51 protein-coding genes and 1 tRNA gene (2 of these 52 running past the window's edge) are annotated in these 57,671 nt (G+C 60.9%); 19 read left to right on the top strand and 33 right to left on the bottom strand.

Going from position 1 to position 57,671, the window contains the following annotated elements:
* Positions 1–1,273: the beginning of a helicase-related protein gene (locus tag RHE_RS20560; protein ID WP_042119351.1), read on the bottom strand. 1,907 nt of this gene lie to the left of the window's left edge; the window shows 1,273 of its 3,180 coding nt (coding positions 1–1,273); it begins with the start codon at positions 1,271–1,273; its stop codon lies beyond the left edge, outside the window.
* An 808-nt stretch (positions 1,274–2,081) separates the two neighbouring features.
* Here RHE_RS20560 and RHE_RS31905 point away from each other — a divergent pair.
* From RHE_RS31905 to RHE_RS33725, 3 genes are all read left to right on the top strand, one after another.
* A complete protein-coding gene (locus tag RHE_RS31905; RefSeq protein ID WP_003543790.1) occupies positions 2,082–2,237 on the top strand; it encodes a DUF3309 family protein in 156 nt (51 codons plus the stop codon).
* Between the two features lie 27 nt (positions 2,238–2,264).
* On the top strand, positions 2,265–2,525 hold the full coding sequence (locus RHE_RS20555) for a YMGG-like glycine zipper-containing protein (RefSeq protein WP_009991900.1): 261 nt from the start codon (positions 2,265–2,267) through the stop codon (positions 2,523–2,525).
* A 181-nt stretch (positions 2,526–2,706) separates the two neighbouring features.
* Positions 2,707–2,865: a hypothetical protein gene (locus RHE_RS33725; RefSeq protein ID WP_166486920.1), complete on the top strand. Its 159-nt coding sequence runs from the start codon at positions 2,707–2,709 to the stop codon at positions 2,863–2,865.
* A 69-nt stretch (positions 2,866–2,934) separates the two neighbouring features.
* On the opposite strand, the gene phbB is transcribed toward RHE_RS33725, so the two are convergent.
* Positions 2,935–3,660, bottom strand: a complete 726-nt coding sequence (gene phbB / locus RHE_RS20550) for a beta-ketoacyl-ACP reductase (protein ID WP_011427206.1) — start codon at positions 3,658–3,660, stop codon at positions 2,935–2,937.
* 71 nt (positions 3,661–3,731) lie between these two features.
* Positions 3,732–4,913 carry an acetyl-CoA C-acetyltransferase gene (locus tag RHE_RS20545; RefSeq protein ID WP_011427205.1) on the bottom strand — a complete coding sequence of 394 codons (1,182 nt, stop codon included), beginning with the start codon at positions 4,911–4,913 and terminating at the stop codon, positions 3,732–3,734.
* 237 nt (positions 4,914–5,150) lie between these two features.
* Here RHE_RS20545 and phaR point away from each other — a divergent pair, with 237 nt between their 5' ends.
* Positions 5,151–5,726, top strand: coding sequence for a polyhydroxyalkanoate synthesis repressor PhaR (phaR, locus tag RHE_RS20540; protein WP_011427204.1), 576 nt, complete (start codon positions 5,151–5,153; stop codon positions 5,724–5,726).
* Here the strand turns inward: phaR and RHE_RS20535 are convergent.
* The 5 genes from RHE_RS20535 to mtgA all read right to left on the bottom strand — a co-directional run bounded on the left by RHE_RS20535 (position 5,721) and on the right by mtgA (position 8,828).
* A complete protein-coding gene (locus RHE_RS20535) occupies positions 5,721–6,128 on the bottom strand; it encodes a hypothetical protein (protein WP_011427203.1) in 408 nt (135 codons plus the stop codon). The two genes, phaR and RHE_RS20535, sit on opposite strands and share 6 nt — an antisense overlap.
* Positions 6,129–6,270: 142 nt before the next feature.
* Entirely contained in the window at positions 6,271–6,456 is a 186-nt protein-coding gene (gene rpmF, locus RHE_RS20530) for a 50S ribosomal protein L32 (protein ID WP_003543812.1), read from the bottom strand.
* Positions 6,457–6,610: 154 nt separating this feature from the next.
* Positions 6,611–7,258 carry a glutathione S-transferase family protein gene (locus RHE_RS20525; RefSeq protein ID WP_011427202.1) on the bottom strand — a complete coding sequence of 216 codons (648 nt, stop codon included), beginning with the start codon at positions 7,256–7,258 and terminating at the stop codon, positions 6,611–6,613.
* 14 nt (positions 7,259–7,272) lie between these two features.
* The gene (locus RHE_RS20520; RefSeq protein ID WP_011427201.1) at positions 7,273–7,995 is read right to left on the bottom strand and encodes a DUF1868 domain-containing protein; all 723 of its coding nucleotides are present in this window, start codon (positions 7,993–7,995) and stop codon (positions 7,273–7,275) included.
* Between the two features lie 95 nt (positions 7,996–8,090).
* Positions 8,091–8,828, bottom strand: coding sequence for a monofunctional biosynthetic peptidoglycan transglycosylase (mtgA, locus tag RHE_RS20515; protein ID WP_041678781.1), 738 nt, complete (start codon positions 8,826–8,828; stop codon positions 8,091–8,093).
* Between the two features lie 136 nt (positions 8,829–8,964).
* Between mtgA and RHE_RS20510 the strand changes: the two genes are divergently transcribed.
* The gene (locus RHE_RS20510; protein ID WP_042119104.1) at positions 8,965–9,879 is read left to right on the top strand and encodes a polyprenyl synthetase family protein; all 915 of its coding nucleotides are present in this window, start codon (positions 8,965–8,967) and stop codon (positions 9,877–9,879) included.
* Between the two features lie 8 nt (positions 9,880–9,887).
* Here RHE_RS20510 and hisC read toward each other — a convergent pair whose 3' ends face one another.
* The 4 genes from hisC to RHE_RS20490 form a co-directional block, all read right to left on the bottom strand.
* Positions 9,888–10,949 (bottom strand): histidinol-phosphate transaminase, encoded by a 1,062-nt coding sequence (hisC, locus tag RHE_RS20505; protein ID WP_011427198.1) that lies wholly within the window; start codon positions 10,947–10,949, stop codon positions 9,888–9,890.
* Between the two features lie 16 nt (positions 10,950–10,965).
* On the bottom strand, positions 10,966–12,216 hold the full coding sequence (gene ispG / locus RHE_RS20500; RefSeq protein WP_011427197.1) for a flavodoxin-dependent (E)-4-hydroxy-3-methylbut-2-enyl-diphosphate synthase: 1,251 nt from the start codon (positions 12,214–12,216) through the stop codon (positions 10,966–10,968).
* 96 nt (positions 12,217–12,312) lie between these two features.
* The gene (locus RHE_RS20495) at positions 12,313–13,506 is read right to left on the bottom strand and encodes an MFS transporter (RefSeq protein WP_042119102.1); all 1,194 of its coding nucleotides are present in this window, start codon (positions 13,504–13,506) and stop codon (positions 12,313–12,315) included.
* Between the two features lie 65 nt (positions 13,507–13,571).
* On the bottom strand, positions 13,572–14,348 hold the full coding sequence (locus RHE_RS20490) for a DeoR/GlpR family DNA-binding transcription regulator (protein WP_020922551.1): 777 nt from the start codon (positions 14,346–14,348) through the stop codon (positions 13,572–13,574).
* Positions 14,349–14,613: 265 nt separating this feature from the next.
* Here RHE_RS20490 and RHE_RS20485 point away from each other — a divergent pair, with 265 nt between their 5' ends.
* The 3 genes from RHE_RS20485 (at position 14,614) to RHE_RS20475 (ending at position 17,025) form a co-directional block, all read left to right on the top strand.
* Positions 14,614–15,387: an amino acid ABC transporter substrate-binding protein gene (locus RHE_RS20485; protein WP_011427194.1), complete on the top strand. Its 774-nt coding sequence runs from the start codon at positions 14,614–14,616 to the stop codon at positions 15,385–15,387.
* Positions 15,388–15,586: 199 nt separating this feature from the next.
* Positions 15,587–16,267 (top strand): amino acid ABC transporter permease, encoded by a 681-nt coding sequence (locus RHE_RS20480; RefSeq protein ID WP_020922549.1) that lies wholly within the window; start codon positions 15,587–15,589, stop codon positions 16,265–16,267.
* Positions 16,264–17,025 carry an amino acid ABC transporter ATP-binding protein gene (locus tag RHE_RS20475; RefSeq protein ID WP_042119100.1) on the top strand — a complete coding sequence of 254 codons (762 nt, stop codon included), beginning with the start codon at positions 16,264–16,266 and terminating at the stop codon, positions 17,023–17,025. Before RHE_RS20480 ends, RHE_RS20475 begins: the two co-directional genes overlap by 4 nt.
* Positions 17,026–17,081: 56 nt before the next feature.
* On the opposite strand, the gene RHE_RS20470 is transcribed toward RHE_RS20475, so the two are convergent.
* From RHE_RS20470 to RHE_RS20460, 3 genes are all read right to left on the bottom strand, one after another.
* The gene (locus RHE_RS20470; protein ID WP_011427191.1) at positions 17,082–17,654 is read right to left on the bottom strand and encodes an NADPH-dependent FMN reductase; all 573 of its coding nucleotides are present in this window, start codon (positions 17,652–17,654) and stop codon (positions 17,082–17,084) included.
* 188 nt (positions 17,655–17,842) lie between these two features.
* Positions 17,843–21,307: a pyruvate carboxylase gene (gene pyc, locus RHE_RS20465; protein ID WP_011427190.1), complete on the bottom strand. Its 3,465-nt coding sequence runs from the start codon at positions 21,305–21,307 to the stop codon at positions 17,843–17,845.
* Between the two features lie 173 nt (positions 21,308–21,480).
* Positions 21,481–22,236 carry a helix-turn-helix transcriptional regulator gene (locus RHE_RS20460; RefSeq protein ID WP_011427189.1) on the bottom strand — a complete coding sequence of 252 codons (756 nt, stop codon included), beginning with the start codon at positions 22,234–22,236 and terminating at the stop codon, positions 21,481–21,483.
* A gap of 386 nt (positions 22,237–22,622) precedes the next feature.
* Between RHE_RS20460 and RHE_RS20455 the strand changes: the two genes are divergently transcribed.
* Complete coding sequence (locus RHE_RS20455; protein ID WP_020922545.1) at positions 22,623–24,386, top strand: glucan ABC transporter ATP-binding protein/ permease; 1,764 nt, start codon at positions 22,623–22,625, stop codon at positions 24,384–24,386.
* A gap of 272 nt (positions 24,387–24,658) precedes the next feature.
* A complete protein-coding gene (locus tag RHE_RS20450; protein ID WP_011427187.1) occupies positions 24,659–25,012 on the top strand; it encodes a VOC family protein in 354 nt (117 codons plus the stop codon).
* 127 nt (positions 25,013–25,139) lie between these two features.
* Here RHE_RS20450 and RHE_RS20445 read toward each other — a convergent pair whose 3' ends face one another.
* From RHE_RS20445 to RHE_RS20385, 13 genes are all read right to left on the bottom strand, one after another.
* Positions 25,140–26,378, bottom strand: a complete 1,239-nt coding sequence (locus RHE_RS20445; protein WP_011427186.1) for an OpgC family protein — start codon at positions 26,376–26,378, stop codon at positions 25,140–25,142.
* 102 nt (positions 26,379–26,480) lie between these two features.
* The gene (locus tag RHE_RS20440; RefSeq protein WP_042119097.1) at positions 26,481–35,003 is read right to left on the bottom strand and encodes a GH36-type glycosyl hydrolase domain-containing protein; all 8,523 of its coding nucleotides are present in this window, start codon (positions 35,001–35,003) and stop codon (positions 26,481–26,483) included.
* A gap of 444 nt (positions 35,004–35,447) precedes the next feature.
* On the bottom strand, positions 35,448–35,612 hold the full coding sequence (locus tag RHE_RS33720) for a hypothetical protein (protein ID WP_020922541.1): 165 nt from the start codon (positions 35,610–35,612) through the stop codon (positions 35,448–35,450).
* A 124-nt stretch (positions 35,613–35,736) separates the two neighbouring features.
* The gene (locus tag RHE_RS20430) at positions 35,737–35,928 is read right to left on the bottom strand and encodes a KH domain-containing protein (protein ID WP_041678779.1); all 192 of its coding nucleotides are present in this window, start codon (positions 35,926–35,928) and stop codon (positions 35,737–35,739) included.
* A gap of 161 nt (positions 35,929–36,089) precedes the next feature.
* Positions 36,090–36,839 (bottom strand): ABC transporter ATP-binding protein, encoded by a 750-nt coding sequence (locus RHE_RS20425; RefSeq protein ID WP_011427184.1) that lies wholly within the window; start codon positions 36,837–36,839, stop codon positions 36,090–36,092.
* Positions 36,836–37,669 (bottom strand): ABC transporter ATP-binding protein, encoded by an 834-nt coding sequence (locus RHE_RS20420; RefSeq protein WP_011427183.1) that lies wholly within the window; start codon positions 37,667–37,669, stop codon positions 36,836–36,838. Before RHE_RS20420 ends, RHE_RS20425 begins: the two co-directional genes overlap by 4 nt.
* Entirely contained in the window at positions 37,666–38,601 is a 936-nt protein-coding gene (locus RHE_RS20415; RefSeq protein WP_020922537.1) for an ABC transporter permease, read from the bottom strand. The genes RHE_RS20420 and RHE_RS20415 overlap by 4 nt, the downstream gene beginning before the upstream one ends.
* Complete coding sequence (locus tag RHE_RS20410; protein WP_011427181.1) at positions 38,598–39,665, bottom strand: ABC transporter permease; 1,068 nt, start codon at positions 39,663–39,665, stop codon at positions 38,598–38,600. The genes RHE_RS20415 and RHE_RS20410 overlap by 4 nt, the downstream gene beginning before the upstream one ends.
* An 18-nt stretch (positions 39,666–39,683) precedes the next feature.
* On the bottom strand, positions 39,684–41,327 hold the full coding sequence (locus tag RHE_RS20405; protein WP_011427180.1) for an ABC transporter substrate-binding protein: 1,644 nt from the start codon (positions 41,325–41,327) through the stop codon (positions 39,684–39,686).
* A gap of 98 nt (positions 41,328–41,425) precedes the next feature.
* Entirely contained in the window at positions 41,426–42,484 is a 1,059-nt protein-coding gene (locus tag RHE_RS20400) for a dipeptidase (RefSeq protein ID WP_011427179.1), read from the bottom strand.
* A gap of 167 nt (positions 42,485–42,651) precedes the next feature.
* Complete coding sequence (locus RHE_RS20395; RefSeq protein WP_011427178.1) at positions 42,652–43,677, bottom strand: ABC transporter permease; 1,026 nt, start codon at positions 43,675–43,677, stop codon at positions 42,652–42,654.
* A gap of 34 nt (positions 43,678–43,711) precedes the next feature.
* Entirely contained in the window at positions 43,712–45,253 is a 1,542-nt protein-coding gene (locus tag RHE_RS20390; RefSeq protein WP_011427177.1) for a sugar ABC transporter ATP-binding protein, read from the bottom strand.
* A 69-nt stretch (positions 45,254–45,322) separates the two neighbouring features.
* On the bottom strand, positions 45,323–46,252 hold the full coding sequence (locus RHE_RS20385) for a sugar ABC transporter substrate-binding protein (RefSeq protein ID WP_011427176.1): 930 nt from the start codon (positions 46,250–46,252) through the stop codon (positions 45,323–45,325).
* A gap of 366 nt (positions 46,253–46,618) precedes the next feature.
* Between RHE_RS20385 and RHE_RS20380 the strand changes: the two genes are divergently transcribed.
* Positions 46,619–47,116, top strand: a complete 498-nt coding sequence (locus RHE_RS20380) for a DUF1993 domain-containing protein (RefSeq protein ID WP_011427175.1) — start codon at positions 46,619–46,621, stop codon at positions 47,114–47,116.
* Between the two features lie 82 nt (positions 47,117–47,198).
* Here the strand turns inward: RHE_RS20380 and RHE_RS20375 are convergent, their stop codons facing one another.
* Positions 47,199–48,761 (bottom strand): alkaline phosphatase family protein, encoded by a 1,563-nt coding sequence (locus tag RHE_RS20375; protein ID WP_011427174.1) that lies wholly within the window; start codon positions 48,759–48,761, stop codon positions 47,199–47,201.
* Complete coding sequence (gene galE / locus RHE_RS20370) at positions 48,739–49,722, bottom strand: UDP-glucose 4-epimerase GalE (RefSeq protein ID WP_011427173.1); 984 nt, start codon at positions 49,720–49,722, stop codon at positions 48,739–48,741. Before galE ends, RHE_RS20375 begins: the two co-directional genes overlap by 23 nt.
* 228 nt (positions 49,723–49,950) lie before the next feature.
* Between galE and RHE_RS20365 the strand changes: the two genes are divergently transcribed.
* On the top strand, positions 49,951–50,595 hold the full coding sequence (locus RHE_RS20365) for a ThuA domain-containing protein (protein WP_011427172.1): 645 nt from the start codon (positions 49,951–49,953) through the stop codon (positions 50,593–50,595).
* A gap of 62 nt (positions 50,596–50,657) precedes the next feature.
* Here the strand turns inward: RHE_RS20365 and RHE_RS20360 are convergent, their stop codons facing one another.
* Both RHE_RS20360 and RHE_RS20350 read right to left on the bottom strand, forming a co-directional pair.
* Entirely contained in the window at positions 50,658–50,912 is a 255-nt protein-coding gene (locus RHE_RS20360; RefSeq protein ID WP_011427171.1) for a DUF2934 domain-containing protein, read from the bottom strand.
* Positions 50,913–51,305: 393 nt separating this feature from the next.
* A tRNA-Gly gene (locus RHE_RS20350) sits at positions 51,306–51,380 on the bottom strand.
* A gap of 254 nt (positions 51,381–51,634) precedes the next feature.
* Here RHE_RS20350 and RHE_RS20345 point away from each other — a divergent pair.
* From RHE_RS20345 to RHE_RS20330, 4 genes are all read left to right on the top strand, one after another.
* Positions 51,635–52,144 carry a prolyl-tRNA synthetase associated domain-containing protein gene (locus RHE_RS20345; RefSeq protein WP_042119094.1) on the top strand — a complete coding sequence of 170 codons (510 nt, stop codon included), beginning with the start codon at positions 51,635–51,637 and terminating at the stop codon, positions 52,142–52,144.
* A gap of 56 nt (positions 52,145–52,200) precedes the next feature.
* The gene (gene trxA, locus RHE_RS20340; RefSeq protein WP_011427168.1) at positions 52,201–53,175 is read left to right on the top strand and encodes a thioredoxin; all 975 of its coding nucleotides are present in this window, start codon (positions 52,201–52,203) and stop codon (positions 53,173–53,175) included.
* Between the two features lie 74 nt (positions 53,176–53,249).
* Positions 53,250–53,936: an LON peptidase substrate-binding domain-containing protein gene (locus RHE_RS20335; RefSeq protein WP_011427167.1), complete on the top strand. Its 687-nt coding sequence runs from the start codon at positions 53,250–53,252 to the stop codon at positions 53,934–53,936.
* Positions 53,937–53,945: 9 nt separating this feature from the next.
* Entirely contained in the window at positions 53,946–54,134 is a 189-nt protein-coding gene (locus tag RHE_RS20330; protein WP_003567459.1) for a Trm112 family protein, read from the top strand.
* A gap of 15 nt (positions 54,135–54,149) precedes the next feature.
* On the opposite strand, the gene RHE_RS20325 is transcribed toward RHE_RS20330, so the two are convergent.
* Positions 54,150–55,364: a ubiquinone biosynthesis hydroxylase gene (locus tag RHE_RS20325; RefSeq protein ID WP_011427166.1), complete on the bottom strand. Its 1,215-nt coding sequence runs from the start codon at positions 55,362–55,364 to the stop codon at positions 54,150–54,152.
* An 84-nt stretch (positions 55,365–55,448) separates the two neighbouring features.
* Here RHE_RS20325 and tesB point away from each other — a divergent pair, with 84 nt between their 5' ends.
* The 3 genes from tesB to RHE_RS20310 all read left to right on the top strand — a co-directional run.
* Positions 55,449–56,333 carry an acyl-CoA thioesterase II gene (gene tesB / locus RHE_RS20320; protein ID WP_011427165.1) on the top strand — a complete coding sequence of 295 codons (885 nt, stop codon included), beginning with the start codon at positions 55,449–55,451 and terminating at the stop codon, positions 56,331–56,333.
* A gap of 210 nt (positions 56,334–56,543) precedes the next feature.
* Positions 56,544–56,894 (top strand): P-II family nitrogen regulator, encoded by a 351-nt coding sequence (locus tag RHE_RS20315; RefSeq protein ID WP_003543684.1) that lies wholly within the window; start codon positions 56,544–56,546, stop codon positions 56,892–56,894.
* Positions 56,895–56,921: 27 nt separating this feature from the next.
* A protein-coding gene (locus RHE_RS20310) for an ammonium transporter (protein ID WP_011427164.1) crosses the window boundary here: on the top strand, positions 56,922–57,671 show its 5' portion. The gene runs 678 nt beyond the window's last position; only the first 750 of its 1,428 coding nucleotides appear in the window; its start codon is at positions 56,922–56,924; the stop codon falls past the right edge of the window.

Here is a 57,671-nt window from a genome sequence, read left to right as displayed (position 1 = left end):
GCGTGTCAATTTCCCCATCAGTTCGATCCGAGCGATGAACCTGCTCCGCGAGAAACTGCTCATTCACCGTGCCATAGCGCACGAGATCGGAAAAGAGGGTCGAAATAAGATCGGCATGTTGGGCCGGAGTGATACGCCGGTAGTCGGGCAGTGCGCAAGCCTCCCAGAGCTTTTCGACACGGGCCGGCCTGTCGGCAAGGTCGATCACCTCGGGATAGCGCGAAAGCTGCTCGAGCGCCTGCTGGTCAACCGCCGGCAGCGCCCGCGTCAGCCCGGGCACGCGCGGCCCGGCCTCCAGGCTGGCGCGCAGCGACTGAATCGAGGAGAAGTCCATCGCCGTCGTGCGCCACTGCAGAACCTTGACGTTGTCGAATTCATGTCCCTCGATGCGCTGCACCAGTTCCTCGTCGAAGGGCGAGACCTGTCCGGTGACGCCGAAGGTGCCGTCCCGCACGTGCCGCCCCGCGCGTCCGGCGATCTGGCCGAGTTCGGCCGGATTGAGGTTGCGGAACTGGTAGCCGTCGAATTTCCGGTCCTGGGCGAAGGCGACGTGATCGACATCAAGGTTGAGCCCCATGCCGATCGCATCGGTCGCCACCATATATTCGACGTCGCCCGCCTGATAGAGCGCGACCTGCGCATTGCGGGTGCGCGGGCTCAGCGCCCCCAGCACGACCGCCGCGCCGCCGCGCTGCCGGCGGATGAGCTCGGCGATGGCATAGACCTCATCGGCGGAAAAGGCGACGATGGCCGAGCGCTGCGGCAGCCGGGTGATCTTCTTCTGCCCCGCGTAAAGCAGATGCGAAAGCCGCGGCCGCTCGACGATCGTGATCCCGGGCAGGATCTGTTGCAGGATCGGCCGCATCGTCGCAGCACCCAGAAGCAGCGTTTCATCACGGCCGCGAAGGTGCAGGATGCGGTCGGTGAAGATATGGCCACGCTCGAGATCGCCGGCGAGCTGCACCTCGTCGATCGCGACAAAGGCGGCTTTGGTCTCCCGTGGCATCGCCTCGACCGTGCAGACGGAAAACCGGGCATCGGGCGGCGAAATCTTTTCTTCGCCCGTGACCAGCGCCACGTTCTGCAAGCCGACCTTCTCCACCACCCGCGTATAGACCTCGCGGGCCAGCAGTCTGAGCGGCAGGCCGATCACGCCGGTCCCGTGTGCGACCATGCGCTCGATGGCATAATGGGTCTTGCCAGTATTGGTTGGTCCGAGCACCGCGGTCACACCGCGCCCGCTCAGAATCATTGGCTGCGAAGTCAGAGTCATGGTCCATGCAAGTGAGGCAGGCGCCCCCGGGAAAAGTTTTGCCATCTCGATGGAGGCACAGAACACATGGACAGCTACCGCCGCAAACGCAAGGGCAGATTTCAAAATGCGCTCGGGATTGCGACCTTTGCGAGTCGTCCGGAAGGTCCGCATTTCCGATTCAGAACAGCCTGAGAACGAATCAGCGACGAATCGCTGACTCCTGCTGATTCAGCTTTTGTTCACGGCTAAGTATTGATTTTGAATCACTTTTTCCCACTAGATGCTGAATCGCGAGACTCTGTCCTGTTCGCATTTCTGTCGCCTTGCCGGGAGGCTGCCGCCACCTTTTGCCGAGCGAAAATTCCACCCAAAATTAACGCCTCGACCAAATCCGGAACGAATCGGAGACGAATCGCCGACCGAACCACTTTCACCTTTCGTTCAGGTCAAGATCTGGTGGCGCCGCCGTCACCCGCCGCTAGATGCAGGCAAGCGACAGATCCTCATGTCGGACCGTTCGGGCGGGCGTTAATCTTTCGACGACGAAATTCACACGGTCTTAACCCGGGACCGCTTGCGCGATCGGATCGATCAAAAACGGAACGAATCGTCGACGAATCGACGACATTGCGACCTTCCCGCTTTGTTCACCGCAACCTATTGTATTCAAACGTCTTTTTAACCATATCGATAATTTTCCGGGGAAGACGGATTGCAAACCATGAATCGCGCCGCATCACAATTCGCGCGCTCAACCGGGAACAAAAATCGCCAATGCGTGTTTCTTGTCCATTCAGATTGCGGATGAAAATGAAGGAAACACACCATGCTTGGCACGATACTTCTCGTTATCCTCATTCTGCTCTTGATCGGAGCCTTGCCGAATTGGGGTTACAGCCGTGGCTGGGGCTATGGACCTTCCGGCGGTTTGGGGCTAGTTCTCGTCATTATCATTATCCTTGTACTAATGGGCCGCATCTAAAGCCCGACAAACCTGGGGAGTTACGACATGATGAAGAAGATTGTTCTTATTGGCGCGCTCGTGGGCGCTCTCGCATCCTGCACGGCGACCGAGCAGGGCACGGCGATCGGCGCCGGCACCGGTGCGGTCATCGGCGGCGCCGTCACCAATAGCTGGGGTGGTGCCGCTGTCGGCGCCGTTGCCGGGGGTCTGACCGGTGCCCTGATCGGCCAGTCGGTCGAACGCCGCGGCTACTGCATCTATCGCGACCGCTACGGCCGCCGTTACGAGGCTCGTTGCCGCTACTGATCGCATAACATATCGGACTCCCAACGGGCGCTTTTGCGCCCGTTTTTCTTTGCCGGCGCGTCAACGTGATGTTGACGATCAGTCGTGAAAGTCAAATCTACCGGCACCTATTGGAGGCGCATATTTCCTTGGTGATCGCAGGGCAGGCACCATCGCCCGACGCGCTGAAAGGAATATTTGCATGGACCAGATTGTCCTGAATTCCACCGTCGTCATTCTCGTCGCTGCGGCTTTCCTGACAACCGCGGTCTCAGCTCTTCGTAGCGGAGATCGCTTGCGGCAGCGAATGCCGGTCAAGATTCGGGTTCAGCGAGACCGGGACACCGGCAACCGCTTCTGACCTCCCAAACAAAAAGCAAAGGCGCGTTCTGCAACGCGCCTTTGCGAATCGACAAACGTTCATCCTGTCTTAAACGAAGAATTGCCCGCCATTGGCCGTCAGCGTCGAGCCGGTGATGAAGCCGGCATCGTCGGAGACGAGGAAGGTGACGCAACGCGCGATTTCTTCCGGTTCGCCGAGACGACCGACCGGGATCTGCGGAATGATGCGTTCATTCAGTACCTTCTCCGGCACGGCAAGCACCATTTCCGTTCCGATATAACCGGGGCAGATGGCATTGACGGTGATGTTTTTTGCAGCCCCTTCCTGGGCAAGCGCCTTGGTAAAGCCGAGATCGCCCGCCTTGGCCGCCGAATAGTTCGCCTGGCCCATCTGGCCCTTTTGGCCGTTGATCGACGAGATATTGACGATGCGGCCGAAGCTGCGGTCGCGCATGCCGCTCCAGACCTGATGCGTCATGTTGAATAGACCGGTCAGGTTGGTGTTGATCACCTCGTGCCACTGCTGCGGCGTCATCTTGTGGAACATTGCGTCGCGGGTGATGCCGGCATTATTGACGAGGATTTCGACCGGCCCGATCTCGCCTTCGACCTTGGTGATCCCTTCACCGCAGGCTGCGTAGTCCGAAACATCCCATTTGAATACCGCAACGCCGGTGACGTCGTGGAAGGCATGAGCCTTCTCGTCATTACCGGCGTAAGTGGCCGCAACCCTGTAGCCGGCATTTTTCAGCGCCGTGGATATTGCTGCGCCAATGCCGCGTGTACCTCCGGTGACCAGAGCCACTCTGCTCATGTTCCGCTCCCCTTTTGTTTTCGCCCGCGCATGGCGGGGTTTCAATCAATGACGGATCGTATCGTATGCTGTTAAAGTGCCTCGAAGCACATGGCGACACCCATGCCGCCGCCGATGCAAAGCGTGGCCAGGCCCTTCTTCGCGCCCCGACGCTTCATCTCGAACAGCAGCGTGTTGAGAACGCGCGCGCCGGAAGCGCCGATCGGATGGCCGATGGCAATCGCCCCGCCATTGACGTTGACGATGGCAGGATCCCAACCGAGATCCTTGGTGACGGCGCAGGCTTGTGCAGCGAAAGCCTCGTTGGCCTCGACGAGATCGAGATCGTTCACAGACCAGCCGGCCTTTTCGAGCGCCTTGCGCGAAGCGGGGATCGGGCCGGTGCCCATGATCGACGGATCGACGCCCGCCGTTGCCCAGGAAACGATGCGGGCCAGCGGCTGGATGCCCCGGCGGACCGCTTCCGCTTCGCTCATCAGCACCGCTGCCGCGGCACCGTCATTGAGGCCGGAGGCATTTGCAGCCGTCACCGTGCCCTCCTTGTCGAAGGCGGGGCGCAGCTTGGCCATAGCCTCCAGCGTGGCGCCGTGGCGGATATATTCGTCGGCATCGACCGTAACATCGCCCTTACGCGTCTGGATGACATAGGGGATGATCTCGTCGGTAAAGCGGCCGGCTTTCTGGGCGGCCTCGGCCTTGTTCTGCGAAGCGACCGCGAACCGATCCTGTTCGTCGCGCGAAAGCTGCCATTGACGCGCAATATTCTCGGCGGTGATGCCCATGTGATAACCGTGGAAGGCATCGGTCAGGCCGTCCTTGATCATCGTGTCGACCATCTTCGTGTCGCCCATCTTGACGCCGCCGCGCAAGTGCACGGCATGCGGCGCCATCGACATGGATTCCTGACCGCCGGCAACGATGATCTTGGCATCGCCGGTGGCAATCTGCTGCATGCCGAGCGCGACGGCGCGCAGGCCCGAGCCGCAGAGCTGGTTGACGCCCCAAGCCGTCGTTTCCTTCGGAAGCCCGGCCTTGATCGCCGCCTGGCGGGCCGGGTTCTGGCCTTCGCCTGCGGCCAGCACCTGGCCGAGGATCACCTCATCCACCTCGCCGGCGTCGACGCCGGCACGTGCGAGCGCGCCCTTGATGACGGCCGCGCCGAGTTCATGCGCGGGGACCGTTGCAAAAGCGCCATTGAACGAGCCGACGGCTGTCCGACCTGCGCTGGCGATGACGACGGATGAATTGCTCATGGGGAGGCTCCTCGTTTTCGTCCCACTTACATAAGGGGAAACTGGCAAAGCTTTGAGCACAAGTCAAACGGGAAGACTGGTCGCCGCCATTTTTCGGCGGCAGCCGTCAGCGCCGATTCGTTTGATCTGTTAAAGGTTTGCCGCAACGCACAAAGAGATTGTCACCGGCCTTCTTTTGCGTTTACAGTCTAAAGTGGAGGAGCATCCAAAAATCAGACGGGAGTTCAGGAGACTGATATGGCGAAGAACGAGGGTCAGATAGTCATCAAGAAATACGCCAATCGCCGCCTGTACAATACAGGCACCAGCACCTACGTGACGCTGGAAGATCTGGCGGAGATGGTGAAGAGGGGCGAAGACTTTACCGTCCAGGACGCAAAAAGCGGAGACGACATCACCCATTCGGTGCTGACCCAGATCATCTTCGAGCAGGAATCGAAAACCGGCAACACGCTGCTTCCGATCTCCTTCCTGCGCCAGCTCATCACCTATTACGGTGACCAGATGCAGATGGTCGTGCCGAGCTTCCTCGAACATTCTATGCGTGCCTTTACCGAGCAGCAGGCTCAGATGCGCGAACAGGTAAACCGCGCCTTTGGCGAGACGCCGCTCGGCAAGAACTTGCAATTGCCGATGCAGATGGTCGAGGACCAGGTTCGCCGCAATACCGAGCTGTTTCAGCAGGCAATGCAGATGTTTTCGCCATTCATGGCGCCGCCGGCGGCCAAGGAAAGCCGCAAGGCTGAGGCCAAGGATATCGACGAGCTGAAGGAGCAGCTCCGCGCTCTCCAGAATAAACTCGACAACCTATAGTCCGATAGAGACATCCCGCCCGGCGCTCCGGATCGAAACGGCAAAACCGCCGATCACGTCGATCAGAGCGATCGTCATCAAAATGAAGAACACCTGCGTTGCAGCGCCCTGGACGAGAAGAAACTCGACCAGGAAGGCGATGAAGACTAGCATCGACAAGATGTGGTTCAAGAGGTTACCGGACCCGGTTCGCGTTGCTTTCAGGATTTCGAAGAACAGCACGATGAGCGCAACGACGATGAGGAGATCGCCGAGCGCCATGCTCCAGGTCGCACCCGAGAGCATCGACAGCACGATGATGTTGTGCTGCAAGGCTGCGATGCCGCCGCCGCCCATCAGGCCAAGCATCGCCAGATTGTAAAGAATAAACGGGATAATCATCAGCGGCATTGCGGCTATCATCGGCAATCTCCTTGCGCAGGAAGAATACTGCCGCAAACTGTCGTCTCACCGCAAGTGATTGCAAATATGATATTGGCTAAATGCAAAAGGCCGGCGTGAAGCCGGCCTTGAAACTTGCGATCGGACGAGCCGATCGGAAAATTTACGCGCTTTCCTTCGGCGTCAGAACCTGACGGCCGCGATACATGCCGGTCTTCAGGTCGATATGATGCGGGCGGCGCAGTTCGCCGGAATTCTTGTCTTCGACGTAGGTCGGAGCCTTCAGCGCATCAGCCGAACGGCGCATGCCGCGCTTGGACGGGCTCGTTTTTCTCTTCGGTACAGCCATTTCTCTTACTCCACTTGCGGGCAAAACATTCCCACGGCCAAACTGGCGGCCGAAACGGACATGTCGCGATTTCGGAATTTCGCGCGCTTATACATGCAAGGGGCGGTCTTGACCAGTCCCCATCAATTTTTTTTGCGAGGTAATGATTCCTCGCTCAGACTTCGTCTTCCGCCACGATCCAACGCTCGGCACGGGCGGCTTCTTCCCATTTCCGCCAGGCCGGATGCGCCTTCATGGTCGTCATATAGGCGAGCGTGTCGTCTCGATGGACAAGGTCATAAATGTCGAACCGATTGACGACAGGCGCAAACATCGCATCCGCGGCCCCGAAGGCGCCGAAGAGAAACGGTCCGCCGGATTTCTCCAGGAGGTCGCGCCAGATCGTCTCGATGCGGCGGATATCGGCATCGACACCATCCGGCAAGACGATCCTGGCCTTCGGCCGGCGGATGTTCATCGGGCAGGCGCCGCGCAGGGCCCGGAAACCCGACAGCATTTCCATCGAAACCGAACGGGAGATTGCCCGCGCAGCGCGATCCCTCGGCAGAAGGCCGGCTTCGGGATAAAGCTCGGCGGCATATTCGATGATCGCCAGCGATTCCCAGATCTTCAATGCGCCGTGCTGCAGGACCGGCACATTGCCGCTTGGCGAGATGGCCTTGATGTCGGGATTGCCGCTGGGATAGTCGAAGGGGATCAGCACCTCCTCAAAATCGATGCCGACGCCCGTCAGCGCAATCCATGGCCGGAACGACCATGAGGAATAGTTCTTGTTGGCGATGTAGAGCGTCGGTCTGTCCATGGGGTTTCTCCCGTTCAGGCGTCGAAATCGAAGATCAGCAATTCGTGGAAATGGTTCATGTCCTCGAAGACGCAAAAGGCCGGTGGCGTCAACTCGAAAACGGGCGTCTTGCGGCGGATCTCGTCGGCTACGTCGTCGAGCATCGCCTGCCAGCGCGGCAAGGCTTCGTCCTCCAGCCGTTCGATCGGATAGGCGAAGGTCACGTGGAACTTATAGTCTTCATGGTTCGGCTGGCGATAGCCGAGAAGATCGGCAAAGGCGTTGCGCCAGGCGCGCATGACCCTGCGGTCCTTCTCGTTTGCCCCGTCGACGAGCAGCCCCGACGGGCGAGCTTCGACGACGGCCACCTTGAAAGGCTCGGTCATCGAGAAACCTTCGAGCCGGGCCGCCATGCGCGCGGTCATGTCTTCGATCGGAGTCTCGAGAGGGAGATCGCCCGGCCAACAATCCTGCCGGCGCCGGGTCTCGATGAGCCCTTCGAAAAGCGTCATGTGAAGGCTGGAGATCGGCGTGAACAGGAATTGCGCGGCCTCGGGCATCGCCAGATATGTTTCACGCGCCTCGATCAGCGCCGTCTGCGTCTGCGAACCCTTCTCGATATGGCAGATGATGGTATTGCCGGCTTCCGGCAGAAAACCGCCGACCTTGCGGTAGCGGCTGCCGAGATGGGCGGGTGGGGTCGGATTGTGGGTCTTCGAGTGAGAGAGAAGCTCGGGCGAAAATGTCGTGGTGGTCATGGGCAACTCGAGGGTTCTGGTTTCACTGCACCGCCCATATGGCAGAACCAAGAATGTCAGATGACGCTTGGTCCTTCTAACGACAAGTTCTGATCTCACTCATAGATGCACTTGATGTATTCGCCCGAACCCTGCGCCCGTCTCTCGATCACGCCGGCGAGCCGGCGAAGGCCGCGTCCCGGCTTGCCTGCCTTGCGGTCGATCGGGTTCGGCAGCGAAACGGCAAGCAGCGATGCCTGGCGTCGCGTCAGCTTCGAGGCCGGCACCTTGAAATGATGCTGGGCGGCGGCCTCGATGCCGTAAATGCCGGGACCCCATTCGGCGATGTTAAGGTAGATTTCCATCAGCCGCCGTTTCGACAGGACGAAATCCGTGGACACGGCGAGCGGTAGCTCCATCGCTTTGCGCACGAAGGAGCGGCTGTTCCAGAGGAAGAGGTTCTTGGCTGTCTGCATCGGGATCGTGCTGCCGCCGCGTGTCGCTTGACCTTTCAGCGTGTCCTCGACGAGCATGCGCATTTCCGCCCAGTCAACGCCGCCGTGGAAGCAATATTGTCCGTCCTCGGACATCATCACCGACTGCACTAGGACCGGAGAGATCTCATCCAGCGACACCCATCTCCGGTCATAACCGCGCAATAGCACGAGATCGCGCAGCATCAGCGTCGAGACGGGATGGATGAAAGGCAGCAGATAGAAAAAGATCAGCACGTAGGGAAGGACGACCAGCGCCAGCACGGCAAGAACGATGCGCTTCAGCACAGGCCGATTTTCGAACCATCGCCGACGGGCCGGCATGTCGGCGATATCCTCTGTCTCCGGCGCTATATCCAAAATGTCCCCAGTCCACTTCGCTCCCTGTCGTTCTCATAACGCCTGTGAGGCGCTTATGCCAGAGCACATGGGAAATCTTGCGGTAGCCATCGACAATTCCGTTGCAAGCCCCCTTGCCCCATGCCAAACAGCGCCGATGGACGCGAACCGGGACACTTTCGAGACGAGGCTGAAGAACAACGCCCGCAAGATCGAGGCGCTGCTCGTCGCATTGCTGTCGCCGAACGCCCTTTCCGATGAAATCGCCAGGCCCGAGACCCTGCGCAGCGCCATGCACTATGCCGTGCTGAACGGCGGCAAGCGGCTGCGCCCATTCCTGGTCGCCGAAAGTGCCGCGCTTCTCGGCGGCGATGCGCAGGCCGCCCTTCGCATCGGCGCCGCGCTCGAATGCGTGCATTGTTACTCCCTCGTGCATGACGATCTGCCGGCCATGGACGATGACGACATGCGCCGCGGCAAACCGACGGTGCACGTCAAGTTCGATGAAGCCACCGCGATCCTCGCCGGCGACAGCCTGCTGACCTACGCCTTCGACATTGTCGCAGCACCGGAAACGGCGCTTCCCGATAGCAGCAAGGCATCGCTGGTGCTGGCTCTTGCGCGCGCCGCCGGTCTCGGCGGCATGGCCGGCGGCCAGGCGCTCGATCTCGCGGCGGAAAAAAAGGCGCCAGACGAGACCGGCATCATCCGCCTGCAGGCGATGAAAACGGGCGCGCTGATCCGGTTCGCCTGCGAGGCCGGCGCCATCATCGCGGGAAGCCCGCAGGACGATCGCCAGCGTCTGCGCGCCTTCGGCGAAAAGATCGGCCTTGCCTTCCAGCTCGCCGACGACATTCTCGACCTGACCTCGGATGCCGCAACCATGGGCAAGGCGACCGGCAAGGATGCGGCCCGCGGCAAGGGAACGCTCGTGGCGTTGCACGGGATGGAATGGGCCGAGACCGAACTCCGCCGGCATGTCCGCGATGCCGAGGATCTACTCGCCCCCTACGGCGCGCGTGCATCGACCCTCATTGCCGCGGCGCATTTCATCGCCGACCGCAAGAGCTGATCGCAAGGTCAGACGACCAGGATCTCCTTGAGAGCAGAAACCAGCCGGGCACATTCTTCATCCGTGCCGATGCTGATGCGCAGGAATTCCGAAATGCGCGGCTTGGCGAAATGCCGGACGAGGACGCCGTGCTCCCGCAGCGCGGCGTTGAGTGCCGCGCCGGACCTGCTTTTATGCCTTGCGAAGACGAAATTCGCCTGGGATGGCAGAACTTCGAAATCCAGCGCTTCCAGATCCCGGACGAGGTTTTCCCGGCTGGCGATGATTTTCCGCCGGCATGCCTCGAACCACGCCTCGTCCTTGATCGCCGCCGTGGCGGCGACCTGCGCCAGCCGATCGAGCGGATAGGAATTGAAACTATCCTTGACGCGCACCAGCGCTTCGATCAGATCCTGCTGCCCCAGCGCGAAGCCGACCCGCAAACCCGCGAAGGAACGAGATTTGGACAGGGTCTGGACTACGAGGAGGTTGGGATGTTTGGAAATCAGCGGCACGGCACTTTCGCCGCCGAAATCGACATAGGCCTCGTCTATCACGACGACCGCATCCGGATGGGCGGCAAGAAGCGCCTCTATCCCGGTCAGCGGCAGGCCGGTACCGGTCGGCGCATTCGGATTGGGAAGGATGATCGCGCCGCACGGCCTGTCGTAGTCCGCCAGCCGGATCCGGTATTGATCATCGACCGGCACCTCGATCGCCTCGATCTCGTATAGCAGGCTATAGGTCGGATAGAAGCTGTAGCTCACATCAGGATAAAGGAGCGGCAGCTTATGTTTCAGCAGCGCTTGAAACGTGAGAGCGAGAACCTCGTCCGAGCCGTTGCCGACGAAGATTTCTTCCGCCGTCAGTCCGAAACGGGCCGCGATCGTTTCGCGCAATTCGGTGGCGGCGGGATCGGGGTAGAGCCGCAGGCGATCGTCCGCCGCTTGCTGGATTGCTTCCAGCGCCTTCGGCGAAGGCCCGTAGGGATTCTCGTTGGTATTGAGCTTCACCAGGCCGGGGATGCGGGGCTGCTCCCCCGCGACATAGGGCCGAAGCTTGCTGACGATGGGCGACCAGTACCGGCTCATCTAATCCCGCCGGTCTTCATTCCGCCGCGGTCTGCCGACCGAAGCGCTTCTCGATATAGTCGACGACAAGTGCTTCGAAATCAGCGGCGATATTGGGGCCGCGCAGCGTCAGGGCCTTCTTGCCGTCGATGAAAACCGGTGCTGCGGGCGTCTCGCCGGTGCCTGGAAGCGAAATGCCGATATCTGCGTGCTTGCTTTCACCCGGTCCGTTGACGATACAGCCCATGACGGCGACATTCAGCGCCTCAACGCCTGGATATTTCTCACGCCAGACTGGCATGTTCTTGCGGATATCGTTCTGGATGTTCTGGGCCAGTTCCTGGAACACCGTCGAGGTCGTGCGACCGCAGCCGGGACAGGCGGCCACGACAGGCACGAACTGCCGGAAACCCATGACCTGCAGAATTTCCTGCGCCACCTGGACTTCGCGCGTGCGGTCGCCGTTCGGCTCGGGCGTCAGGGAAACGCGGATGGTATCGCCGATGCCATGCTGCAGCACGAAGCCCATCGCCGCCGACGAAGCGACGATGCCTTTGCTGCCCATGCCGGCTTCGGTCAGACCGAGATGCAGGGCATGGTTCGAGCGTTCGGCGAGCATGGAGTTGACGGCGATCAGATCCTGCACCTGGCTGACCTTCGCCGATAGGATGATGCGGTTGCGCGGCAGGCCGATTTCCTCAGCAAGCGCTGCCGAAAGCAGCGCCGACTGGACAATCGCCTCGCGCGTCACCTGCCGGGCCGAGAGCGGCGAGCCGGCGGCCGCATTCTCATCCATCAGCGCCGTCAGCAGGTCCTGATCGAGCGAGCCCCAGTTGACGCCGATGCGCACCGGCTTGTCGTAGCGGATCGCCATCTCGATGATCTCGGCGAACTGCTTGTCCTTCTTGTCCTTGAAGCCGACATTGCCGGGATTGATGCGGTATTTCGCCAGCGCCTCGGCGCAGGCGGGATGATCGGCAAGCAGTTTATGACCGATATAGTGGAAGTCGCCGATCAGCGGCACGTCCATGCCGAGCCGCAGCAGCCTTTCGCGGATCTTCGGCACGGCAGCCGCACTCTCGTCGCGATCGACGGTGATGCGCACCAGCTCCGAGCCTGCCCGATGCAGGGCGGCAACCTGCGCAACGGTCGAATCGATATCGGCCGTATCCGTATTCGTCATCGATTGCACGACGATCGGCGCGCCTCCGCCAACGATGACGCCGCCGACATCGACGGCGACGGACGCGCGGCGCGGTTTCGGATCAAAATCGGCGGCTGACAACATGCAGAGTTCTTGCACCCCTAAAAACAGTGCCTTTCAGGTGGATCAAGCCTGGCTGCTTGTCAACCGCCTCCCATATCACTTTTGTTCCGGGGCGGCTCAGTGGCCGCCCCCGGAAACTCCGTCGGCATAATGGGCGAGCTTCGAAAACGCGAGAACAAACAGCAGCAGCACCGGCAGCGCCATAAAGACAATGGCAAAACCGATATGTTCAGCAACGAAACCGATCAGCGACGGCGCGACCAGCATGCCGGAATAACCCATCGTCGTGACGACGGAGATGCCGATGCCGGGTTTGAGGCCGGGAATATTGCCAGCCGCCGAGAAAGCGATCGGCACCATGTTGGAAATACCGATGCCGCACAGGGCAAAGCCCAGGATGGCGATCTCGGCGTCAGGCGCAAGACCAGCAAGCAACATGCCGACGATGGCAAAGAGCGTGCAGATGCGTAGCGTCTTGACGCCTCCGAGGCGATCGCGCACCAGATCGCCGGCAAAGCGCATGGTCGCCATGGTCGCCGAAAAGGCTGCGAAACCGAGACCCGAAAGGGCGACCGACGCATCCATTTCCTGCCGGAGGTAGAGTGCGCCCCAATCCAGAACCGCGCCTTCCGGCACCATGGAGAACAGCGCCATCAAGCCGAGCAGCCACGGCAGCGGTACCATCGGCAGCCTGGTCTTTTCCTTTTTGGCATCGGGATGGGGCGGATCCGCAAGGATCATCGGCCAGGCGACGGCAAGGAAGATCGCCGCAAGCACGGTCGCCAGCTGGGCGTGGCCGAGAATGCCGAGCTTGGCGATCACGATGCCGCCGAGGCCGGAGCCGATCAAGCCGCCGAGGCTCCAGAAGGCGTGGCAGGAGGACATGATGGCGCGGCGCATCGATTTTTCGACCGAGACCGCGTTGGCATTCATCGCCACATCCATGGCGCCGATGAAGCCGCCGAACAGGAAGAGCGAGACTGCCGCGGTGATCACATTCGGGGCGAGCGTCAGAGCCAGGAGCAGCGGCAGCACGCAAACGGCGGTTGCCCGAACGACGACACGCGAGCCATGTTTGGCGATCTGCGCGCCGGCGATCGGCATCATGACCAGCGAGCCGACACCGAAGACGATGATCATAAGCCCGAGCTCGAACTTGGAGAGCCCGAGACGCTCGGCAAAATCCGGAATCTTTGGTGCCCAGCAGCCGACGACGAAGCCGTTCATCAGAAAGAGCAGTGAAACCGCCGCCCTTTTTCTGGTGATGAAGCCGCTCCGGGCTCCCCGCGATGCATTCACATGACTGTCCATTTCTCGGTCTTTCCTCGTTGCCGGGTCTAACAAGCCCAGTTTCCCTAAACTCTATGACAGCGGTCTCAGTTCGTTTGCCCGGCGATGACGGTCCTGCAGCCGCGCTGGCGGTAGCCGGCAAGGACGGCCGGGTCGGCATCGTGCTCGACAACCAGGCATTCGCAATGCGCCATCGGCAGGATGCTGTGGGGGGCAGCGGTGCCGAATTTCTCCGAGGTCACGGCCACCAGAACTCTTCTGCTTTTCGACGTGGCAAACCGTTTGAACTCCGCGTCCTCGAAGCCGAACGCGGTGATGCCGGCCTCGAGATCGACGCCGCAGGCGCCGAGAATGCAAAGATCCGGTGATATCTGTTCCATATCCCGCAGCGCCTTGGCGCCAAGCGCACCGCCGGTCTGCCGATCCACCATGCCGCCGATCAGGATGACGTTGACGGCCGGCTTGTCGATCAGCGCTGCGGCGATTGCCGGCGCGTTGGTCGCGGCCGTCAGTTCGAGTTCGGCCGGCAAGGCATTGGCAATCGCGAGATTGGTGCTGCCGGCATCGAAGAACACCGTCAAACCGGCGGCGATCTGCTTTGCCGCGGCCCGCGCCAGTGCCTGCTTCCGGTCGGCGGCAACGCCGATGCGCTGCGTCAGGCTTCCATGCGCCGGCGATACCGGCAAGGCGCCGCCATAGACCCGCTCGCAGAGTCCGGCCGCCGCCATCTCGCGAAGGTCACGCCGCACCGTATCTTCGGAGACGCCGAATTCGAGCGCAAGTTCCGCTGCCAGCACGCGGCCGTTCAGCCGCAGCCGCTCGGAAATCACCCCTTGGCGCTCTCGCAACAGAAAATCCTGCATGTTTTTACCGAATCGAAAGTTGAATGATATAAAACGTGCATAAACTTTTAAGACTGTGCATGCAACATGCACGGTCACACGTTTTCCGACCTGTTGAAATAAACGGTAAACGAGGGCCGGCTCGTGCAATTCGAGGCCGAGGCAACCGCTTGAGAAAATTATTTGCACTTGCTGCTTTTATTCGCAGTTTTCTTCGCTTCCGACGCCCTAGTTTTCTGCGAACTATGGCGCATCCGCTAACAACCTCCCAAGGATGGATGAAACAATGAACTGGTTGAAAACCGTCGCCGCTGCTGCCCTCATTCAGGCTGCTGCCCTCCTGCCCGCTCATGCCGGCGAAAACCTTGCCGCCATCAAATCGGCCGGCGTCTTCAAGATCGGCACCGAAGGCACCTATGCGCCCTTCACCTATCATGACGAAAGCGGCAAGCTCGTCGGCTTCGATGTCGAGATCGGCGAAGCCATCGCCGCAAAGCTCGGCGTCAAAGCCGAATTCGTCGAAGGCAAGTGGGACGGCCTGATCGCCGGTCTCGACGCCAAGCGCTACGACACCGTCATCAACCAGGTCGGCATCACCGAAGCGCGCAAGCAGAAGTACGATTTCTCCGAGCCCTATATAGCCTCCAAGGCCGTGCTGATCGTCCGCGAAGGTGACGACAGCATCAAGACCTTCGCTGATCTCAAAGGCAAGAAATCCGCCCAGTCGCTGACCAGCAACTTCGGCAAGATCGCCACTGAATCCGGCGCCGAACTCGTCGGCACCGACGGTTTCGACCAGTCGATCCAGCTCGTGCTGACCAAGCGCGCCGACGCCACGATCAACGACAGCCTATCCTTCCTCGATTTCAAGAAGCACAAGCCGGACGCGCCGGTGAAGATCGCCGCCGAGCAGGAAAATGCCGATTACTCCGGCATCATCATCCGCAAGAACGAGCCGGAACTTCTTGCCGAAATCAACAAGGCGCTCGCCGAGATCAAGGCCGACGGCACCTACAAGAAGATCGCGGACAAGTATTTCGGCCAGGACGTTTCGAAGTAAGCTGCGGAAAAGTCCCCTCCCAACCCCTCCGCACAATGGGGAGGGGTTTTGTTGTCCGCTTTGCCGTCAAAAGCGCGGAACCAACGGGGCAGGCGCTCACTTTGGCTCGGGTGGTGCATCCTCTCTGCCCCTCCCCCTTGTGGGGAGGGGTTGGGGAGGGGTACACCTCGAAACACCAACCCCACGAGAGAGAACACCTGTGGCGCACTGGCTCCAATTGATGGCGGAATCGCTTCCCTCGCTCCTCTGGGCGGGATTGATCTTCACCATTCCCCTGACGCTACTTTCCTTCACCTTCGGCCTGATCCTCGGCCTGATCACCGCGATCGCCCGTCTTTTCAGTCCGGCGCCCGTCGCGGCCATCGCCCGCTTCTATGTCTGGGTCATCCGCGGCACGCCGCTGCTCGTCCAGCTCTTCGTGATCTTCTATGGCCTGCCGAGCGTCGGCATCCTGCTCGATGCCTTTCCCGCCGCCTTGATCGGCTTCACCCTGAATATCGGCGCCTACAGTTCCGAGATCATCCGGGCCGTTATCTCCTCCGTGCCCAAGGGCCAATGGGAAGCGGCCTATTCGATCGGCATGAGCTGGCGCCAGGCGATGAGCCGCACCATTCTGCCGCAGGCCGGCCGTGTCGCCGTGCCGCCTCTATCGAACACCTTCATCTCGCTGGTGAAGGATACCTCGCTTGCGGCGGCCATCACCGTGCCGGAACTCTTCCAGGCGGCGCAGCGCATCGTCGCCACCACCTATGAGCCGCTGATCCTCTATATCGAGGCCGCGCTGATCTATCTCGTGCTGAGCTCCATTCTATCGCAGCTGCAGGTGCGGCTGGAGCGCCGCTTCGCGCGTTATGGCGGCATGCTGGAGGCAAACGCATGATCGAGCTTTCCAACATCGAAAAGCGCTTCGGCGATGCCGTCATTCTGAAGGATATCAGCATCCGCATTCCCGAGGGCAGCGTCACCGCGCTCGTCGGGCCGTCCGGCGGTGGCAAGAGCACGCTCTTGCGCTGCATCAACCTGCTTGAGATCCCGAGATCAGGCACGATCCGCCTCGGCGAGGAAGAGCTTTCCTTCGCGCCGGGTAAACGCTTGGGCTGGCCGGCGATCCAGAAAATCCGCCGTCAGACCGGCATGGTCTTCCAGAATTTCCAGCTCTTTCCGCATCAGACTGCGATCGAAAACGTCATGGAAGGTCTGGTCACGGTGCTGAAATGGCCGAAGGAGAAAGCGCGCGAGCGCGCCATGGAACTGCTGACCAAGGTCGGCATGGCGCACAAGACCAATGCCTGGCCTTCGACCTTATCGGGTGGTCAGCAGCAACGTGTGGCAATCGCCCGGGCCCTCGCGCCGTCGCCGCGGGTGCTTCTCTGCGATGAGCCGACCTCGGCGCTCGATCCGGAACTCTCGGCGGAAGTGGTCGATGTGCTGGGTCAGCTTGCCCGCGAAGGCACGACGATGGTCATGGCCACCCATGATCTCCGGCTCGCCTCGAATATCGCCAATGACGTCGTCTTCCTGGAGGCTGGGACCGTGGTGGAAACGGGCAGCGCGAAAGCTATTTTCAGCGCGCCCGAGCGCGAGCGTACCAAGCGCTTCATCTCGACGATCAACGCCGCCCATACATACGACATCTGAATCGCCTCACGTGAATCGTGATTCACGTGAGACGCTTTGATTTTAAGCCACTTGCCTCAGGCTGAGGTGACGACAGAACGCGCTGCCTTCAACGCATTGCCCCACCAGATGAGCTGATCGAGCTGGTTCTTGGCCGCCTCGTTGAGGTGCGGGTAATCGCCAAGGCTCTTGCCTTCCTTGAGTACGCTCAGATATTCGCTGAACGCGATGTGCACGCCCGTTTTCACCGAGGCGGCGCCCATTTCCACAAAGATCAGCCTCAGATGCTCGACGGCGCGCGCACCGCCGACGCCGCCGTAACCGACGAAGGCGACCGGCTTCTGGAGGAACTCGCCGAGATCGATAGCGTTCTTCAGAACCGCCGTCGGCGCATGATTGTACTCGGCAACGGTGAATATGTAGCCGTCAAATTCGCGCAGCTTCTTCTTCCAGCGCTCGGCGGTGTCGCTTTCCGCCGTGGTGGCGCGCTCTTCGCCAAAGAAATGCATGGGATAGTCGAGAAGATCGAGAAGCTCGACTTCGAGATCGGAGCGTTGGCCGACGAGCCCGGCGATCCATTTTGCCGGATGTTCGGCGAAACGGCCAATACGAGTGCTGCCGACAATGACGGCGATCTTTAATTTGCTCATGAAATCGTTTCCTGATTGATCTTGGGGGGGCAGGCACGCAAGTCTACGAAAAAGCCTCCCCGCCGGGCAAGGCGAGGAGGCCGCTAACCTTTCGAAAAAGTCGGCCTTTTAACAGCCTGACTCTACACAATCGGGTGATCAGCGCGACCTGACAAGGACGGGCGAACGAAACCTTTCGTGCCGTTCGCTCATCCGCCGTAAACCGCCAGCAGGTCCTTGGCATCGATCTGATCGCCGGCCTTGACCAGCACTTCGGCAATGGTGCCGTCCTTTTCCGCATGGATCGCGGTTTCCATCTTCATGGCCTCGATGGAGACGAGCACGTCGCCGGCATTGACGGCCTGGCCTGAAGAGACAAAGACACGGCTGATGACGCCCGGCATCGGCGCACCGACATGGGCGGCATTGCCGGGTTCGGCCTTGCGGCGCACGGCGGCTCCCGTCGCCCCGTGGGCCCGATCGGGCACCTTGATACGGCGCGGCTGGCCGTTGAGCTCGAAGAAGACAGTGACCATGCCCTGGCTGTCGGTGGCGCTCACCGCCTGATTGACGATGACGAGCGTCTTGCCCTTCTCGATGTCGGCGAACAGCTCCTCGCCGTCCGCCAACCCGTAAAAATAGGCGGGCGTCGGCAGCACCGAAACCGGACCGTAGGTATCGGAGGCAAGCGCAAAGTCGGTGAAGACCTTCGGATACATCAGATAGGAAGCGAATTCGAAGTCGCTGACCTCGCGCTCAAGCTTCTTCTCGATGACTTTGCGTTCCGCATCGAGATCGGCTTCCTTGAGCAGCGAGCCGGGGCGCACCGTATAGGGCTTTTCGCCCTTCAATGCTTTCTTCTGCAGCGCTTCCGGCCATCCAGACGGAGGCTGGCCGAGATCGCCCTTCAGCATCGAGACGACCGATTCCGGGAAGGAGACTTCGCGGTCGGGGCTGACGACATCGGCGACGGTCAGGTCCTGGGAGACCATCATCAGCGCCATGTCGCCGACGACCTTGGAGGATGGCGTCACCTTGACGATATCGCCGAACATCTGGTTGGCGTCGGCATAGGCCTGCGCCACCTGGTGCCAGCGGGTTTCCAGCCCCAGCGAGCGGGCCTGCTCCTTGAGGTTGGTGAACTGGCCGCCCGGCATTTCATGCAGATAGACTTCCGATGCCGGTCCCTTGAGGTCGCTTTCGAAGGCGGCATACTGGTTGCGCACCGCTTCCCAATAGAAGGAGATGCGGCGGATCCATGCCGGATCGAGGCCGGGATCGCGCTCGGAGCCGGAGAGCGCCTCGACGATCGAGCCGAGACAGGGTTGCGAGGTGTTGCCGGAGAGCGCATCCATCGCCGCATCGACGGCATCGACACCGGCTTCGACGGCGGCAAGAACCGTTGCCGCCGCAATGCCCGAGGTGTCATGCGTGTGGAAATGGATCGGCAGGCCGGTTGCTTCACGCAGCGCCTTGAACAGAACCTTGGCAGCAGCCGGCTTCAGAAGGCCCGCCATATCCTTGACCGCAATGATATGGGCGCCGGCCTTCTCAAGCTCGACGGCAAGGTTGGTGTAATATTTCAAGTCGTATTTCGGGCGGGCGGAATTGAGGATATCGCCGGTGTAGCAGATCGCCGCCTCGCAGAGCTTGTTCTCCTCGGCAATCGCATCCATCGACACCCGCATATTCTCGACCCAGTTCAGGCAGTCGAAGACGCGGAAGAGATCGATGCCGCCTTTGGCCGCCTGGCGGACGAAGTATTTGACGACATTGTCGGGATAGTTGGTGTAACCGACGCCATTGGCGCCGCGCAGCAGCATCTGCAGGAGCAGGTTCGGCGCCCCCTCTCGGATCAGCGCCAGCCGCTCCCACGGATCTTCGGTGAGGAAGCGCATCGAGACGTCGAAGGTGGCGCCGCCCCAGCATTCGAGCGACAAGAGGTTCGGCAGCGCATGCGAATAGGTGCCGGCGATCCTGGCGATGTCATAGGTACGCATGCGGGTTGCGAGCAGCGACTGGTGGCCGTCGCGCATCGTGGTGTCGGTCAGAAGCACGCGCTTCTCATTGCGCATCCATTCGCCGAATTTTTTCGGGCCGAGCGTATCGAGCAGCTGCTTGGTGCCGTCCTTCACCCCGTTGCCATTGGCATAGGGCACCACCGGCCTGGCGGCATTCTCGAGGGGCTTCGGCCTGTCCTTGGCCTCGGGATGGCCATTGACGGTGACGTCGGCGAGATAGGTCAGAAGCTTCGTCGCGCGGTCCTGGCGCTTGACCTGCTGGAAGAGCTCCGGCGTCGTGTCGATGAAGCGGGTGGTGTAGCTGTTGTCGCGGAATTTCGGATGGCCGATGATCGCTTCGAGGAAGGTCAGGTTGGTGGCGACGCCACGGATGCGGAATTCGCGCAGCGCCCGGTCCATGCGGGAAATGGCTTCCAGCGGGTTCGGCGCCCAGGCCGTGACCTTGACGAGCAGCGGATCGTAATAGCGGGTGATGATGGCGCCGGAATAAGAGGTGCCGCCGTCAAGCCGGATGCCGAAGCCGGAAGCCGAGCGATAGGCGGTGATGCGGCCGTAATCCGGAATGAAGTTGTGCTCCGGATCTTCCGTCGTCACGCGGCACTGCAGGGCGTGACCGTTGAGACGGATGTCTTCCTGGTTCGGCACGCCGGATTGCGGCGTGCCGATCGCGGCGCCGTCCAGGATGTGGATCTGCGCCTTGACGATATCGATGCCGGTGACGACTTCGGTCACCGTGTGCTCGACCTGGATGCGCGGATTGACTTCGATGAAGTAAAATTTGCCGGTATCGGCATCCATCAGATATTCGACGGTGCCGGCGCCGATATAGTTGGTCGCCCCTGCGATCTTCAGCGAATAGGCGGCGAGTTCCTGGCGCTGCGCTTCCGAAAGATAGGGTGCGGGCGCGCGCTCGACGACCTTCTGATTGCGGCGCTGAACGGAACAGTCGCGCTCGAAGAGATGCACGACATTGCCGTGGGTGTCGCCGAGGATCTGGCTTTCGACGTGGCGGGCGCGCTCGACCAGTTTTTCGAGATAGACCTCGTCCTTGCCGAAGGCCGCCATCGCCTCGCGCTTGGCTTCCGTCACTTCCTTGGCGAGGTCGGCCTCGGAACGAATGACGCGCATGCCGCGACCGCCGCCGCCCCAGGATGCCTTCAGCATGACGGGATAGCCGATCGCCGCCGCCATCTTCGCCACTTCGGCCATATCGTCCGGCAGTGGCTCGGTCGCCGGCACGACCGGTACGCCGACCGAGATCGCCAGGTTGCGCGCTGCGACCTTGTTGCCAAGCTGGCGCATCGTATCGGCCTTCGGGCCGATGAAGATGATGCCGGCCTTGTTGCAGGCATCGACGAATTCGGGGCTTTCCGACAAGAGGCCGTAGCCCGGATGGATGGCGTCGGCACCGGAAAGCTTGGCGACGCGGATCACCTCGTCGATCGACAGATAGCTTTCGATCGGCCCGAGGTCGCGGGCAAGATGCGGTCCGCGGCCGACCTGATAACTCTCGTCCGCCTTGAAGCGGTGCAGCGCCAGCTTGTCCTCTTCCGCCCAGATCGCCACCGTTTTTATTCCAAGCTCGTTGGCCGCGCGGAACACGCGGATGGCTATTTCAGAGCGATTGGCAACGAGTATCTTGGATATGGGCAAAACGGTCTCCTCCGTCGTTCAGACGCGGGCATGCTGCACCCGCGAAGAAAATTCTTAACTTCTTGTCACGGGAAGTTCAATTTCTCTTGCGACTGCGAAATGCACTTTCTCGCCATGCCAGAGCCTGTCGGCCGGCAGTATGCAGCGATTTCAGCAGGCGGATAAAAAGAAGCCTAGCTTATCAGACCGTGACGGAAGGCAAGCGCCACTGCCTGCTGCCTGTTTTTCGCCTTCAGCTTGTTCTGCAGACCGTTCATGTACCAGTCGACGGTATGATTTGAGATCTTCAGCATCTTGCTGATCTCCATCGACGTCATGCCTTCGGCGAGATAGTGGAGGATTTCCATCTCGCGCCGCGTCAGCGGCGTCTCGGTCGGCAGCACCGTTTCCAGCGCCTCAGCCTCGCCTGTGAGGTCGAGCAATCGCCAGAAGCTCTTGCGCGCCACGGCCTCGAGCAGCGCGATTTCCACCGGCGACAAGTCGATTGGTTTGCCGCCGAGGGTGAGGCTGCCGAGAATGCCGTTGCGCCCATGAATCGGAAAGAGATAGCCGTCCTCCAATCCGTGGCCGAAGGCATCGACCATCATCTGCTCCATGCGGCGCTGATGCGCGTCACCGTCGAAGGCTGCCATGCTCTCCCGCCAGCGGAAAGGCCGTTGCGCATGCGCGAGATAACGCACCATCGGATCGATCCGGACATATTTTTTTGCGGCATATATCTGTAGCCATTGTTCCGGCCAGCGGCCGGCAAGCGGCGCGGCGCGCAGTTCGATATTCTGCTGCGCCGGGTTTTGCTGCAAATGTCGCAGCAGACCGTAATACTCGAAACCGGAACCGTGGAGGACCTGCTCGAGTTCGGCGACGACGGCGTCCGGATTTGGGCACTCTTCCAGAATTACAAGCAATTGAATTAAAGAATTAATATTCACAAATAGCGCCCTTTGCCCGGACCTGAAGCCCGCATCGAGGCCGTTGGCGGCTGTTCAGATTGATCGCGTAACGGTCTTCTTCAAAAATGCAGTCTCTAATTTAATGCTGCGCTAAACAGCGATTGAAATGCAAGCGCAAATTGTTGCGAGATATAATCATGGTGGAATTCCGGCGCTAGACCCCGCTGCCGAAAAATCTGAGGAGCCCGAGAACGTCCCTGCGTTCTATCCCATTGAGGCAGCTTCAAATTCGTCGCGGCTGCGATCGTGAGATCAAGTTAAGCACCCGGCGGGACTGAATCCCGAATACTCCGTTAATCGCCGGTTCAGGTAGCCTTTTGTAGCATCCCATCATCCCGTTTTCGCAGATGCACAAGAGGTTAGACGTGTCGCTATTCAAGGTCTATGCAAGAGCTCTGCGCTATCTTGGCGCTTACAAGCTCCGCGTATCCCTGGTCGTTATCGCCAACATTGTTCTGGCGACCATCACCATTGCGGAACCGATCCTGTTCGGTCGCATCATCGATGCGATATCGGGCAAGGGTGAAGTCAAACCCATCCTCTTCATGTGGGCTGCCTTCGCCGTGTTCAATACTGTCGCCTTCGTTCTGGTCTCCCGAGAGGCCGACCGGCTCGCCCATGGCCGGCGGGCAACGCTGCTGACGGAAGCTTTCGGACGCATCATTTCCATGCCGCTCGCCTGGCACCATCAGCGCGGCACCTCCAACGCGCTGCATACGCTGCTGCGTGCCTGCGAGACGCTGTTCGGCCTCTGGCTGGAATTCATGCGCAACCACCTGTCGACGGTCATTGCGCTGGCCCTGCTGGTGCCGACCGCAATGTCGATGGACTTGCGCCTCTCCGCCGTGCTGATCGTGCTTGGCATCGCCTATTGGCTGATCGGCCGCGTGGTCATGAGCCGCACCAAGGATGGCCAGGCTTCGGTCGAGAACCACTACCATACCGTCTTTTCGCATGTCAGCGACTCGATCAGCAACGTCTCCGTTCTGCATAGCTACAACCGCATCGAAGCGGAAACCAAGGCGTTGAAGTCCTTCGCCAACCGGCTGCTCGAAGCGCAGTATCCGGTGCTCGACTGGTGGGCGCTCGCCAGCGCGCTGAACCGCATGGCCTCGACCATCGCGATGATGGTGGTTCTGATCATCGGCACGATGCTCGTCCAGTCCGGCGAGCTGCGCATCGGTGATGTCATTGCCTTCATCGGCTTTGCCAACCTGCTGATCGCCCGTCTCGACCTGATGCGTCAATTCGCAACGCAGATCTTCGAGGCCCGCTCCAAGCTCGAGGACTTCTATACGCTCGAAGATTCCGTGCGTGATCGTGAAGAGCCGGCCGGCAATGGCGAGATCAAGAACGTCAAGGGTGCGATTGAATTCCGCGACGTCTCCTTCGGCTTCGGCAACAGTTCGCAGGGCCTGCACAATGTCTCCTTCTCGGTAAAGGCAGGCCAGACGGTTGCCATCGTCGGCCCGACCGGCGCCGGCAAGACGACGCTGGTCAACCTGCTGCAGCGCGTCTACGACCCGCAGGGCGGCCAGATCCTCGTCGACGGCACCGATATCACCAAGGTGACCCGGAAGTCGCTGCGTCGCCATATCGCCACCGTCTTCCAGGATGCGGGCCTGCTGAATCGTTCGATCAGCGACAATATCCGCCTCGGCCGCGAAGGTGCGAGCGAGGAGGACATGCGCCGTGCTGCCGAAGCCGCCGCCGCCGCCGACTTCATCGAGACCCGCGAGGATCGTTACGATACCCATGTCGGCGAACGCGGCAACAAGCTCTCCGGTGGTGAACGTCAGCGCATTGCGATTGCCCGCGCCATTCTCAAGGATGCGCCGATCCTAGTGCTCGATGAAGCGACCTCGGCGCTCGACGTAGAGACTGAAGCCCGCGTCAAGGCCGCGATCGACAATCTGCGGCAGAACCGCACCACCTTCATCATCGCCCACCGCCTCTCGACGGTCCGCGAAGCCGATATGGTGCTCTTCCTCGATGATGGACGTGTCGTCGAGCAGGGCGGCTTCGATGAGCTCAGCCACAGCAACGGCCGCTTCGCCGCGCTGCTGCGCGCCAGCGGCATCCTGACGGACGAAGAAGTCCGCAAGGCCCATACCACCGAAGCCGCCTGAGCGCTTCGGGTTACAGGATAAGGCCGGAAGGGCAGGTGCTCTTCCGGCCTTTTGTTTTTCCAGGGTAGCTTTCTGGGATAGCAGAAAGCCGCGTGGGCCTTCCTTTGTCCCGGCGGCCAGCTCTCTGCCAAGCGAGATCGAGGCACGACATGTCTGGCGGCCGGACTGATTGATCACATCGCCGATTCTCTCTGGAGCCTTTTCGGGCTAGCTTCAATCCAACCCGGAAAGGCTCTAAGCTGTTGTCGCTAGCCGATACCCAGGAGAGCGGCATGGAAGTCCTGCGCATCGTCGCCAATATCCAGGCGCCCGACATCATGGCCGCCAAACATTTCTATCAGGATATTCTCGGGCTTGACCTGATGATGGATCTCGGCTGGATCGTCACGTTCGGCGCGAATACTTCCATGAAGGTTCAGCTCAGTGTCGCCAGCCAAGGGGGTTCAGGGACTCCGGTGCCTGATCTCTCCATCGAGGTGGATGATCTCGATGCTGCTTTCGAGGCGATGTCTGCCGCTGGCGTTCCGATCGAATACGGTCCGGCCGACGAGCCCTGGGGCGTCAGGCGCTTCTACGTGCGCGATCCTTTCGACCGGCTGGTGAATATTCTCGTTCATAAAAGTTGAGCCGGCGGGATTACAGCGCAGCGCGTCTTTTCAGACGCGCGAAAGGCGCTGCAATGTCGTAGTGCTTTCGATGCCGATTTCGGGGCGCCCGCTAAGCCCGCAGCTCTTCAATCAGATCGGTGAATCTCTATTTCCGATTGGTCCGGCGATAGGTATTTGCCGCTCCGCCGACTCTCACGGGCACAGGGACGGCGGCGATCTCAGTCACCAGCTTGTGCTTGATTTTGCCCAGCTGGCGCTTGTGCTCGAGGTAGTAGGCATAGGCGAATTGCGCCGCGACACCCGCGATCACGAAAAGCGGACCGACAAGCGGATCCTTGTTGGTGACATAGAGCACGACCTGGCCGATCATGGCGAGGATCGTGCCGGCGACGAAGATGTTCAGCGAATGGCGGCCGAGGATTGTCAGCGGGTGTTCGGCGGGGCGCCGCAGGATGCGCGAGAACGCCGGAATGCTGATGATGAGATAGGTCAGCGCTAGCACATGCAGCAGCCGCGGCAGCGACAGGAAGGTCTTGTCGAAACCGGTGACGACAGTGGGCAGCCCGAGCGCTGCCAGCGAATTGCCGAAAATCCAGAGATGGCCGGTTACCCAGACGAAGGACAGCAGGACATAGCCGGCGGCAGCCGCAAACAACAACGGATGCCGCGGGATCGTGCCCCCCCGCTTGATATGCAGGATCGAAACAATTCCGATCGAAAACAGGAACTGCCAGGAGAGCGGATTGAGGAACCAGTAGCCCTCTATCAGCAAATTGTGTGGCGCCACCTCGTAAATGCCGGCCAGCAGCCAGACCGTGCCGGAAACGGCGAGCGCCAGAAGCGGGCTTCGCTCGTTGAGGAGCAAGATGATCGGCACCATCAGCAACAATGCGCCATACATCGGCAGGATATTGTTGTAGCCGATCTGGTGACCGAGCAGCAGCAGCGCCGGGATGCCTTCCTTCAGGTTCATGAGAACCGCCAGGATATTGATCTCGACCAGCAGCCCCGGCCGATGAAACAGCCAGGCACCACAGATGAAGAGCGCCAGCGTCATGAAGGTGGTGATCATATGCGCAAGGTAGAGCGTGAAGGCGCGCCGTGCTGCCTTGATTGCCGTCTTGATGCGGCCGCCCGGCTCGAAGCGGGAACCATAGGCGAGGCCGACGGCGATGCCGGAGATCAGGACGAAGGCTTCGGCGGCATCGGAAAAACCGAAATTCTTGGTCGTCACATATTCGAAGATCTGTCCGGGAACATGATTGATGAAAATCATGATCAGGGCCAGGCCACGCAGCACGTCAAGCCTTGTATCGCGCCCCGTCGCAGCTGCGGATGAGGAACTGCGCTCGGTGCCGATGGCTTCGGTCAGCGTGCTTGCCATATGGGTTTCTCCTGTTTTCCGATTTTGCAAACGCGACGACGGCCAAAAGGGTTCCCTTTTGGCCGTCGCGAATCGCCGTGTTCTTCAGCGTGGAGAACGCTGTTATCCGAGCGGATATCCCTCTTCGGGATCGGTGACTTCGCTGCCGTTGATCGACAGAGTGTAGCCGCTGGCATTGGACGCTTTTGAGACCGAAATGCGGTATTTGCCGCCGCCCTGCTCCACCTCCGCCGCAAAACCGTCCCATTCTGAGGGGAGCGACGGACGCACGTAAAGCCGGCCGTTTTTCACTCGGATACCGAGAATGCCTTCGACGGCTGCCCTATAGAGCCAGCCGGCCGATCCGGTGTACCAGGTCCAGCCGCCGCGCGACGTATAGGGCTCGTGTCCATAGACATCGGCTGCCACGACATAGGGTTCGACCCGATATTGTTCGGCGGAAGCCTTGTCGAGCGCATGCGTGATCGGATTGAGGATCTGGAAGCAGCGCAGCGCATCATCGCCGCGCTTCAGCTCCGCCAGCGCCATCACCACCCAGGTTGCGGCATGGGTATACTGGCCGCCATTTTCACGGACGCCCGGCGGATAGGCCTTGATGTAGCCGGGATCTCTGGCGGAATTGACGAAAGGCGGCGTGAACAGCCGGATGATGCGGGCTTTCTCGTCGACCAGCTGGTCGAGCACGGCATCCATCGCCTTCCCGGCACGGGTAGCGTCGCCCTCGCCGGAGAGAACGCTCCAGGATTGTGCGATCGAATCGATCCGGCATTCCGGGCTTTCCTTGGAGCCGAGCAGCGCGCCGTCGTCGAACGTGCCGCGACGATAGTAGCTCCCGTCCCAGGCAGCCGTTTCCAGCGCCTTCTTCAGCGCGGCGAGATGCGTCGTCCAACGCTCTGCCCGCGCCGCATCGCCGCGCTCTTCGGCATAGGGAATGAAGGCGCGCAATGCGCCCGCCAGGAACCAGCCGAGCCATACGCTGGTGCCGCGTCCGCCGATGCCGACGCGGTTCATGCCGTCGTTCCAGTCGCCGCCGAGGAACAGCGGCAAGCCGTTGTCTCCCTTGCGGGCGATGGCGAGATCGAGCGCCAGCGCCGCATGTTCGTAGACGCTCGCCTTCCCCTCGGAAATCTCCGGCTGATAGAAGGAGTCGTGCTGGCCTTCGAGAAGCGCCGGGCCTTCCAGGAAGGCAAGCTCCTCATCGAGTACGCCCTTGTCGCCGGTAACGCTGCAATATTGATGGATCGCGTAGCTCAGCCAGACGACGTCATCCGAGATCATGGTGCGGACCCCGGCACCCGTTCCCGGCAACCACCAATGCTGGACGTCGCCCTCACGGAATTGGCGCGAGGCGGCGTTCAGGATCTGCCGGCGGGCGATCGAGGGTTCGTGCAGCAGGAAGGCCAGCGTGTCCTGCAGCTGGTCGCGGAAGCCGAAGGCGCCGCTTGCCTGGTAGAAGGCGGTGCGGGCCATGATGCGGCAGCCGAGGCTCTGATAGGGCAGCCAGGTGTTGACGAGGTTGTTCATGCCGCGATCCGGCGTCGAGATCTGCAGCCGGCCGGTGAAATCCCGCCAGAAGGCGCGGTTTGCCTCGACAGCATCGTCGAACGACGCCTCGCGGATCTCGGCGATGACGGCGCGCGCTTCTTCTTCCGTCGGCGTATCGCCGAGGAAGAAGGTGAAGTCGCGCTCCTCGCCGGCGCCGAGTTCGATGTCGATTGCGAGAGCAGCGGCCGGATCGCCATCGAGTTCGGTGGCACCGGAAAGCGCGGCCGCCGACATGACGGCCTGCGGCGCCTGGATCGTTCCCGCCTTGCCGATGAATTCGCGCCGGCTTGCGCAGACGCTCGAAGGCGTCTCGCTCGCCGCGAAGAAAGCGGTTCGGTTGGAAAAATCGATGCTGTAGGGATTGGTGGCAAACAGCGCTCCCGTCGCCTCATCATGTCTGGACAGAATAAAGGGCGCCGTGCGTCCGGGATTATTGCCGAGGACCCATTCGACATAACCGTAGAGCCGCAGCCTGCGGCCGGCCGAACCGGTGTTGCGCAGGCGCAGGCGCTGCAGTTTCACCGGCTTGTCGCGGTGGATCGTTTGCGTCACCTCAAGCGCGATCTCGTGCTGAACGCTGGAGAATACGGAATAGCCGAGCCCGTGGCGGGCTTCGAAACGAATATCCGGCCGGCGCGACAGCGCCGCGAAGGGCGTCATGACCGCGCCGCTGTCGAGATCGGCAAGATAGAAGGCCTCGCCCGAACGGTTGACCACCGCATCGTTCGACCAAGGCGTCAGCTGGTAATCGCGCGAATTGACGCTCCAGGTGAAACCCGCGCCTTCCGCCGATACATGGAAGCCGAACCTGTCGTTGGAAATGACGTTGATCCAAGGCTGCGGCGTCGCATGACCTCCGGGCAGGCGAACCACATATTCGCGGCCGTCGCTGCCAAAGCCGCCGATGCCGTTCCAGAAGTCGAGATCGCCTTCCTCTTCGATGACGACGGCGGGCACGACAGGCGGCGGTACCGGCGCGATACGCTTGACCGGAGGCTTGTTGCGCTCGGCGCGCTCCATCTCCTGCAGTTCCTCCTTCGAGGGTGCAAACAGAGCGACCGCGCGGTTGATCTGGTCGACGACCTTGCCGTTCTTGGCATGCAGGGTGACGCGGGAAGCCGCGATCACCGCATGATAGGTGCTCTCTTCCATGAGGTCCTTTCGAACCGCGAAGATATGCTGGCGCAACCCGTCGGCCTGGCCCATGCGGCGAACGTTCTCGCACATGGCGTCGAGCGCGTGCTGCATGTCCTGTGCGTAGGAGGAGGCGCGTTCGTTCATGATGATGAGATCGGCGGTGACGCCGCGTGAGCGCAGATATTCCTGTGCCAGCAGCGCCTCGCGGGCGATGTCGAGATCCATGTCGTCGTTGACGCGCAGGGTGAAGATCGGGAAATCGCCGGAGATCGCCAGCGGCCACAGCGCCGATTGCGACTGCAAGCCGGCCTCGACGGTCGCCTCATCCTTGCGCAGCTGCATGTCGGGATAGACGAGGTAGCGTCCGAGATGCTGGAAGGCTGCCGCCTGCTGCGAAGTGACGCCGACATGGCGCATCTGCACCTGCGTGCGCGTCCAGGCCTGGACGAGCTCATGGTTGAAGGCGTCGGGATGACGATAGCGGTTGACGGCCTTGTCGACCTCCTCGCGGCTCGGAGCGGCGATCGTCCAGAAGAACACGCTGACCTTCTTGCCGGCCGGTACACGGACGGTGCGGCGCAGCGACATGACAGGATCGAGCGTGAAGCCGTCGCTGCCGGAAAGTGCGGCGCCCGGATCGAAGGCCGCCGCATCGGCGAGGCTGCGGCCACGGCCGATGAACTTGCGTCGGTCGGTCTCGAATTCGGTGTGACGGGTGTCGCCGGCATTGTCGACGATCAGATGCGCGATGCTGATGTTCGGCTCGTTCGGATCGCGTTTGTTGCGTTCGGCGCGGATGACGTCGCCGCGCTTGCCGATCTCGGTCTTGACGAACATGCGGGCGAATGCCGGATGCGCATTGTCGGAATCATCAGAGGTGATCACCGGTTCGAGATAGGAGGTGACTTCGATGAAACGGTCTTCCATGCCCATGTTCAGCAGGGTGACACGGCGGGCCTCGGCATCATGCTCGGTCGCAATGATGCACTCAACCTCGCTCGTCAGATCGCCAACCGTTTTGGTGAACTGCGCCTTTTCATCGGCGAACTCGACCTTGATCTTTTCGCCTTCGACGCCCTTCGGCTCTGCCGTCGCCGACCACCATTCATTGGTGGCGGTATCGCGCAGGAAGATGAAGGTGCCCCAGCGGTCTTCGGTCGGATCGGCCTTCCAGCGGGAAACGGAAAGGCCGTTCCAGCGGGAATAACCTGCGCCCGTCGCTGTCAGCATCAGCGAATAATGGCCGTTCGACAGGAACACGAGTTCGCGGTCGCGCGAAAGGGGATCGCTGATCTTCCTGATCTCCGGCCGCATGAGATCGTCCTGGATGCTGGCCGGCGTGTCGGATTCATGCTTGCCGCTCATGACGGGAATGTCGCGCGGCGCCTTTTCCTGCAGCAGCAGCTCGGCCGCCTCGATGACAGGGTCGGAGTGGAAGAGCTCGCGCAGATGGCCGTTGAAGGCGACATTGGCGACGGCTGCGATCGACATGCCGTGATGGTGGGCGTAATAATTGTAGACCACCGCGCATTTCTTGCCTTCCGGCACGCGCGTCGGCGTGAAATCGACCGCGTCGTGGAAGCCGAACTTGCCAAGCGCGCCGACCTTGCGCAGCCTCTGCAGGTTTTCGAGTGCGCCCGGCGGATCGTACTGGCTGGCCAGCAGCGAAGCATAGGGGGCGATGACGGCATTGTGGCCGAGGCCGCGCTTGAGACCGAGCGTCGGCACGCCGAAATTCGTGTACTGGTAATTGAGGTTATGATCGCGGGCATTGAAGGCCGCTTCCGAAATGCCCCACGGGATGCCGAGCTTGCGGGCATAATTCATCTGCTCGACGACGACCAGATTGTTTGTCTGGTTGAGAATGCCCCCGCCACGCTCCTGCATGACGAGCGGCGGCATCAGATATTCGAACATCGAGCCGGACCAGGAGACCAGCGCGCCGCGTGAGCCCACCGGCACGACCTGGCGGCCGAGGCGATACCAGTGTTCCGTCGGCAGGTCGCCCTTGGCGATGCCGAAGAGGCTGGTCAGACGGCATTCGGAAGCCAAGAGATCGTAGCAGGCCTGGTCGAGCTCGCCGCTTTCGACGCGATAGCCGATCGACAGCAGGCGGCGTTCCGGCCGGAAGAGGAAGCCGAAATCCATCGAGAAGGCCAGATCACGGGCCTTGTCGCGCAGCGCCACCAGCCGTGGCCTCAGCGCATCGACCTTGGAAAGGTCGAAGGTGCTGTCTGATATATGCGCCTCGCAGACCTTCACCAGCGATGCCGCCCATTGGGTGACCTCTTCGCTCTGCTTCGACTTGACCTCATGGTCGAGATTGGCCGCGAGCTTCTCGATGTCGCGTGCGAGAACGGCAAGGTTGATGATGCGGATCGAGGCGAATTCATGCTCGCGCTTGACAGCGGCAAGCGCGTTCTGGAAGCCGACGATGCGCTCTTCCAAGCGCCGGCGCAGCGGGCGCACGGTCTTGCGGTCGTCGGGTAGATCCGCCAGCACTTCGCCCAAAATGCCGGCCGTGTCGCCGACGCCGTCGAGATTGCCCTGCATATGGGCGGACGGCGCCTCGGCCCAGTTGCGGCAGGCCGAGGAAATCGCGATCAGGTGACCGGCGAGATTGCCGCTGTCGACGGCCGAGACGTAACGCGGCCCGAGCGTCTGTAGCGTATCGGTGTGATACCAGTTGAAGAGATGGCCGCGAAACTTCTCCATTTTATCGATGGTCGCGATCGTCTGCTCCAGCCGCTCAAGCGTTTCCTCGAAGGAGAACCAGCCGAAATGGCGGCCGGAAACCACGGAGAGCAGGTAGACGCCGATATTGGTCGGCGAGGTGCGGGCCGCGACGATGACATGCGGCGTTTCCTGGATATTGTCCGGCGGCAGATAATTCTGCTCGGCCGTCGTGAAAGTCTCGAAATACCGCCAGGTGCGCCGGGCGATCTTGCGCAGCTCGCTCGACACGGAATCGGCAACTTCGAGCCGGTCCTCGGTCTCTGCCGACTGGCTGACATACCAGGCGACGACAGGCGAGAGGATCCACAGCAGCGCAAAGGGGATGCCGACGAGAAAGGCGTTGTTGTCACCCGGAAGTGCTGCGAAACCGAGCGCCAGCAGCGCCAATACGGGCGCGTGCCACATCTGCTTGTAATAGGAGGCAAGGGTGCCTTGGCCGCCGGCCTGTACGCTGGCGGCGGTCCTCCACTGCAGCATCAGCTTGCGGCTGACGAACAGACGGTAAAGCGAACGGCCGATGGCATCCGCCATCATCGCGGCCGAATCGGCAATGAAGACAATCCGCAATGCGACCTGCGCATTGGCGGCGGTGATATCCGACCAGACCGTATAGAGATGGGCGCGGGCGACGATATCGCTGGTGCGGGGGATGATGCCGTTGATGAGCGACAGCGTCGGCGCCACGAACAGGCAGAAAATCAGCAGAATCTGCCAGACGAGCGCGCCGAGCGGACCCATGAAATACCAGCCGAGCACGGAGGCGAAGAACCAGGCGATCGGCGTCAGCGAACGGCGCAGATTGTCGAACATCTTCCAGCGGCCAAGGGCCGTGACGCCGTATTTCGGATTGAACATATAGGGCAGGAGCTGCCAGTCGCCGCGCGCCCAGCGATGCTGGCGCGACGTCTCCACCTCGTAGCGGATCGGGAAATCCTCGACGAGCTCGAGATCGGTGACAAGGGCGCAGCGCGCCATCGAACCTTCGAGAAGGTCGTGGCTGAGAACGGAATTCTCCTCGATCCGGCCCTTCAGCGAGGCTTCGAAGGCGTCGACGTGATAAAGCCCCTTGCCGGTGAAGGTGCCTTCGCCGGCGAGATCCTGATAGACGTCGGAGACGGTGAAGACATAGGGGTCGAGGCCGCGGTTGATCGAAAAGACGCGCTGGAAGACCGAGGCGTCCTTGCCCGTCGTCAGCGACGGAGTGACACGTGGCTGCAGCACGCCATAGCCGCTTTCGACACGGCCGGTCTTCGGATTGATCACCGGGCGGTTGATCGGGTGATAGAGCTTGCCGACTAGCTTGGTGACGGTATCGCGCATCAGGCGCGTGTCGGCATCGAGCGTCATGACATATTGCACATTGGCCGGGACGGTGTTGGCGCCGGAGAGATAGGTCGTGTCGCGGTCGCCGCGCAGCAGCATGTTCAGCTCATGCAGCTTGCCACGCTTGCGCTCCCAGCCCATCCAGACACCTTCGGCGGGATTATACAGGCGGCGGCGGTGCAGCAGATAGAAGCGCGTCTTGCCGTCATAGGCATAGCGAGCGGACAGATTGGCGATCTCGCGTCTGGCATAGTCGAGAACTTCGAGATCGGCTGGCGTTTCCTCGACATCGCTATCCGGCCAGTCGCTGAGCAGCGCGAAATAGATCTCGCCGCGCGGATTGGCGAGGTAGTGAACCTCGAGATTGCGCACATGATCGTCGACGCTATCGCGATTCGAGATCAGGCACGGCACGACGAGCAGCGTGCGCGCATCCTCCGGAATGCCTTCCTTGAACTCGTAGCCGACGAGGCGGGCCGGGGTCACGAAGAAGGACAACAGGGTATTGAAGAGACCCGTTGCGCCCTCCGAGGCTGGCAATGAGAACATGATCAGCAGGATTGCGATCTCGATTGCGCCCATTCCGGCACTTGCCATGAACCTGCCGACGATCGCCATGGCGATGATCGTCAGCAGCATGACGGGCAGCGCGATCGACAGCCAGTTGAACCGGCGCACGGCGCGCACGAAGTGCTGGGTGATCGTTGGGCGATAATTCGCCCGCGCCTCGAGCTTCGGCCGTTGCGCGCCGGACAGGAAGCCGCCGACATTCGGCTCATGTGGCTGCGGCTCGTCGGAGGCCTTGGCGGCCTCGGTCATGTCGAGCGCCAGCTGAGCAATTTGCATTTCGGTCAGCGGCGAGCGCTTGGCCAGTTTCTCGATCTGCTTGCGGTATTTGTTTCGCGAACCGGAATCGAGGATGCCGTAATCCGAATGCTCCCAGAGCAGCTTGTCGACATGGCTGACCTGTTCGACCCAGACCGACCATTCGGTATCGTCGATCTCGCGCAGGCTACGGATGATGTTGCCCATCGTCACGTTGCCGGAAGAGAGACGGCTGTGTTCGGCCGTCGTCGCCTCTTCGGTGTTGCGACCGAGCTCTTCCAGGCGTTCATCGAGCCAGGTGATCGCCAGACTCGACGTCTGTGAGCCGTCACGCAGGCGATAAAGGAACTGCGTCGAGAAGGTATTGTCTTCGGCAAGCGGTTCCAGCGTCTTCAGATAGGCGGCCGCCTTGGCGGGATCGGTCAGGCGCACCAATTCGTCGGCCGCCTCATTGGCGCGGCGGCGCAGGCGGCGGCTGGCTTCGACACGGCTCGAAATGCGGCGAAGGTTTTCCACCAGCACATAGCGCACCAGCGAGGGCAGGGCCCAGAGTTCGCCGATCCTCAGCGTCTCGCGTGTCTGGAAGCCGTCGACCAGCGCCGTCAGGCTTTCCTGCGAGATCGTGCTGTGGGTATGGGCGACGTAGAGCCAGGCAAGCACCAGCGTGCGCGGAATGTCGACGCCGCCGACACGCATGGTCGGCAGTTCGCGGTAGAAGCGGCGGGGAAAGTCGCGCCGCACCTCCTGGATCGCCTCTTCGACGATGTAGTGATTGTCCAGCAGCCATTCCGCCGCCGGCGTGATCGTCTCTCCGGCCTCGACGTCGGTTGCCGTGGTGCGGTAGACGCGCAGGATTTCCTTCTCGTTTTCCTTGTGGCGCGCGAAGAAATCAAAGGCGGCGAAAGCCGGCAGCTTGTCGACGCCGTTGACGGCGACTGCCTCGCCCATCGCCTTGATGTCCTCGATGGAAAGATAGGTCGAGCGGATCGAATCATTGTGATCGATTTGCTTCATCTCGGGTTCGCGGGGGAGGCTCGGAGAAAGATTGGCAATAGACATGGGTTCGGTTCTGGATCCAAACAAAGTTATGGCTGTTTTGCTCAGCCTTTTGCACTGCTTATCATGACTGCTACATGAACGGGGCCCGATTCTTCGAAGATCGATGAAGCCAGGGTGAATGACGTCTGGGCCAAGCGATGTAACCGGGCCTAGCCGTGGTCCAGCGCGGCCCGAAGGTCGATCAATACCCTCTCCGCAAGACCATGGCGAAAAGTTGGACACTATCGCGATAATTCAAGTCAAGATTGGTGAGCCGGCGCGCTTGCTGCGCAAGGCAGAGCGCCGAGCATGTCGCAACCTTGCGGCCCGGCAGCGGCTTGTCGATAGGAGGAAAGTTCGCCAGATCATGGTCTGGCTGCGCGTTGATCGGGGTTGCCCCGAGCGCAGAAACGCGCCGCATGAGGCGCACTCAGCCCCGGCACGCCAAGGCCTATCATCTGCCGACTATCCGAGGACGCCGCAGACCATTGCCACCACGAACAGGAATGCCGCGGTGAAGATCGTCCCATGGAGCACCGTCTGAAGCCTGTGGCGCGTCGCGTGGGGCTTCTTGGTGGCTACCGAGCCATAGTGGTTCACGTGAGTATGCGAAATACCCAGCTCTGCCATGTGTCGCCTCCGTTGTTCTCGTGCGGCCGGTTGTGCGGCTCGCTGTTATATTTCTTATTCTCTATCAGGTAGGTAGAGATAAATTTCCGTCCAGAGGGGGCGGAAGAGAAAATTCAACCGCTCTTTAGCAGAGCGTGCGCCATGCCCAGATTAAGGAGCGCTCGATGGCGTTCTCGTTCTGCTGCAGATCGGAGGTCTCGGTCCCGATCAGGCGCCGGTCCTGTTCCGCCGGTATGGAGACCGTGATCTGTTCCTTGCGACCGGCTTTCACGGGAGGATCGAGATAGCCCATGGTCATCCCACCTAGAAAGAACATGCCTCGACCTCCATCGATCACGAAAGCTAACAATCGTTAACAGGATCATGACAGAAGCGCGGCGACTGTCAATAGTCTAGTCGAATGGTCGTCTTTTAAGGAAAAATTATCCTTAACGCCCCCACCGGCCTTTTCTTTTCAATGGCTTGAAATGATGACCTTTAGGCTTTGACGAAACCCTTGCTCGCGATCATCAAATTTCTCGTGTAATCTTCCTGGACCGTGCCCCGCGCCAGCTCTTCCGAGCTCAATCGTTCGACGACAGCGCCGCTGCGCATCACCGCGAGCCTTTCGCACATATGGGTGATGACGCCGAGGTCATGGCTGACCATGACGAAAGTGAGCTTGCGGTCGCGGCGGATCTGTTCGAGCAGGTTCAGCACCTCCGCCTGCACCGAGGCGTCGAGCGCCGATGTCGGCTCGTCGAGCAGCAGGATCGACGGTTGCACGATCAGCGCCCTGGCGATCGCCACACGCTGTCGCTGACCACCGGAAAGCTGATGCGGATAGCGGAAACGGAAACCATTGCCGAGGCCGACTTCGTCGAGCGCGCGGGCAATACGCTTGTCGCTGTCGGTAACGGCGTGGATCGCAAGCGGTTCGAGCAGCAACCGATCGATCGTCTGGCGCGGATGCAGCGAGCCGTAGGGATCCTGGAAGACCATCTGCACGCGCCGATAGAAGGCCTTGCTGCGCTTCGAACCCTTCAACTCTTCGCCGTCGATGCGGATCGCGCCGCCGCTGATGGGCGCAAGTCCGGCAACGGCGCGCAGCAAGGTGGATTTGCCCGACCCGGATTCACCGACGAGGCCGAAAGATTCACCGCGCTCGACGCTGATGCTGACATCCTTCAGCGCATGAAAATCATCATAGACGACATTGAGATTGTCGACATGGAGGGCTGCGCTCATGCCGCCCACTCCGGCTTGCGGTCGAGCACCGGCAGCGGATGGCGGTTCGCCCCGATCTCCGGCATGCAGTTCAGCAGTCCCCGCGTATAGGGATGCTGCGCATGTTTGAGATCGGCGGCCGCGAGCTCTTCGACGATCTTGCCGGCATACATGACAATGACCCGGTCGCAGAAGGAAGAGACCAGTCTCAGATCATGGGAGACGAAGATCAGCCCCATGCCGCGCTCAGCGACCAGCCTGTCCATGATGCGGAGCACATCGAGCTGCACCGTCACGTCGAGCGCCGAAGTGGGTTCGTCGGCAATCAGCAGTTCGGGTCCGGCAATCAGCATCATGGCGATCATGGCGCGCTGTCCCATGCCGCCCGAAACCTCATGCGGATACAGGTCAAAGACCCGCTGAGGATCGCGGATCTGAACCGCTTCCAGCATGGCGAGCGCCCGTTCGCGCGCTTCCGCTTTGGCGATCTTCTCATGCGTGCGCAGCGTTTCGCAGATCTGCCGTCCGATCGTCATGACGGGGTCGAGCGAATATTTCGGATCCTGCAGGATCATAGCGATGCGCTTGCCGCGCAGCCTGCGCCTTTCTCCGACGGATGCCTTGAGGAGATCGATGCCGCTGAAATCGAGCCTGTCGGCCGTGACGATCCCGTGTTTCGGCGTCAGCCCCATGATCGCCCGGCCGGTCTGCGACTTGCCGGAGCCGGATTCGCCGACAATACCGAGCCTTTCCCGGCCGAGCGTGAGGGAGACGCCGCGCACGGCCTCGATCACGCCGGTGCGGGTGGGATAACTGACCTTGAGCCTGTCGACCGTCAGAAGCGTCGTCATTGGCCGCTCTCCTTCGGGTCGAGCGCGTCGCGCAGGCCGTCGCCCAAGAGATTGAAGCCGAGGCTGACGATGAGGATGGCGATGCCAGGCATGGCCGCGACCCACCACTGATCCAGAATGAAGCGCCGGCCAGAGGCAATCATCGCGCCCCATTCCGGCAGCGGCGGCTGCGCGCCGAGACCAAGGAAGCCGAGGCCGGCCGCTGTCAGGATGATGCCAGCCATATCGAGGGTCACGCGCACGATCAGCGAGGAAATGCAGAGCGGCATGACATGACGCACGATGATGCGGATCGGTGAGGCTCCCATCAGCTTCACCGCCGAGATATAGTCGGAACGCCGGACCGTCAGCGTCTCGGCCCGAGCGATGCGGGCATAGGGCGGCCAGGAGGTGATGGCGATGGCGATGACCGCGTTCTGGATGCCCGGGCCGAGCGCGGCGACGAAGGCGAGCGCCAAGACCAGCTTCGGAAAGGCAAGAAAGATATCGGTGATGCGCATCAGCGTCGCATCCACCCAGCCTCCGGCATAACCCGAGACCGTGCCGACGATCAGCCCGATCGGCGCGGAGATGATGGCGACGAGCACGACGACGAACAGGGTCAATCGCGATCCATAGATCAGCCGTGAATAGATGTCGCGGCCCTGATCATCCGTGCCGAGCAGGTAGCCGCTCGTTCCCGGCGGCAGCAGGCGGGCATTGCGGAGATCGCCGACGATGGGGTTGTGTGTGGCGAGGAGATCCGCAAACGCGGCGACCAGGAGCAGGGCGATGATGATCAGCAGGCCGACGACGGCGAGCCTGTTGGCCGTGAACTGCCGCCAGGTGACGTAAGCGCGGCCGAGACGGGCCTGCCTGCGCGATTGCGGCCGGTCGGAAAGCAGCCATTCGCGGCGGCTCATCGCAGAAGAGGGGCTGGCAGGAGCCGTCATCGGTTTCGCGTCCTCGGATCGAGTGTCCGGTAGAGAAGATCGGACAGAAGATTGATGCCGATGAAGATCGTCCCGATGACGATCGTGCCGCCGAGCACGGCGTTCATATCGGCGTTCTGCAGCGAATTGGTGATGTAGAGCCCGATGCCCGGCCAGGAAAAGACGGTCTCGGTCAGCACCGATCCTTCGAGCAGGCCGGCATAGGAAAGCGCGATGACGGTGACGAGCGGCACGGCGGCATTGCGCAGGGCGTGGCCCCAGATCACCCGCGTTTCCGAAAGCCCCTTGGCACGCGCGGCGACGATATATTCCTGCGAAAGCTCGTTCAGCATGAAGCTGCGGGTCATGCGGCTGATATAGGCGAGCGAGAAATAGCCGAGCAGCGAAGCCGGCAGGATGATGTGGCGGAAGACGTCATAGAAGACATCCCATTGCCCCTGCCAGGCGCTGTCCAGAAGATAGAAGCCGGTGATCGGCGTGAACGTATATTCGAAGACGATGTCGATGCGGCCGGGAAAGGCCACCCAGCGCAGCTGCGCATAGAAGATGACCAGCGAAATCAGCGCCAGCCAGAAAATCGGCACGGAATAGCCGACGAGGCCGATGACGCGAACGACCTGGTCGGCGATGCTGCCGCGACGCACGGCAGCGAGGACGCCGAGCGGCACGCCGACGCAGGCCCCGATCAGCGTCCCCAACGTCGCGAGCTCGATCGTCGCCGGCATGACCCGGCGGATGTCGATCATGACAGGATTGGTCGTCAGCACCGAGTTGCCGAAATCGCCGGACAGAATGCCTCTGATATAGATGTAGAACTGCTGATAGAGCGGCAGGTTGAAACCCATTTCCTGACGCACCCGCTCGACGACATGAGTAGGGGCGCGGTCGCCGAGGATGGCAAGCACGGGATCGATCGGCACGACGCGGCCGATGAAGAAGGTGACGGCCAGCAGGCCGAGATAAGTGGTGACGGCGGCGAACAGGAACCGCCCCAAAGCCTTCGCAAAGGCGCCGGCACGGCCCTTGCGGGGCCGCGCCTCCCGTGTGGTTTCGATGGTGCTCACGCCGTTAATCCCGCCGGATTATTCCTTGGCGATCGGACCGACGAAATTGGTGTCGAAGCTCGGACCCAGTTTGAAGTCCTTCAGATTCTTCCGATAGCCCGCCACCTCGGTCTGCTGGAAAATGATGACGAAGGGGCTGTTGGCGAGGAACTTCTTCTGGATATCCTCGTACATCGCGGCGCGCTTCTCACCGTCGCGCTCGAGCAGTGCGGCCTTGGTTTGCTTATCGAGTTCCGGCGCTTCCCAGGTGTTGCGCCAGGCGAGCGTCTTCACCGTGCCGGCATCGGAATTGTCGGGGTTGCTGGTGAAAGTGTCGGCATTCGAGTTCGGGTCGAAATAGTCCGAGCCCCAGTTGCCGATGTAGATGTCATGGGTGCGGGCGCGATATTTGGTCAGCGTCTGCTTGCCGTCGCCCGGGATGATTTCCAGCTTTACGCCAGCCTGCGCCAACGTCTGCTGTATGGATTCTGCAATACCGGTCACCGGCTGCGTGTTGCGCACGTCCATGGTCACCGAGAACCCGTCCGGGACGCCGGCCTTGGCAAGCAGCTCCTTGGCCCTGGCAACGTCGAGCTTGTAGGGATTTTCATCCAGGGCGCCCAGTTGACCCTTCGGCAGGAAGGTCTGGTGGATCTCGCCGATCCCCTTGATCAAGGTTGCGCCGATCGCATCGTAGTCGACCAGATACTTGAAAGCCTCCTGAACTTCAGGCTTCTTCAGGTTCTCGTTCTTGTTGTTCAGGCTGACATAGTAGATCGTGCCTTTCGGCGCACTTGTCGTGGCGAGATCGGCATTCTTGGAAACGGCGTCGATATCGCCGGGCTCCAGATTGCGGGCGATGTCGATATCACCAGCTTCGAGCGCCAGCCGCTGGGCCGAGCTTTCCTTCATGTAGCGATAGATGACGCGGTTGAGCTTGGCCTTGTCGCCGTAATAATTGTCGTTGCGCTCCAGCACGACGACTTCGTTGGCTCGCCATTCGCGCAGCTTGAAGGCCCCGGAACCGGCATAGCCGGTCTTCAGCCACTCATTGCCGAAATCATTGTCGTATTTGTGCTCGGCATCCGGCGTTACCGCCTTCACATGCTCCAGCACCAGCTTTTTGTCGACCACGGAGGCGACCGTCGCCGTCAGGCAGTTGAGCACGAAACTCGGCGCATAGGCTTTGTCGACCGTGAAGACGAATGTATTGGCATCGGCCGCCTTGGCCTTTTCGGTGACATTGTCGCCAGTCAGGCCGAATTGGGTAAGAATGAAGGCCGGGCTCTTGTCGAGTTTGACGGCCCGTTCGAACGACCAGGCAACGTCTTCGGCAGTAACAGGATTTCCCGAGGCGAATTTGAGGCCTGGCTTCAGTTTGAACGTATAGGTGAGGCCGTCATCCGAAACGCTCCAGCTCTCGGCAAGATCGCCCTTCACCTTGGATGTGTCGGCGAGATCGAGGCGAACGAGCAGGCTGTAGCTGTTGCTGGTGATTTCCGCCGTTGAAAGCTCGAAGGCTTCGCCCGGATCCATCGTGATGATGTCGTCGATGGCAAAACCTTCGACCAACGTATCCTTTGGCGTTTCGGCAAAGGCCGAGGGTGCTGCCATCATCAGCAGCGAAAGAGCGGCTCCTGCGGAAAGCAGGCGGAATTTGCGGCTGAGCCTGGTGATCATCATGGTCTGTTCCCCTGTTTTGATTGATTACGAAGCGTTTTGTCGGTCATGCGCCATTAAACTATTGTTTGTCGTGAGCGCGTCCAGAGGCGCGCAGCGCTTTAGGCGTGGTCCTCCCGCCAAGCTTGTGCGAGAATACGAAGCCAATTTTCACGGGCAAGTTTCGTCAGGTCGGCCTCACCATATCCAACCTCCCGGAGAGCGGCAATCAGCTTCTGATTGCCGGCCGCATCGCCGATTTCCTCAGGAATGGTAGCGCCGTCGAAGTCCGATCCGAGCGCCACACAGTCGATGCCGATGCGATTCACCAGATAGTCGATGTGGCGGATCATGTCGGCCAGCGGCGTGTCGCTGTCCGAGCGGCCGTCGGGACGCAGCATGGCGGTTGCATAATTGACCCCCACGACCCCGCGGCTTTCGCGGACCGCGTCGAGCTGCCTGTCCGTAAGATTACGGGCGACCGGCGTCAGCGCATGCGCATTGGAGTGGCTGGCGACCAGCGGCTGATCCGTCGTCTTCGCCACGTCCCAGAACCCTTTTTCGGTGATATGGGCAAGGTCGATGAGGAGACCGAGGCGATTACATTCTCTCACCAGCGCGAAGCCGGCATCGGTGAGGCCCGGTCCGGTGTCGGGCGACATCGGAAAGGCGAAGGGCACACCATGCCCGAAGACGTTGTGCCGGCTCCAGACCGGGCCAAGTGATCGCAGTCCCGCTGCATAAAATACTTCGAGAGCAGAAAGATCGGCACCGATCGCTTCGCAGCCTTCCATATGCATGACGGCGGCAAAGATGCCGTCCGCCATGGCGCCGCGGATGTCCTTCACCGTCCGGCAGAGCCGCCAGGCGCCGGCCTGATCGAGCCGCAGCGCGATCGCCGCCATTTCGGTGGCGATGGCGAGGGACGGCAGCGGATCGAGAGGGGCCGCCATCGGCGTGATGTAGCGGCCATCGGCATCTGGATCGGCGAAGACAAGATCGCCCGAGGGAATGTAGATGGCGCAGAGGCCGCCTGAGAGGCCGCCTTCCTTGGCTCGACGCGCATCGATGTGGCCGGTCGTCGTGCCGTCTGCGAATTCCGCGATCGGGTCGCTGCCATCTTTTGCGTGTGTCCAGAGCCGGAGGAGAACGTCGTTGTGACCGTCGAATACGAATTGCATCTGTCTTCCTGCGCTGCCCGAGGCGGGCGTATGATGTGGCAGAATAGAAAAGCTGGCGGGATTCGCCATCCCTTTTTTAAAAAATCTGTCATCGTCTCCAAGAGCTTCGCCGCAAATGGAAACGGGGGCCGAAGCCCCCGCAAATAATCGGTTCGCGCTGCCTGAGATCAGTGCTTGCGCCTTTTCTTCTGCCTGTAGACGTCGATGACAACGGCCGCGACGATGATGAAGCCCTTGACGATCTCCTGGTAATAGGCGTCGATCCTGAGGAAGGTGAAACCCGAGGTCATGACGCCGAGAATGATGGTGCCGATGACGGTGCCGGTGATGCGTCCGACGCCGCCGGTGAGCGAGGTGCCGCCGATGACGGTCGCGGCGATCGCGTCCAACTCATATCCGACGCCCATGCTTGCCTGCGCGGTTTCCGCGCGCGCCGCCGTGACGATGCCGGCAAGACCAGCAAGCAATCCAGCGATCACATAGACTTTGACGAGGTGCGCTTCGATGTTGATACCGGAAACGCGGGCGGCCTGGGGGTTCGCGCCGATGGCGTAGGTGAACTTTCCATAGCGGGTGTAGCGCAGCGCGACATGGAAGATCAGTGCAACGACGAGGAAGACGACAACCGGCCACGCCTTCGTTCCGATGAAGTGAAACTGCTCGGTGATACCGGAAACCGGCTGTCCCTTCGTATACCACTTGGCAACACCTCTGGCGGAAACGAACATGCCAAGCGTTGCAATGAACGGGGGGATCTTCGTATAGGCGATGAGCGCACCGTTCGCGAGACCCGCCGCCGCTCCGATCAGCAGACCGATCATGATGGGCACGAGCGCCGGAAGATCGGTCAGCGAAGGGAAGACGGCCCGCCCCCAGGTGGAGGACTGGGCGAAACTTGTTGCGATCATTGCCGTCATGCCGACCACGGAGCCCGATGATAGATCGATGCCGCCTGTTATGATGACCTGCGTGACGCCGACGGCGATAATACCTATGACGGAGACCTGCAGGATCATGATGGTCAGGCGCTGCGAATTCATCAGGAAGCTTTGGCCGATGAACGTCCAGCCGAGCGCTTCATAGATGAGCGCGATGCCGACAAGCACCAGGAAGATGCTGAGTTCCGGCGGCATACGCCGCCGTCTCTGCCGGGTTGCGAGCGGGGCCGTACCCTCTGCTGCCTTGGTACTCATATCAAACCTCCCTTAAGCGATCGCAAGCCGCGCATCACCGCGCAGCCAGCTCCATCACCTTGATCTGCGTTGCTTCATCGCGATTGAGGAAACCGGTCACCAGGCCCTCATGCATGACCATGATGCGGTCGCTCATGCCGAGAACCTCGGGCATTTCGGATGAGATCATGATTACCGCCACGCCGTTTCGCGCCATTTCCGTCACCAGCCGGTGGATTTCCGCCTTGGCGCCGACATCGATGCCGCGCGTCGGTTCATCGAGGATCAGGATCTTCGGATGGGTGAGCAGCCAGCGCCCGATCAGCACCTTCTGCTGATTGCCGCCCGAAAGATTTTCCACCCGCTCGTAAAGATTGGGGGTTTTCACGCGTAGCCTTTTCGCCATGTCTTCGCAGGTCGCCTCGAGTGCTCCCTGCTGCACGAAACCACCCTTGACAAATTTGTCCTGCAGGACGGCGATCTGCATGTTTTCCAGAATATCCAGGATTAACAGGCAGCCGGTGTCTTTGCGATCCTCCGTCAGGAATGCCATCTGGTGACGGATGGCCTCGGTCGGCGAGGAAATCGTCACCGGCTTGCCGAACAGTTCGACCGTCCCGGAGCTTGGCGGCGTCACACCGAACAGCGTTTCGGCGACATTCGACCGTCCGGAGCCGACGAGACCGGCCACACCGAGAATCTCGCCGGCCCTGACCTCGAAGGAAACATTGCGAAAGACGCCTTTGAGACAGAGATCCTTGACGGAGAGCACGATCTCGCCGATCGGCACCTCTTCCTTCGGAAACATTTGAGTGATCTCGCGCCCGACCATCATGCGGATAATGTCGTCGCGGGTGACGTCAGTCGAGGCGTGCGTGCCGATATATCGGCCATCGCGGAAGACGGAAAACTCGTCAGCGATCTCGAAAAGCTCGTTCATCTTGTGGGTGATGTAGACGATGCCGATGCCCTGGGACCTGAGATCGCGGATGATGCGGAAAAGATGCTCGACCTCGCGCTCCGTCAGGGCCGAAGTAGGTTCGTCCATGATGAGGACATCGGAATTATAGGAAACCGCCTTGGCGATCTCGACCATCTGCCGGTTGGCGACCGAGAGGTGCCGGACTTCGATATCGGGATCGATATCAATATTAAGCCGGGCAAACAGCTCCTCGGTCATGCTGTGCATCACGCCATGGTCAATGAAACCGAAGCGGTTCTTCGGTTCGCGGCGGATCCAGATATTTTCGGCAACGGTCATGAACGGCATCAGGTTCAGCTCCTGATGGATCATGGCGATACCGTTCTCCAGCGCATCGAGCGGAGATTTCAGCTGGATCTCGACCCCTTTGAGGCGAATATCGCCTTTGTCGGGCGTATAGATGCCGGCAAGAATCTTCATCAATGTCGATTTGCCGGCGCCGTTTTCGCCCATCAGCGCATGCACGGACGCGCGCTTCAGCCGGAACTGCACGTCATCGAGTGCGACGACGCCGGGAAACTCCTTGCGAACGCCCTCGGCGCTCAAGAGAAACTCCGCATTCGGAACGGCGCCGCTCGCACGCACGGCTGCCATGGTTGTCGGACTGACGGCCATATCATCTCCTCCGGATACGGACAGGCTGAAAGGATGCGGGCAGAACCCGCATCCTGCTTGGCACTTACCTCAGTTCTTGGTGACGAAGTCCTTGACGTTTTCGGGCGTGACGAGCTGGAAGGGAATGTAGACCTTCTTCTCGGTCTTTTCGCCCTTGGCGATCTTCAGCGCCGTATCGAGCGCGCCCTTGCCCTGGCCGGCCGCGTCCTGGAACACGGTGACGTCGAGGTCACCTGCCTGCATGGCGGCAAGCGCGTCCTGGGTGGCGTCGACGCCGCCGATAACGACCTTGCTCATATCCTTGCCGGCTGCCTTCAATGCCTGGATGGCGCCGATCGCCATTTCGTCGTTGTTGGAGATCACGGCGTCGAATTCGATGCCGCTGGAGAGCCAGTTGGTCATCAGGTCGGCCCCCTGAGTACGATCCCAGTTGGCCGTCTGCTCTTCGACGATTTCCAGACCCTTGCACTCATCGGTCTTGATGACGTCATGGACGTCCTGGGTGCGCATGCGCGCAGCCTGGTTGGAAAGCTCGCCCATGATGACCACGGCCTTGCCCTTGCCGCCGAGAATGCGGCAGATTTCCTTGGTTTCCAGCGTGCCGGATTCCTGCTCGTGGGAAGCAACGAAGGCCTGCTTTTCCGGCAGCGTGTCGACGTTGACCGGCTGGCGGTTGACGTAGACCAGCGGAATGCCGGCATCGGCAGCAAGCTTCGACATCGCCGTGGTCGCGTCGGTATCGACCGGGTTGACGATGATCGCATCGACCTTGGAGGCGATGAAATTCTGGATCTGGCTCTGCTGCTTGGAAACGTCGTTCTGCGCGTCTTCGACCTGCAGGGTGACGCCATTCAGCGTCTTTGCATAATCGGTCATGCCGTTACGAAGAACGGTCAGGAAGTTGTCGTCGAACTTGGCCATCGACACGCCGACCGTTTCTGCGTGGGCGGCCGTCGACATGACGAGCGCCATCGCAGTGCCCAGGATAAACTTTTTCATTTTTACTTCCTCCACAAAGCGGTGCCCGGCTGCACCCTCCTCACGCCGGAGCTCCAGGCATTCGCCCTGAAGCCGCAATTTGCGCGCCGCCTCTCCCGCGGCGTTCCGAAAACGGAACAAACAAACCGTAAAATCTGTTCTGCGGAATATTCATTCCATTTTCTGGAGACGGCGTCAAGCCTCTCTTTAGCGGCGACAGGATATTCGAGGGCGCGATGCATGGAATTGTAGAACCCGGCGCATCCTCCGGCGTTGTGCAAGGCAGGCCCAGCGCCCATTTATGGGAAGGTCGAAGACAGGCCCACCGCCGCAGGCCCTTCGACGTCCGCCGCGGCTGTTCATTTTGAAGATTTGGAGACAGGACTGATGTCCATTTCGATCTATCGCCTTACCGTTCCCATGTTCCAGCGCGGCCTCGCCAGCCTGAAGACCTATCTCGACAAGGCTGAAGCCTATGCGAAGGAAAAGAATATCGATCCCGCCATACTCGTCTCCGCCCGCCTTGCGCCCGACATGCTGCCGCTCGCCGGCCAATATCAGCGGGCCAGCGACAGCGCCAAGTTCACGCTCGCTCGCCTAACCGCAACCGACGCGCCGAAGTTCGAGGATAACGACACGACGATCGACCAGTTGCGCGAGCGCCTGGCAAAGACCGACGCCTATCTCGGCACCTTCTCGGCGCAAGCGCTGGAGGGCGCGGAAAGCCGCCAGATCACTCTGCCGGGCAAGAGCGGCATCGTGCTGCCGGGTGAGGAATATATCACCACCTTCGCCCTGCCGAACTTCTACTTTCACGTCGCCACCGCCCACGCCATCCTGCGCAACCAGGGCGCACCGATCGGCAAGCGCGACTATCTCGGTTGATTCAAGGCAAAAGCGCACAGCGGTTTTGCTGGGAATTGCCCAATAAAGAGCATTGCCGTCATTCGAAGAAGACGGAAATGCCCTACCGGGGTCGGCGCGTCACCGGCCCCTTTTCCGTCAGCTCGGTATAGGCAAGCGTCTGGTCGAGATGGCGGGCTCTCAGCGAGAGCAACTTCTCGGCATATTCAAGCCGGATCGCCGCATAGGCCGGATCAGCCGCAACATCGTCGAGTTCCATCGGATCATCGCTGAGATTGAAGAGCTGCGGCGGCAGTGCAGTAAAATGCACATATTTGAACCGATCGTCGCGGATAACGGCGAGATTGCATTCGTTCGACCTCAGCCCGAAATGCCGCTCCGCCTCACCCTTGGCAATGTCGCGGAAATCGAATTCCCAGAATATCGCGTCGCGCCAGCCTTCCGCGCGCCCGCCCATGATGAACGGCATCAGCGACCGGCCGTCGAGCCCGTTCTTTGGCTCGATGCCGAGCCTTGCGCACAGGGTGGGAAAAATATCCGCAGCGCTGGTGAAATCATCAACGATCCTGCCTGCCGCACCGTTTGCGGGATCGCGGATTATCAGCGGGATATGGTAGCTGCCATCGAAGAAGCCACCCTTGCCGAGCGTCCAGTGGTCTCCCGCCATCTCGGCGTGGTCCGAGGTGAAGACGACGAGCGTATCGTCCCAAGCGCCCGCATCCTTCAGTGCCTGCCAGATCCGGCCGAGCTGCGCGTCGACCTCTGAGATCATCCCGTAATAAATCGCCCGGATCGCCGCGAAGTCCTCGCTGCTCCAGGCGCTAAGCGGTCCTTGCGCCCCGTGAATGAAGCTGCCCTTGTCGGAGAGCGGCATGGCATAGGCGAGATAGGGATGAGCTTCCTGTTCCGCTTCGCGGTTTTCAGCACGCGCAAAGGCCGGCCCGTCGTCCGGCTTGTACATCCGGTTGAACGGCGCTGGCACTGAGAATGGCGGGTGCGGACGCAAGAAAGAGACATGCGCAAACCACGGCCGGTCCTGTTCGCCCATCCAGCGAATGAACTCGCCGGCCAGAAAGGCGGTCTGAGTCTCATCGCTGGAATAGGCTGGCGCCGCATCAGAAATTTCGCCGGCCTCAGCACCGACGGGGGTGTGGATGTCGCGGCGGACGGCATTTGCATGGCCACGTGACCTGAGCCATGAGAGCCATTGCCGCTCATGCTCGGGCAGGAGTTGGCGAGCGGTAAAACCCGGCAACACGCCTTCATAGGTGGTCAGATGCGGGTCAGCCGCATCCATGCCGCGCGGATCGGGCGCCGTGTCGGTATAGCCGAACAGCGTTGGGTCGTATCCCGCCCGCCGGGCGGCCAGAGCCAGATTGTCGAAGCGAGCGTCGAGCGGCGAACCATTGCGGCAGACGCGGTGGTTCATCTGATAAAGGCCGGTATAGAGCGTGGCCCGGGCCGGCGAGCAGGGGGCAGCCCCTGCATAATGCTGCCGGAAGAGCGTGCCTTCGCGCGCCAGCGCATCGATTTCAGGTGTTTTCACACAAGCGTGACCGACCGCCGATAGGCAGTCGCCACGCCATTGGTCCGCGGTGATCAGCAGAATATTGGGTCGGCGGGCCTTCTCAACGCTGATTGGCTCAATGCTGGTTGGATTTTGCATGCCAGTTCCAGGCGGAACTTATGATCTCGGACAGATCATACTGCGGTACCCAGCCGAGCACGTCGCGCGCCTTGTCGTTGTTGGCGACCAGCGTATGCGAATCCCCTTCGCGCCGGCCGATATATTCGACAGGGAAGGGCCGGTTCGACACGTCCTCGATCGCCCCCAGCAATTCCCTGACCGTCGTGCCCGTGCCGGTGCCGAGGTTGAGCGCGACGGAATCGCCGCCCTTCAGCAGATATTCGACGGCGCGCACGTGCGCGTCGGCAAGATCCAGCACATGGATGTAGTCACGCACGCAGGTGCCGTCGCGCGTCTCGTAGTCGCTGCCGAACACCTTGAAACCCTGGCGACGGCCGAGTGCGGCGTCGATCGCCAAGGGAATCGCATGCGTTTCCGGCTGGTGCCATTCGCCGATCCGACCTTCGAAATCAGCACCGGCCGCATTGAAATAGCGAAGAATCACCGAGCGCAGGCCCTTGTACTGGTCGTAATCGGCAAGCGCCTGTTCGACGATATATTTCGTCCGACCGTAGGGATTGATCGGCACCTGCCGGTGCGTCTCGTCGAGCGGCACGCTCTGCGGCAGGCCATAGGTGGCGCAGGTGGAGGAGAAGACGAAGGCGTTGATGCCGGCCGCCTGCGCTGCCGAAAGCAGCGTCAAAGTGCCTATCACATTGTTTTCATAGAAGGAAACCGGATCCTTGACCGATTCACCGACTTCGATCAGCGCCGCGAAGTGCAGGATGGCCGCCGGCTTGTGCTTGGCCAGCACCTCGTCCAGCCGGGCACGATCGCGAATGTCGCCCTCTTCCGCCGGCCCCCATTTGACGAACTCGCGATGGCCGTTTGAAAAATTATCGAAGACGACAGGCCTATAGCCCTTGTTCGCCAGGTCGAGGCACGTATGCGAGCCGATATAACCGGCGCCGCCGACCACAAGAACCGTTTCACCTGCCATGCACCACCCTTAATCATCAGTGAGAGATGGAAGAAACCTAGACGAGATACACGTCAATAAAAAGAAGGAACTGCAATCGCACGAGCGGACAATACGTCGAATGCCGAAAACCGGCGGTTTTGCAATTCGGCCGAACGGCGAAGTCGATCAATTATTCGCGTGATTTGCATGACCGCCCGATTTAAGCGGCTATCAACGATCCGCAGCAATCAGCCAGGGAGAACGAGAATGAGGAAGGCATTGATCGTCTGGGGCGGCTGGCACGGCCATGAGCCGGAACAATGCGCTCATATCGTCGCCGATCTCCTGCGCGAGGACGATTTTGCGGTGGAGGTGACCGGCGATCTCGGCATATTCGGCTCTCCGAGCCTGGCCAAAGCGGATCTGCTGGTGCCCATCATCACCGGCGGAACGCTGGAAAAGCCCCATGCCGCTGCCCTGGTCGAGGCCGTGCGCGGAGGTCTCGGACTTGCCGGCCATCACGGCGCGCTCGCCACCTCCTTCAAGGAAAGCGCGCCTTTCCGCTACGTCTCCGGCGTTACCTGGGTCGCTCATCCCGGCAACATCATCGACTTCCGCGTCGCTGTTACCCGCCAGGACGATCCGATCATGGAGGGCATTCCCGACTTCGACTACCATTCGGAGCAATATTATCTGCATTACGATCCCACGGTCGAAATCCTGGCGACCACCACCTTCACCGGCGCATATGATCCGGCGGCCCGCAATGTCGTGATGCCGGTCGTCTTCAAGCGCCATTTCGGCGCCGGCCGCATCTTCTATTCCGCTCTCGGCCATATCGCCGCCGAGTTCGACCATCCCTACATGCCGCTCATCCTGCGGCGCGGCCTCGGCTGGGCCGCCCGGCAGTAGCACCGGAACGACACATTGCTGCCTCCGGGCGGCTGAGTGTTTCGATCTTACAGGAAAAGGTTTTAACGCGCCGCTTTCAGCTGCTGGTCGTTCTCGGCCGCGGGGACCGGCCGGTCATAGACCCGCATCAGCCGCCCGGCCGCCTTCATCTTTTTGATAAGGTCGTTTCCGTCGGGCGAGGCTTTCGTCAATTCCAGCTGCTCGAATTCCTTGAGCGCCTGCATCCAGTGGCTTTCCCCGCGCCCCTCTGGCCTGCCTTCGGATTCCCACAGCGAATAAGCGCGCTGGCTGACCCAGGCGTCCCTATTGTGACTCATAACAAACCCCAGCGGAAAATTGCAGGCAAATATCGATAGGTTCAAGGTTGCCAAAACCGGCTTTAGGAGTGGTTACGAGGAAGCGTTATTTTTTGGCTAACGGGCAACACCGCTTCGGAGGCATCCTATATGGCACCTCGCGTCGCGCATGCGGCCGTCTGTGCATCCATCGCAAGAAGATCAACATCTCAATCGTCATGACCGGTCAGAAGCTCGGCTTCACGGAGCTCGACGGCCGCATTTGGCGCGTCAACTTCTTGCGCCACGATCTTGGATATATCGATTCGGAACAGAGGGCACTGCAAACCATCGACAAACCGTCCGGCACGAGGTTGTCACCCATGTCTTAGGGACAATCTGTTACCTATGTCTCAGGGTTAGACAGAGAGAAACTGGAGCGGGCGAAGGGATTCGAACCCTCGACCCCAACCTTGGCAAGGTTGTGCTCTACCCCTGAGCTACACCCGCTCAATCCGCATCAGTCCGGGGTAGTCGTTGGACCGTGGGCGCCGCCTCGTGGCGACGGGCGCTATATGGCCTAACGGATTTTCAAATGCAACAGGGAAATGACGGAGAAGCGAAGAAAAATTTCGGTGTTCGCAGAAGCGGCGCGGAAAGGCCGCAAAACGGGGGCAGAGCGTCGGTTGCGAAGATTGCCAAACATTGTGGACGGACTTAATCAGGACGCCTCGACTTTCCCTTACGCGCCGATGGATCGCCCAATGCCCGAAAATGCCCCCAAGACAAAAGAAGAATTGTTCGCCTTCCTCGACGGACTAGGGATCGCTTACAAGACGGTCGATCACGCGCCGGTCTTTACCGTGGCCGAATCGGTTGCGCTGCGCGACGAGATCCCCGGCGGCCACACCAAGAATCTCTTTATCAAGGACAAGAAGGACAGGTATTTTCTGCTGACCGTGGAGGAGAATGCCGAGGTCGACCTCAAGCAGGTTCACACAATCATCGGCGGCTCCGGCCGGGTTTCCTTCGGCAGGGCTGAGAAGCTCATGGAGTATCTCGGTGTCATTCCGGGCGCGGTCACCGCCTTCGGCGCGATCAACGATAGCGAAGCAAAGGTCACCTTCGTGCTCGATGCCGATCTGATGGAAGAGAAGATCGTCAACTGCCATCCGCTCACCAACGATGCGACGACATCGATTGCGAGCGGCGACCTCATTCGTTTCATGGAAGCGACGGGACATAAGCCGCTTGTCTTGAAAGTGACGTCCTGACATACGATTTTAGCGCTACAATGATGCCGGCAGGTTCGGCGCGGCGGGAGATACCTATGAGCGGCAGCAACAACCCCTATAACGGTTCCTTCGGAAATCAGATGTCGGCAACGGCGAGCTTCGGCGCTCAGCCTGAACCGGCGGCTGCGGCCGGCAGCTACATTACCGACACGACGACTGCAAATTTCGGCAAGGACGTTATCGAGGCGTCGCGCAATCAGCCGGTGCTGGTCGATTTCTGGGCGCCCTGGTGCGGTCCCTGCAAGCAACTGACGCCAGTCCTGGAGAAGGTGGTCAACGAGGCCAAGGGCCGCGTTCGGCTGGTCAAGATGAACATCGACGACCATCCCTCGATCGCCGGCCAGCTCGGAATCCAATCAATTCCTGCCGTCATTGCCTTCGTCAATGGCCGTCCGGCCGACGGCTTCATGGGCGCGGTGCCGGAGACCCAGATTCGCCAGTTCATCGACCGGATCGCCGGTCCGGCCGGCGCAGACGAGGCGGCCGAGATCGAGGCGGTGCTGACGGAAGCGACAGAGATGCTCGCCGCCGGCAATATCAACGAGGCCGCACAGCTTTACGGCGCCGTCATGCAGGCCGACCCCGAGAATGCCAAGGCGCTTGCCGGAATGGCTGAATGCATGATCGCCGCAGACCAGCATCAGCGGGCGCGCGAGACGCTGACTGATCTGCCGGAGGAGCTTGCGAAGGACGCCGGCATTCAGGCGGTGCTGAAGAAGCTCGATCAGATCGAGGAGGCGCGCAAGCTCGGCGATCCCGTTGCGCTCGAGCGGGAGCTGGCGACGAATCCCGATCATCACGAGGCGCGGCTGAAGCTCGCCAAAATCCTCAATGTCGAAGGCCGGCGCGAGGAAGCCGCCGAACATCTGCTTTTGATCATGCGCAAGGATCGCGGTTTCGACGATGACGGCGCCCGCCGGCAACTGCTGCAGTTCTTCGAGGTCTGGGGTTTCAAGGATCCGGCGACGGTTGCCGCCCGGCGCAAGCTTTCGGCGATGCTGTTCTCTTAAGATGAATATTCGCCCTTGCGTTTTCGGGCGAGGGCACCACATTCTCGTCAGGACGGGCATGCCCGTCCACCAGAATGCGGGACGGTTTCATGCAAGTCGGTAATGCCAGATACCTGAAGCCGGGCGATCTGCCTGATGCAATCGCCGTCTTCCCCCTGACCGGGGCCCTCCTCCTGCCCGCCGGGCAGCTTCCCCTCAATATCTTCGAGCCGCGTTATCTGGCGATGCTGGATGCAGCACTTGCCGGAAACCGGCTGATCGGCATGGTCCAGCCGGCACTCGGCGAACATGAGGACAAGGGCGGCGAGCACACTCTTGCCGCCGTCGGTTGCCTCGGTCGCATCACCTCCTTTGCCGAGACCGGCGACGGGCGCTATATCGTGTCGCTGACCGGCGTCTGCCGCTTCCGGCTGCTGGAGGAGAAGGTGACCAGCGATCCCTTCCGCACCTTCCGCATCGCGCCCTTCATTGCCGATCTCTCGGCTGAGAACGAAGAGGAGGCAGTCGACCGCACGTCGCTGCTGACCGCCTTCAAGGCCTATCTCGATGCCAATAAGCTGGAGGCCGACTGGGAGAGCGTCGAGCGGGCCAGCAACCTGACGCTCGTCAATTCACTTGCCATGATGTCGCCGTTCGGGCCGGCTGAAAAGCAGGCGCTCCTGGAGGCGCCGGACCTGAAGACACGGGCCGAGACGCTGATCGCCATTACCGAAATCGTGCTGGCGCGGGTCTTCGGTGACTCCGATACGGTTCTGCAGTAGACTGCGGCTATGGACGAAAAACTGAGCCGCGTCGATCCGAAACTGCTGGAACTCCTGGTCTGTCCGCTCTCCAAGGGCCGGCTTTCCTATGATCGCGAACATAATGAACTCGTCTCGGAAAAGGCGCAGCTTGCCTATCCGATCCGCGACGGCATTCCGATCATGCTGGTGTCCGAGGCCCGCCGGCTCGACGAATAGGCTCTCCGAATTCGGCTAAATCGTCTGGCCGGCGAGCAGCCGAGGATTATCCCTTGCCGCTGTTCCGGCCGCCTGGCTGATGAAGAAGGATTTGAGGCGCGGCAGCCGGTCGACGATGCCGAGACCGACATCGCGGGCGATACGGATCGGCATTGCGTCGTTGGAGAAGAGCCGGTTCAGCACGTCGGTCGTCACCCCCATACGGAAGGTGTCGAAGCGTCGCCAGGTCTGGTAGCGCTCGAGGATGTTTATCGAGCCGATGTCGAGGCCGAGGCGGTCGGCCTCGACGATCGTTTCGGCGAGCGCTGCCACGTCCTTGAAGCCGAGATTGAGGCCCTGTCCTGAAATCGGGTGGATACCGTGCGCTGCGTCGCCGGCCAGCGCCAAACGCGGAGCAACGAAGGAGCGGGCAAGTGTCAGGCCGAGCGGGAAGGCGCGTTTGTCGCCGATGACCTTCAGCGCCCCGAGCTTGTGGCCGAAGCGGCGTTCCAGTTCCTCCTCGAAGATCAGATCGTCGGCGGCAACCAGCCTGTCGGCATCATGCGTGCGTTCCGTCCAGACGAGCGAGGAGCGGTTGTTTCTGAGCGGCAGGATGGCAAACGGGCCGGCCGGCAGAAAATGCTCCTCGGCACAGCCGTCATGCGGCCGCTCATGTTCGACGGTCGCGACAATGCCGGACTGGCCGTAGTCCCAGGTGACGGTCCTGATGCCGGCGAGATCGCGCAGTCTCGAGCGCACGCCGTCGCAGGCAACCACCAGCCGGGATTCCAGGGTGCTGCCGTCCGAAAGCGTAACGCCGGCATGGCTGTCGTGGGTTTTGAGTTCCGTCGCGCCAAGTCCGTGGCGGATGTCGATGCCGAGCCGTTTGCAGACGCCGCGGAGTGCTGAGACCATGGCGACATTCGGAATCATGTGAGCGAAAGGCCGGCCTTCGGCCACTTCGCCGTCGAAGGTCAGGAAAACCGGGCGGACCGGATCGGATGTCCGGGAGTCGGTCACGATCATCTTGGTGATCGGCTGAGCTTCCGGCTCGATCTCGGCCCAGATGCCGAAGATTTCGAGCATCTTTGCGGCGGCAGCGATGACGGCGGAAGCGCGCTCATCGTTTTTCCAGACATGCTCGGGTGCGGCCTCGACCACCGAGACTTTCAGATGCGGTGCTGCCTGCTTGACCGCAACGGCAGCGGAAAGGCCGACATAGCCCCCGCCCACAACCAGCATATCAAGCATCACGCCGCTCCCGTACCTTGCGCCTCAGATGTGATCTATATAGATCATCGCCCCTTCACTTCCTACCGCCGGGAGGCATACAAAATGACGCGCGAAACAAACGGACCGTCGGCGATGGAGAGGCTGCTGGCGACGCTCGACCTGGAGCCGATCGAGGTTGATATCTTCCGCGGCCGCAGTCCGCAGGCCGGCTGGCAGCGGGTCTTCGGCGGCCAGGTAATCGGCCAGGCGCTGATGGCGGCGCAGCGCACCATCGAAGCCGAGCGCTTCGTCCATTCGCTGCACGCTTATTTCATGCGCCCCGGCGATCCCTCGGTGCCGATCATCTACCAGGTGGAGCGCATCCGAGACGGATCGAGCTTCAATACTCGGCGCGTCGTCGCGATCCAGCACGGCAAGGCGATCTTCGCGCTGTCGGCCTCTTTCCAGGTGGAGGAAGCGGGCTTCGACCACCAGATCGCCATGCCGGACGTGGCAATGCCCGAAGAGCTGCTCGGCGAGCAGCAGATCAAGCAGCAATATCTCGCGCACGCGCCGGAAGCGATCCGGAAATACTGGGAGCGCGAGCGGCCGATCGAGATCCGCCCCGTCTCGCTGACCCATTATTTTTCCGACAGGAAGCTCGACCCCCGGCAGGACGTCTGGGTACGCGCCACAGGGCAGGTTCCCGATGACCGGCTCTATCAGGCGGCGGTGCTTGCCTATCTCTCTGATATGACGCTGCTCGATACGTCGCTTTATGCGCATGGAACGTCCATCTTCGACCAGGGCCTGCAGGTGGCGAGTCTCGATCACTCCATGTGGTTCCACAGGCCCTGCAAGCTCGACGACTGGCTGCTCTATACGCAGGACAGCCCCTCGGCTTCGGGCGCCAGGGGGTTAACGCGCGGGAACCTGTTCACGCGAACAGGTGTGCTGATCGCCTCCGTCGCGCAAGAAGGATTGATTCGGAAAAAGGCAAATGAATAAATAACAGGCATATTTGCAAATTTGCGCATTATTTGTGCGCTTATTGCTCGGTCAATTGCCTGTTTATTGGCATCCCTAATTATAACATTTATTTTTCAATAAGTTAACTTCGGCTTCGAATCTGGCACGTCCTTTGAATGTATATCGCCGGTCGCTGTTCAGGAACGTCAGCGGCAAGGAGAGTCGGCTCCGCGCCGAGGATAACGAAGGATGGGAAACCAGATGAAAATTGTGATGGCTATTATCAAGCCGTTCAAGCTCGATGAGGTCCGCGAAGCCCTTACGGCGATCGGCATTCAGGGCCTGACTGTAACCGAAGTGAAGGGCTACGGGCGCCAGAAGGGACATACTGAAATCTATCGCGGCACCGAATATGCGGTCAGCTTCCTGCCGAAGCTCAAGATCGAAATCGCGGTTGCATCGGAACTTGTCGACAGGGCGGTCGAAGCCATCGCGGCGTCTGCCAAAACCGGCCAGATCGGTGACGGCAAGATTTTCGTCTATTCGATCGACCATGCCGTGCGCATCCGTACGGGCGAAACCGATTCAGAAGCGCTGTAAGAACGGCAGATCAAGGAGCCTTTTCCAATGTCAATCTCGAAGTTTTCTTCCACCTTTGCGCGGGTCGGCGCAGCATTGGCCGCGCTTCTTGCGCCGGCCGTCGCTTTTGCGCAGGAGACCGCTGCGCCAGCCGCTGCTGCCGCTGCTCCTGCTTTCACCATGGACAAGGGTGACAATACCTGGATGCTCGTCTCCTCGGCGCTCGTCCTGCTGATGACCATCCCCGGCCTTGCGCTTTTCTACGGCGGTCTCGTGCGCGCCAAAAACATGCTCTCCGTGCTGATGCAGGTGTTCATGATCACGGCCGTCGTGTCGCTGATCTGGGTGACCTACGGCTATTCGCTCGCCTTTACCGACGGGGGCTCGCTGAACAGCTTCATCGGCGGCTTCTCCAAAGCTTTCCTTGCCGGCGTCAACACATCGTCGCTCGCCGAGACATTCTCGAAGGGCGTCGCCATTCCGGAATACACCTTCATCGTCTTCCAGATGACCTTCGCCTGCATCACGCCCGGCCTGATCGTCGGCGCCTTCGCCGAACGCGTGAAGTTCTCGGCCGTCATGCTCTTCGTCGTCCTGTGGGTCACCTTCATCTACTTCCCGATGGCGCACATGGTCTGGTTCTGGGGCGGCCCGAGCTCCTACAGCGCGCCGGCCGGCCTGATCTTCTCTTACGGGGCAATCGATTTTGCCGGCGGCACGGTCGTTCACATCAATGCCGGTATCGCCGGCCTTGTCGGCGCCATCATGCTCGGCAAGCGCACGGGCTATAAGAAGGAA

This window comes from Rhizobium etli CFN 42, from assembly GCF_000092045.1.
In the GTDB taxonomy this organism is placed as follows: Bacteria; Pseudomonadota; Alphaproteobacteria; order Rhizobiales; family Rhizobiaceae; genus Rhizobium; species Rhizobium etli.
This window is presented reverse-complemented; position numbering and strand designations above follow the sequence as displayed.

Bases quoted from the DNA above. Each gene is read 5' to 3' on its own strand.
- RHE_RS31905 (WP_003543790.1), top strand. From the start codon at position 2,082: ATGCTTGGCACGATACTTCTCGTTATCCTCATTCTGCTCTTGATCGGA.
- RHE_RS20555 (WP_009991900.1), top strand. From the start codon at position 2,265: ATGATGAAGAAGATTGTTCTTATTGGCGCGCTCGTGGGCGCTCTCGCA.
- RHE_RS33725 (WP_166486920.1), top strand. From the start codon at position 2,707: ATGGACCAGATTGTCCTGAATTCCACCGTCGTCATTCTCGTCGCTGCG.
- phbB (WP_011427206.1), bottom strand. From the start codon at position 3,660: ATGAGCAGAGTGGCTCTGGTCACCGGAGGTACACGCGGCATTGGCGCA.
- RHE_RS20545 (WP_011427205.1), bottom strand. From the start codon at position 4,913: ATGAGCAATTCATCCGTCGTCATCGCCAGCGCAGGTCGGACAGCCGTC.
- phaR (WP_011427204.1), top strand. From the start codon at position 5,151: ATGGCGAAGAACGAGGGTCAGATAGTCATCAAGAAATACGCCAATCGC.
- RHE_RS20535 (WP_011427203.1), bottom strand. From the start codon at position 6,128: ATGATAGCCGCAATGCCGCTGATGATTATCCCGTTTATTCTTTACAAT.
- rpmF (WP_003543812.1), bottom strand. From the start codon at position 6,456: ATGGCTGTACCGAAGAGAAAAACGAGCCCGTCCAAGCGCGGCATGCGC.
- RHE_RS20525 (WP_011427202.1), bottom strand. From the start codon at position 7,258: ATGGACAGACCGACGCTCTACATCGCCAACAAGAACTATTCCTCATGG.
- RHE_RS20520 (WP_011427201.1), bottom strand. From the start codon at position 7,995: ATGACCACCACGACATTTTCGCCCGAGCTTCTCTCTCACTCGAAGACC.
- RHE_RS20510 (WP_042119104.1), top strand. From the start codon at position 8,965: ATGGACGCGAACCGGGACACTTTCGAGACGAGGCTGAAGAACAACGCC.
- hisC (WP_011427198.1), bottom strand. From the start codon at position 10,949: ATGAGCCGGTACTGGTCGCCCATCGTCAGCAAGCTTCGGCCCTATGTC.
- ispG (WP_011427197.1), bottom strand. From the start codon at position 12,216: ATGTTGTCAGCCGCCGATTTTGATCCGAAACCGCGCCGCGCGTCCGTC.
- RHE_RS20495 (WP_042119102.1), bottom strand. From the start codon at position 13,506: ATGGACAGTCATGTGAATGCATCGCGGGGAGCCCGGAGCGGCTTCATC.
- RHE_RS20490 (WP_020922551.1), bottom strand. From the start codon at position 14,348: ATGCAGGATTTTCTGTTGCGAGAGCGCCAAGGGGTGATTTCCGAGCGG.
- RHE_RS20485 (WP_011427194.1), top strand. From the start codon at position 14,614: ATGAACTGGTTGAAAACCGTCGCCGCTGCTGCCCTCATTCAGGCTGCT.
- RHE_RS20475 (WP_042119100.1), top strand. From the start codon at position 16,264: ATGATCGAGCTTTCCAACATCGAAAAGCGCTTCGGCGATGCCGTCATT.
- RHE_RS20470 (WP_011427191.1), bottom strand. From the start codon at position 17,654: ATGAGCAAATTAAAGATCGCCGTCATTGTCGGCAGCACTCGTATTGGC.
- RHE_RS20450 (WP_011427187.1), top strand. From the start codon at position 24,659: ATGGAAGTCCTGCGCATCGTCGCCAATATCCAGGCGCCCGACATCATG.
- RHE_RS20445 (WP_011427186.1), bottom strand. From the start codon at position 26,378: ATGGCAAGCACGCTGACCGAAGCCATCGGCACCGAGCGCAGTTCCTCA.
- RHE_RS20440 (WP_042119097.1), bottom strand. From the start codon at position 35,003: ATGTCTATTGCCAATCTTTCTCCGAGCCTCCCCCGCGAACCCGAGATG.
- RHE_RS33720 (WP_020922541.1), bottom strand. From the start codon at position 35,612: ATGGCAGAGCTGGGTATTTCGCATACTCACGTGAACCACTATGGCTCG.
- RHE_RS20430 (WP_041678779.1), bottom strand. From the start codon at position 35,928: ATGTTCTTTCTAGGTGGGATGACCATGGGCTATCTCGATCCTCCCGTG.
- RHE_RS20425 (WP_011427184.1), bottom strand. From the start codon at position 36,839: ATGAGCGCAGCCCTCCATGTCGACAATCTCAATGTCGTCTATGATGAT.
- RHE_RS20420 (WP_011427183.1), bottom strand. From the start codon at position 37,669: ATGACGACGCTTCTGACGGTCGACAGGCTCAAGGTCAGTTATCCCACC.
- RHE_RS20415 (WP_020922537.1), bottom strand. From the start codon at position 38,601: ATGACGGCTCCTGCCAGCCCCTCTTCTGCGATGAGCCGCCGCGAATGG.
- RHE_RS20405 (WP_011427180.1), bottom strand. From the start codon at position 41,327: ATGATGATCACCAGGCTCAGCCGCAAATTCCGCCTGCTTTCCGCAGGA.
- RHE_RS20400 (WP_011427179.1), bottom strand. From the start codon at position 42,484: ATGCAATTCGTATTCGACGGTCACAACGACGTTCTCCTCCGGCTCTGG.
- RHE_RS20395 (WP_011427178.1), bottom strand. From the start codon at position 43,677: ATGAGTACCAAGGCAGCAGAGGGTACGGCCCCGCTCGCAACCCGGCAG.
- RHE_RS20390 (WP_011427177.1), bottom strand. From the start codon at position 45,253: ATGGCCGTCAGTCCGACAACCATGGCAGCCGTGCGTGCGAGCGGCGCC.
- RHE_RS20385 (WP_011427176.1), bottom strand. From the start codon at position 46,252: ATGAAAAAGTTTATCCTGGGCACTGCGATGGCGCTCGTCATGTCGACG.
- RHE_RS20380 (WP_011427175.1), top strand. From the start codon at position 46,619: ATGTCCATTTCGATCTATCGCCTTACCGTTCCCATGTTCCAGCGCGGC.
- RHE_RS20375 (WP_011427174.1), bottom strand. From the start codon at position 48,761: ATGCAAAATCCAACCAGCATTGAGCCAATCAGCGTTGAGAAGGCCCGC.
- galE (WP_011427173.1), bottom strand. From the start codon at position 49,722: ATGGCAGGTGAAACGGTTCTTGTGGTCGGCGGCGCCGGTTATATCGGC.
- RHE_RS20365 (WP_011427172.1), top strand. From the start codon at position 49,951: ATGAGGAAGGCATTGATCGTCTGGGGCGGCTGGCACGGCCATGAGCCG.
- RHE_RS20360 (WP_011427171.1), bottom strand. From the start codon at position 50,912: ATGAGTCACAATAGGGACGCCTGGGTCAGCCAGCGCGCTTATTCGCTG.
- RHE_RS20345 (WP_042119094.1), top strand. From the start codon at position 51,635: ATGCCCGAAAATGCCCCCAAGACAAAAGAAGAATTGTTCGCCTTCCTC.
- trxA (WP_011427168.1), top strand. From the start codon at position 52,201: ATGAGCGGCAGCAACAACCCCTATAACGGTTCCTTCGGAAATCAGATG.
- RHE_RS20335 (WP_011427167.1), top strand. From the start codon at position 53,250: ATGCGGGACGGTTTCATGCAAGTCGGTAATGCCAGATACCTGAAGCCG.
- RHE_RS20330 (WP_003567459.1), top strand. From the start codon at position 53,946: ATGGACGAAAAACTGAGCCGCGTCGATCCGAAACTGCTGGAACTCCTG.
- RHE_RS20325 (WP_011427166.1), bottom strand. From the start codon at position 55,364: ATGCTTGATATGCTGGTTGTGGGCGGGGGCTATGTCGGCCTTTCCGCT.
- tesB (WP_011427165.1), top strand. From the start codon at position 55,449: ATGACGCGCGAAACAAACGGACCGTCGGCGATGGAGAGGCTGCTGGCG.
- RHE_RS20315 (WP_003543684.1), top strand. From the start codon at position 56,544: ATGGGAAACCAGATGAAAATTGTGATGGCTATTATCAAGCCGTTCAAG.